This window comes from Mycobacterium sp. GA-1841 (assembly GCF_001954135.1).
Taxonomy (GTDB): domain Bacteria; phylum Actinomycetota; class Actinomycetes; order Mycobacteriales; family Mycobacteriaceae; genus Mycobacterium.
Genome location: NZ_MBEQ01000110.1, coordinates 172,153 through 229,823 on the forward strand (window position 1 = coordinate 172,153; position 57,671 = coordinate 229,823).

50 protein-coding genes and 1 tRNA gene (2 of these 51 only partly in view) are annotated in these 57,671 nt (G+C 67.3%); 34 read left to right on the plus strand and 17 right to left on the minus strand.

Going from position 1 to position 57,671, the window contains the following annotated elements; translation table 11 throughout:
- On the minus strand, positions 1-824 hold the 5' portion of the coding sequence (locus A5740_RS25470) for a PrsW family intramembrane metalloprotease (RefSeq protein ID WP_076198863.1). 352 nt of this gene lie to the left of the window's left edge; only the first 824 of its 1,176 coding nucleotides appear in the window; the start codon lies at positions 822-824; its stop codon lies beyond the left edge, outside the window.
- Between the two features lie 255 nt (positions 825-1,079).
- Between A5740_RS25470 and rpsA the strand changes: the two genes are divergently transcribed.
- The 3 genes from rpsA (at position 1,080) to A5740_RS25485 (ending at position 4,619) form a co-directional block, all read left to right on the plus strand.
- A complete protein-coding gene (gene rpsA, locus A5740_RS25475; RefSeq protein WP_003884756.1) occupies positions 1,080-2,519 on the plus strand; it encodes a 30S ribosomal protein S1 in 1,440 nt (479 codons plus the stop codon).
- 132 nt (positions 2,520-2,651) lie between these two features.
- A complete protein-coding gene (gene coaE, locus A5740_RS25480) occupies positions 2,652-3,815 on the plus strand; it encodes a dephospho-CoA kinase (RefSeq protein ID WP_076198864.1) in 1,164 nt (387 codons plus the stop codon).
- A gap of 69 nt (positions 3,816-3,884) precedes the next feature.
- Positions 3,885-4,619 carry a FadR/GntR family transcriptional regulator gene (locus A5740_RS25485; RefSeq protein WP_076198736.1) on the plus strand — a complete coding sequence of 245 codons (735 nt, stop codon included), beginning with the start codon at positions 3,885-3,887 and terminating at the stop codon, positions 4,617-4,619.
- 3 nt (positions 4,620-4,622) lie between these two features.
- Here A5740_RS25485 and A5740_RS25490 read toward each other — a convergent pair whose 3' ends face one another.
- Together A5740_RS25490 and A5740_RS25495 are read right to left on the minus strand one after the other, a co-directional pair.
- On the minus strand, positions 4,623-5,186 hold the full coding sequence (locus A5740_RS25490; protein WP_076198738.1) for a hypothetical protein: 564 nt from the start codon (positions 5,184-5,186) through the stop codon (positions 4,623-4,625).
- Positions 5,187-5,197: 11 nt separating this feature from the next.
- Entirely contained in the window at positions 5,198-5,704 is a 507-nt protein-coding gene (locus A5740_RS25495; protein WP_175616364.1) for a DUF402 domain-containing protein, read from the minus strand.
- 68 nt (positions 5,705-5,772) lie between these two features.
- Between A5740_RS25495 and uvrB the strand changes: the two genes are divergently transcribed.
- From uvrB to A5740_RS25510, 3 genes are all read left to right on the plus strand, one after another.
- Entirely contained in the window at positions 5,773-7,932 is a 2,160-nt protein-coding gene (gene uvrB / locus A5740_RS25500; protein WP_076198742.1) for an excinuclease ABC subunit UvrB, read from the plus strand.
- Positions 7,933-7,978: 46 nt separating this feature from the next.
- Entirely contained in the window at positions 7,979-9,418 is a 1,440-nt protein-coding gene (locus tag A5740_RS25505; protein WP_076198744.1) for an MFS transporter, read from the plus strand.
- A 61-nt stretch (positions 9,419-9,479) separates the two neighbouring features.
- Positions 9,480-9,550: transfer RNA gene (locus tag A5740_RS25510), tRNA-Cys, on the plus strand.
- A gap of 178 nt (positions 9,551-9,728) precedes the next feature.
- Here the strand turns inward: A5740_RS25510 and A5740_RS25515 are convergent.
- Positions 9,729-10,403, minus strand: coding sequence for a hypothetical protein (locus tag A5740_RS25515; RefSeq protein WP_076198746.1), 675 nt, complete (start codon positions 10,401-10,403; stop codon positions 9,729-9,731).
- Between the two features lie 6 nt (positions 10,404-10,409).
- On the minus strand, positions 10,410-12,092 hold the full coding sequence (locus A5740_RS25520) for a M91 family zinc metallopeptidase (RefSeq protein ID WP_076198748.1): 1,683 nt from the start codon (positions 12,090-12,092) through the stop codon (positions 10,410-10,412).
- A 143-nt stretch (positions 12,093-12,235) separates the two neighbouring features.
- Here A5740_RS25520 and A5740_RS25525 point away from each other — a divergent pair, with 143 nt between their 5' ends.
- Entirely contained in the window at positions 12,236-13,084 is an 849-nt protein-coding gene (locus tag A5740_RS25525) for an acyl-CoA thioesterase II (RefSeq protein ID WP_139335344.1), read from the plus strand.
- A gap of 10 nt (positions 13,085-13,094) precedes the next feature.
- Here the strand turns inward: A5740_RS25525 and A5740_RS25530 are convergent, their stop codons facing one another.
- Positions 13,095-14,630 carry a glycosyltransferase family 39 protein gene (locus A5740_RS25530; RefSeq protein WP_076198752.1) on the minus strand — a complete coding sequence of 512 codons (1,536 nt, stop codon included), beginning with the start codon at positions 14,628-14,630 and terminating at the stop codon, positions 13,095-13,097.
- Positions 14,631-14,980: 350 nt separating this feature from the next.
- Between A5740_RS25530 and A5740_RS25535 the strand changes: the two genes are divergently transcribed.
- Positions 14,981-15,424, plus strand: a complete 444-nt coding sequence (locus A5740_RS25535; RefSeq protein ID WP_044524035.1) for a universal stress protein — start codon at positions 14,981-14,983, stop codon at positions 15,422-15,424.
- A 15-nt stretch (positions 15,425-15,439) separates the two neighbouring features.
- Here A5740_RS25535 and A5740_RS25540 read toward each other — a convergent pair whose 3' ends face one another.
- Positions 15,440-16,123 carry an MBL fold metallo-hydrolase gene (locus A5740_RS25540; protein WP_076198754.1) on the minus strand — a complete coding sequence of 228 codons (684 nt, stop codon included), beginning with the start codon at positions 16,121-16,123 and terminating at the stop codon, positions 15,440-15,442.
- A gap of 73 nt (positions 16,124-16,196) precedes the next feature.
- Here A5740_RS25540 and uvrA point away from each other — a divergent pair, with 73 nt between their 5' ends.
- Positions 16,197-19,091, plus strand: a complete 2,895-nt coding sequence (gene uvrA, locus A5740_RS25545; RefSeq protein WP_076198756.1) for an excinuclease ABC subunit UvrA — start codon at positions 16,197-16,199, stop codon at positions 19,089-19,091.
- Here uvrA and A5740_RS25550 read toward each other — a convergent pair.
- Both A5740_RS25550 and A5740_RS25555 read right to left on the minus strand, forming a co-directional pair.
- On the minus strand, positions 19,088-20,254 hold the full coding sequence (locus A5740_RS25550; protein ID WP_076198757.1) for a winged helix DNA-binding domain-containing protein: 1,167 nt from the start codon (positions 20,252-20,254) through the stop codon (positions 19,088-19,090). The genes uvrA and A5740_RS25550 overlap by 4 nt on opposite strands.
- Before the next feature lie 3 nt (positions 20,255-20,257).
- A complete protein-coding gene (locus A5740_RS25555; RefSeq protein WP_076198759.1) occupies positions 20,258-20,542 on the minus strand; it encodes a hypothetical protein in 285 nt (94 codons plus the stop codon).
- 88 nt (positions 20,543-20,630) lie between these two features.
- On the opposite strand from A5740_RS25555, the gene A5740_RS25560 reads away from it, so the two are divergent.
- The 3 genes from A5740_RS25560 (at position 20,631) to A5740_RS25570 (ending at position 24,140) form a co-directional block, all read left to right on the plus strand.
- Positions 20,631-21,134: a lipoprotein LpqH gene (locus tag A5740_RS25560; RefSeq protein ID WP_076198761.1), complete on the plus strand. Its 504-nt coding sequence runs from the start codon at positions 20,631-20,633 to the stop codon at positions 21,132-21,134.
- A gap of 67 nt (positions 21,135-21,201) precedes the next feature.
- Positions 21,202-22,938 carry a hypothetical protein gene (locus A5740_RS25565; protein ID WP_076198763.1) on the plus strand — a complete coding sequence of 579 codons (1,737 nt, stop codon included), beginning with the start codon at positions 21,202-21,204 and terminating at the stop codon, positions 22,936-22,938.
- Entirely contained in the window at positions 22,920-24,140 is a 1,221-nt protein-coding gene (locus tag A5740_RS25570; protein WP_076198765.1) for a CHAT domain-containing protein, read from the plus strand. Before A5740_RS25565 ends, A5740_RS25570 begins: the two co-directional genes overlap by 19 nt.
- Positions 24,141-24,167: 27 nt before the next feature.
- Here A5740_RS25570 and A5740_RS25575 read toward each other — a convergent pair whose 3' ends face one another.
- Positions 24,168-24,620, minus strand: a complete 453-nt coding sequence (locus A5740_RS25575; protein WP_076198767.1) for a hypothetical protein — start codon at positions 24,618-24,620, stop codon at positions 24,168-24,170.
- A gap of 63 nt (positions 24,621-24,683) precedes the next feature.
- Here A5740_RS25575 and A5740_RS25580 point away from each other — a divergent pair, with 63 nt between their 5' ends.
- Together A5740_RS25580 and A5740_RS25585 are read left to right on the plus strand one after the other, a co-directional pair.
- Positions 24,684-26,024: a hypothetical protein gene (locus tag A5740_RS25580; protein WP_371454810.1), complete on the plus strand. Its 1,341-nt coding sequence runs from the start codon at positions 24,684-24,686 to the stop codon at positions 26,022-26,024.
- Positions 26,021-27,103, plus strand: coding sequence for a hypothetical protein (locus A5740_RS25585; protein WP_076198769.1), 1,083 nt, complete (start codon positions 26,021-26,023; stop codon positions 27,101-27,103). The genes A5740_RS25580 and A5740_RS25585 overlap by 4 nt, the downstream gene beginning before the upstream one ends.
- A gap of 18 nt (positions 27,104-27,121) precedes the next feature.
- On the opposite strand, the gene A5740_RS25590 is transcribed toward A5740_RS25585, so the two are convergent.
- From A5740_RS25590 to A5740_RS25600, 3 genes are all read right to left on the minus strand, one after another.
- Complete coding sequence (locus A5740_RS25590) at positions 27,122-28,483, minus strand: alpha/beta hydrolase-fold protein (RefSeq protein WP_083654417.1); 1,362 nt, start codon at positions 28,481-28,483, stop codon at positions 27,122-27,124.
- Positions 28,484-28,530: 47 nt separating this feature from the next.
- Positions 28,531-31,854 (minus strand): bifunctional lysylphosphatidylglycerol synthetase/lysine--tRNA ligase LysX, encoded by a 3,324-nt coding sequence (lysX, locus tag A5740_RS25595; RefSeq protein WP_076198771.1) that lies wholly within the window; start codon positions 31,852-31,854, stop codon positions 28,531-28,533.
- A gap of 68 nt (positions 31,855-31,922) precedes the next feature.
- Positions 31,923-32,285: a DUF1844 domain-containing protein gene (locus A5740_RS25600; protein ID WP_067767860.1), complete on the minus strand. Its 363-nt coding sequence runs from the start codon at positions 32,283-32,285 to the stop codon at positions 31,923-31,925.
- Between the two features lie 263 nt (positions 32,286-32,548).
- Between A5740_RS25600 and infC the strand changes: the two genes are divergently transcribed.
- From infC to A5740_RS25625, 5 genes are all read left to right on the plus strand, one after another.
- Entirely contained in the window at positions 32,549-33,148 is a 600-nt protein-coding gene (gene infC, locus A5740_RS25605) for a translation initiation factor IF-3 (protein WP_175616367.1), read from the plus strand.
- A gap of 23 nt (positions 33,149-33,171) precedes the next feature.
- Complete coding sequence (gene rpmI, locus A5740_RS25610; RefSeq protein WP_066898154.1) at positions 33,172-33,366, plus strand: 50S ribosomal protein L35; 195 nt, start codon at positions 33,172-33,174, stop codon at positions 33,364-33,366.
- A 40-nt stretch (positions 33,367-33,406) separates the two neighbouring features.
- A complete protein-coding gene (rplT, locus tag A5740_RS25615) occupies positions 33,407-33,796 on the plus strand; it encodes a 50S ribosomal protein L20 (protein WP_003885175.1) in 390 nt (129 codons plus the stop codon).
- Between the two features lie 11 nt (positions 33,797-33,807).
- Positions 33,808-34,593 carry an RNA methyltransferase gene (locus tag A5740_RS25620; protein ID WP_076198775.1) on the plus strand — a complete coding sequence of 262 codons (786 nt, stop codon included), beginning with the start codon at positions 33,808-33,810 and terminating at the stop codon, positions 34,591-34,593.
- A 109-nt stretch (positions 34,594-34,702) separates the two neighbouring features.
- On the plus strand, positions 34,703-35,164 hold the full coding sequence (locus A5740_RS25625; protein WP_083654418.1) for a hemerythrin domain-containing protein: 462 nt from the start codon (positions 34,703-34,705) through the stop codon (positions 35,162-35,164).
- Here the strand turns inward: A5740_RS25625 and A5740_RS25630 are convergent.
- Together A5740_RS25630 and A5740_RS25635 are read right to left on the minus strand one after the other, a co-directional pair.
- The gene (locus A5740_RS25630) at positions 35,161-36,390 is read right to left on the minus strand and encodes an acyl-CoA dehydrogenase family protein (protein WP_076198779.1); all 1,230 of its coding nucleotides are present in this window, start codon (positions 36,388-36,390) and stop codon (positions 35,161-35,163) included. The two genes, A5740_RS25625 and A5740_RS25630, sit on opposite strands and share 4 nt — an antisense overlap.
- A 27-nt stretch (positions 36,391-36,417) precedes the next feature.
- A complete protein-coding gene (locus A5740_RS25635) occupies positions 36,418-37,437 on the minus strand; it encodes an oxygenase MpaB family protein (RefSeq protein ID WP_076198781.1) in 1,020 nt (339 codons plus the stop codon).
- A 228-nt stretch (positions 37,438-37,665) separates the two neighbouring features.
- Here A5740_RS25635 and A5740_RS25640 point away from each other — a divergent pair, with 228 nt between their 5' ends.
- From A5740_RS25640 to argH, 12 genes are all read left to right on the plus strand, one after another.
- Positions 37,666-38,553: an adenylate/guanylate cyclase domain-containing protein gene (locus tag A5740_RS25640; protein WP_076198783.1), complete on the plus strand. Its 888-nt coding sequence runs from the start codon at positions 37,666-37,668 to the stop codon at positions 38,551-38,553.
- 37 nt (positions 38,554-38,590) lie between these two features.
- The gene (locus A5740_RS25645; protein ID WP_175616358.1) at positions 38,591-39,409 is read left to right on the plus strand and encodes a rhomboid-like protein; all 819 of its coding nucleotides are present in this window, start codon (positions 38,591-38,593) and stop codon (positions 39,407-39,409) included.
- Positions 39,410-39,461: 52 nt separating this feature from the next.
- Positions 39,462-40,505, plus strand: a complete 1,044-nt coding sequence (gene pheS / locus A5740_RS25650) for a phenylalanine--tRNA ligase subunit alpha (protein ID WP_076198787.1) — start codon at positions 39,462-39,464, stop codon at positions 40,503-40,505.
- Complete coding sequence (gene pheT / locus A5740_RS25655; RefSeq protein ID WP_076198789.1) at positions 40,505-42,997, plus strand: phenylalanine--tRNA ligase subunit beta; 2,493 nt, start codon at positions 40,505-40,507, stop codon at positions 42,995-42,997. Before pheS ends, pheT begins: the two co-directional genes overlap by 1 nt.
- A gap of 47 nt (positions 42,998-43,044) precedes the next feature.
- Positions 43,045-44,079 carry an N-acetyl-gamma-glutamyl-phosphate reductase gene (gene argC / locus A5740_RS25660; RefSeq protein ID WP_076198791.1) on the plus strand — a complete coding sequence of 345 codons (1,035 nt, stop codon included), beginning with the start codon at positions 43,045-43,047 and terminating at the stop codon, positions 44,077-44,079.
- A 20-nt stretch (positions 44,080-44,099) separates the two neighbouring features.
- Entirely contained in the window at positions 44,100-45,335 is a 1,236-nt protein-coding gene (gene argJ / locus A5740_RS25665) for a bifunctional glutamate N-acetyltransferase/amino-acid acetyltransferase ArgJ (protein WP_076198867.1), read from the plus strand.
- Complete coding sequence (argB, locus tag A5740_RS25670) at positions 45,332-46,210, plus strand: acetylglutamate kinase (RefSeq protein WP_076198793.1); 879 nt, start codon at positions 45,332-45,334, stop codon at positions 46,208-46,210. The genes argJ and argB overlap by 4 nt, the downstream gene beginning before the upstream one ends.
- Positions 46,207-47,421, plus strand: coding sequence for an acetylornithine transaminase (locus A5740_RS25675; protein WP_076198795.1), 1,215 nt, complete (start codon positions 46,207-46,209; stop codon positions 47,419-47,421). The genes argB and A5740_RS25675 overlap by 4 nt, the downstream gene beginning before the upstream one ends.
- Positions 47,418-48,344, plus strand: a complete 927-nt coding sequence (gene argF / locus A5740_RS25680) for an ornithine carbamoyltransferase (protein WP_076198797.1) — start codon at positions 47,418-47,420, stop codon at positions 48,342-48,344. Before A5740_RS25675 ends, argF begins: the two co-directional genes overlap by 4 nt.
- A gap of 1 nt (position 48,345) precedes the next feature.
- The gene (locus A5740_RS25685; RefSeq protein ID WP_076198799.1) at positions 48,346-48,822 is read left to right on the plus strand and encodes an arginine repressor; all 477 of its coding nucleotides are present in this window, start codon (positions 48,346-48,348) and stop codon (positions 48,820-48,822) included.
- A gap of 26 nt (positions 48,823-48,848) precedes the next feature.
- Complete coding sequence (locus A5740_RS25690) at positions 48,849-50,048, plus strand: argininosuccinate synthase (RefSeq protein ID WP_076198801.1); 1,200 nt, start codon at positions 48,849-48,851, stop codon at positions 50,046-50,048.
- A 73-nt stretch (positions 50,049-50,121) separates the two neighbouring features.
- Positions 50,122-51,534: an argininosuccinate lyase gene (gene argH, locus A5740_RS25695; protein ID WP_076198803.1), complete on the plus strand. Its 1,413-nt coding sequence runs from the start codon at positions 50,122-50,124 to the stop codon at positions 51,532-51,534.
- A gap of 3 nt (positions 51,535-51,537) precedes the next feature.
- Here the strand turns inward: argH and A5740_RS25700 are convergent, their stop codons facing one another.
- The gene (locus A5740_RS25700) at positions 51,538-53,319 is read right to left on the minus strand and encodes an ABC-F family ATP-binding cassette domain-containing protein (RefSeq protein ID WP_076198805.1); all 1,782 of its coding nucleotides are present in this window, start codon (positions 53,317-53,319) and stop codon (positions 51,538-51,540) included.
- Positions 53,320-53,473: 154 nt separating this feature from the next.
- On the opposite strand from A5740_RS25700, the gene A5740_RS25705 reads away from it, so the two are divergent.
- From A5740_RS25705 to A5740_RS25715, 3 genes are all read left to right on the plus strand, one after another.
- The gene (locus A5740_RS25705) at positions 53,474-56,530 is read left to right on the plus strand and encodes an acyl-CoA synthetase (protein WP_076198807.1); all 3,057 of its coding nucleotides are present in this window, start codon (positions 53,474-53,476) and stop codon (positions 56,528-56,530) included.
- A gap of 67 nt (positions 56,531-56,597) precedes the next feature.
- Positions 56,598-57,140, plus strand: coding sequence for a hypothetical protein (locus A5740_RS25710; RefSeq protein WP_076198809.1), 543 nt, complete (start codon positions 56,598-56,600; stop codon positions 57,138-57,140).
- Between the two features lie 9 nt (positions 57,141-57,149).
- The gene (locus A5740_RS25715) at positions 57,150-57,368 is read left to right on the plus strand and encodes a Trm112 family protein (RefSeq protein WP_076198868.1); all 219 of its coding nucleotides are present in this window, start codon (positions 57,150-57,152) and stop codon (positions 57,366-57,368) included.
- Here A5740_RS25715 and A5740_RS25720 read toward each other — a convergent pair.
- A protein-coding gene (locus A5740_RS25720) for a TetR/AcrR family transcriptional regulator (protein ID WP_076198811.1) crosses the window boundary here: on the minus strand, positions 57,351-57,671 show its 3' portion. 306 nt of this gene lie beyond the right edge of the window; 321 of the gene's 627 nt are visible here — the last part of the coding sequence; its start codon lies beyond the right edge, outside the window — the gene reads right to left on this strand; its stop codon occupies positions 57,351-57,353. The two genes, A5740_RS25715 and A5740_RS25720, sit on opposite strands and share 18 nt — an antisense overlap.

Consider the following 57,671-nt stretch of genomic DNA (forward strand, 5'->3'; position numbering starts at 1 on the left):
GCGACCACGATCATTGCGATGAAGATCGGCACCATCCACACCGCGTACACGATGAAGTAGGTGCCGGCGCCCACCAGCGATGAGCCGTTCCACAGCCCGTGCATCAGCACCGCGGCCAGGTAGCCGGCGAGGATGCACAGCGTCTTGGCCAGACCGCTGCGTCGTTGCAGCGCGAAGTACACCCCGATCGCGGTCATCGTGGTGAACAGGGAGTGCGCGAACGGCGCCATGATCAGCCGCATCGCCGCGGTCAGCAGGGATCCGGCCAGGGAATCGGCGCTGGCGATGTACATGATGTCTTCCAGCCAGGCGAAGCCCAGCCCGACCAGGCCGGCGTACACCAGGCAGTCGGTCAGCGAGTTCAGTTCGTTGCGTCGCCGGCCGGTCATCATGATCAGCAGGAACAGGCCCTTGGCGGCCTCTTCGATGAAGGGCGCCCGGATGGCCACCGAGGCGAAACTGTGCGCCGAGTCGGCAGAGTCCACGCCCGGTGCCAGCAGCGCATCGGTGAACACGCTCAGGACGAGGGACAACACGATGGCCACTGCGGCACCCCAGCCGAATGCCAGCAGCAGCAGCCGGGGTGGCTCGGGCTCCCAGCGGTCCAGCCACAGGTAGGCGAACACGGCGCCGGTCATCACGATGCTGGACAGCGTGAACCCGATGATCGCGCCGACCGGGTTGAGTGCGGTGAACAGCAGGACGAGGGCGCCGATGACGACGCCGCAGGCGATGATCGCGGTCAGTGGCGCGCCGACCTTGCGGACCGGCCTGGGCAGTGGCGGCGCGACCGGGATCCACGGCCGATGGGCGGGGCCGTGCATCATCGGTCCGGGGTTCGGGTAGTACGCCACCGCAGAAGCGTAGCCGCGGCCGGGTGGTCTACCGGACATGAATTCGGTGTGAGTCCGGACCCGCGGACAGAGTCGGTTTGTCCTGCGTGTGCCTGGTCGAGTACCCTCGTTACGTATCTGTGCATACAGCTAGTGATCGTCTAGTCATCGTCACGGATCTGCACGAACGCAATACACGCAACACAAATGTCCCTACGAGTAAACCTGTCCGGAGCAACCCACCACATGCCCTCTCCCTCCGTCACCTCGCCGCAAGTAGCCGTCAACGACATCGGCTCGGCTGAGGACTTTCTCGCCGCCATCGACAAAACCATCAAATACTTCAACGATGGCGACATCGTCGAGGGAACCATCGTCAAGGTTGACCGTGACGAGGTCCTGCTCGACATCGGTTACAAGACCGAAGGTGTCATCCCTTCCCGCGAACTCTCCATCAAGCACGACGTCGACCCCAACGAGGTCGTTTCCGTGGGCGATGAGGTCGAGGCCCTCGTTCTCACCAAGGAGGACAAGGAAGGCCGCCTGATCCTGTCCAAGAAGCGGGCTCAGTACGAGCGCGCCTGGGGCACCATCGAGGAGCTCAAGGAGAAGGACGAGGCCGTCAAGGGCACCGTCATCGAGGTCGTCAAGGGCGGCCTGATCCTCGACATCGGTCTGCGTGGCTTCCTGCCCGCATCGCTGGTCGAGATGCGTCGTGTCCGCGATCTGCAGCCGTACATCGGCAAGGAGATCGAGGCCAAGATCATCGAGCTGGACAAGAACCGCAACAACGTGGTGCTGTCCCGTCGCGCCTGGCTGGAGCAGACCCAGTCCGAGGTGCGCAGCGAATTCCTCAACCAGCTGCAGAAGGGTGCCATCCGCAAGGGTGTCGTCTCCTCGATCGTCAACTTCGGCGCCTTCGTCGATCTCGGCGGTGTCGACGGCCTGGTGCACGTCTCCGAGCTGTCCTGGAAGCACATCGATCACCCGTCCGAGGTGGTTCAGGTGGGCGACGAGGTCACCGTCGAGGTGCTCGACGTCGACATGGATCGCGAGCGGGTTTCGCTGTCGCTCAAGGCGACTCAGGAAGACCCGTGGCGTCACTTCGCCCGCACGCATGCGATCGGTCAGATCGTGCCGGGCAAGGTCACCAAGCTGGTGCCGTTCGGTGCGTTCGTCCGCGTCGAAGAGGGCATCGAGGGTCTGGTGCACATCTCGGAGCTGTCCGAGCGCCACGTCGAGGTCCCGGACCAGGTGGTCCAGGTCGGCGACGACGCGATGGTCAAGGTCATCGACATCGACCTGGAGCGTCGCCGGATCTCGTTGAGCCTCAAGCAGGCCAACGAGGACTACACCGAGGAGTTCGACCCGTCGAAGTACGGCATGGCCGACAGCTACGACGAGCAGGGCAACTACATCTTCCCCGAGGGCTTCGACGCCGAGACCAACGAATGGCTCGAAGGCTTCGACAAGCAGCGGGAGGAGTGGGAGGCCCGCTACGCCGAGGCCGAGCGCCGGCACAAGATGCACACCACGCAGATGGAGAAGTTCGCCGCGGCCGAGGCCGAGGAAGCTGCCCGTCCGGTGTCCAACGGTTCCTCGCGGTCGGAGGAGTCCACCGGTGGCACGCTGGCCAGCGACGCACAGCTGGCTGCGCTGCGTGAGAAGCTCGCAGGCAACGCCTAAGTAACGCAACAACGAACGCCCCGGCCCCTTGGGTCGGGGCGTTCGTCGTTGTTGCCGAGAGTGAAGAAAATGGCGACGTTCGGGCGAAAACTCGCGATCTTCTTCACATTCGGCGGACGGTATGGTGTCCCGGTGCTGCGAATTGGACTGACAGGTGGGATCGGTGCGGGCAAGTCAACAGTGTCGGCCACATTCAGCGATCTCGGCGGCATCATCGTCGACGGCGACGTCATCGCCCGCGAGGTGGTCGAGCCCGGAACCGAGGGGCTGGCCAAACTGGTCGAGGCATTCGGGGAGGGGATCCTCCTGCCCGAGGGGGCGTTGAACCGCCCCGCGCTGGCCGCGGTCGCGTTCAGTGACGACGAGAAGCGTGCCACCCTCAACGGCATCGTGCATCCACTGGTGGCGCACCGGCGTTCGGAGCTCATCGCGGCGGCCCATGAAGATGCGGTGATCATCGAGGACATCCCGCTGCTGGTGGAATCCCAGATGGCGCCGATGTTCCCCTTGGTCATCATCGTCAACGCCGACCCCGAGATTCGCGTCAAGCGGCTCATCGAATACCGCGGATTCACCGAGGTGGACGCCCGCGCCCGCATCGCCGCGCAGGCCACCGAGGAGCAGCGTCGCGCCGTCGCCGACGTGTGGCTGGACAATTCGGGCAGCCCCGGCGCCGTCGTTGAAGCCGCGCGCGCCCTGTGGCACGAGCGGATCCTGCCCTTCGCGCACAACCTACAGATCCGGCAACCGGCCCATCGCGATCCTGCCGTGGTGCCCTACGACCCGGCCTGGCCGGAGCAGGCCCGTCGCATCGTGGCGCGGCTCAATACTGCCTGCGGGCACCGGGCGGTGCGCATCGACCACATCGGGTCGACCGCGGTGCCCGGGATGGACGGCAAGGATGTCATCGATGTGCAGGTGACGGTCGAATCCCTGGCGGTCGCCGATGAACTCGCCGACGCGCTGTTGACGGCCGGCTATCCCGTGGTGCCGGACATCACCGCCGACACCCCGCACGGTGACGATCCGACGGTGTGGCACAAGCGTTTCCACGCCTCGGCGGACCCCGGCCGGCCGACCAACGTGCACCTGCGGGTGGACGGCCGGCCCAACCAGCGGTTTGCCCTGATGTTCGTCGACTGGCTGCGGGCCAACCCGGGCGTGCAGGCCGACTATCTGGCGGCCAAGCGCGCCGCCTCGACGACATCCGACTATGCCGTGGCGAAGGAACCGTGGTTCCTGGATGCCTACAGCCGGGCCCGGGCGTGGGCCGACGCCACCGGCTGGACACCTTAGCTCGCTGGGCCGCACCAGGTTTCCGTTCCGTCGGTGCGGTAGCGTCGGATGCGTCCAAAGGGGGGACGTATGACAACAGCGAAATCGGCATTGGTTCCGGTCCGTCAGATCGCCGCGCATGAGCTGGTCGTGGACCAGATGCGGCGGGCGTTGGAACTCGGCCAGTTCCGCCCCGGCGACCGGCTGCCCACCGAACGCGAACTCTCTGACATGCTCGACGTGTCCCGCACGACCGTGCGTGCCGCCGTCGCAGTCCTGGAAGGGGAGGGGCTGATCACGGTGCGCCGTGGTCGTGGCGGAGGGTTCACCGTTCAGGCGCCCCAGTACGATCCGGCCGCGATGCGGCGTGAGCTGCGCCGAAACCGCAGAGAGATCCGTGACGCGTTCGACTATCGCGTCATCGTGGAAACCGGTTCGGCCCGCTTGGCCGCCGAGCGCCGCCGGCCCACCGACCTGATCGAACTCCGCAAGCTGCTCACCGGCATGGAGGCCGCACTGAAGACCGGCATGAACGATCAGTCGGCCCGGCACACCACCGACTTCCAGACCCTGGATTCAGCCTTTCATCTCCGCATCGCCCAAGCCGCCCAGAACGACCGATTGCTCGACGCGGTGGCGGACGCCCGCAGGCGGATGTGGTTACCGGTGGGCGCGATGTTCGGCCGTCTGGAGCCCAATGCCAACGACTTCCACGAGGCGATCCTGGAGGCGATCGAGAACCGCGAACCGGAAACCGCCGCCACGCAGATGGCGGCTCACATCAACGACACCAGGCGCACGGTCGAATCCTGGCTCCAGCGCTGATCCTCAGGCGGCCGCACCGGGTGGCACAGATTCCACGGCCGGGGCGACGGCGGCCTCGGGGAGGCCGGCGGCAGGGTTCTCCGGAACGACATTGATCGGCGCCGGGGTGTTCAGCGCGGCGCCACACGGCAGGCTTCCGTAGTTCGGGTCATCCTTGGGCCGGGTGAGGCGCGGGCCGACGAACGTGTCGGCCTGGGCCACGATCTGATCGTCCACCAGGATCTCGCAGTGCAGGTTCGCCGAATACGGCCAGTCGATGCGTACCGCCATGCCGGCGGACTGCGGGTCGGACACCACGCCGGTGGCTTCGAAGACGCGACCGGGCAGCATCGATGGGTCGGCGGTGTTGATGTTGTCGTCGTCGATCTTGTACGCGATGGTCGCGTTCCGGGAGACACCGTCGATCCGGGCACGGTAGGTGACGTTGTGCAGTTGCGGCGCGGGTTGGGGCTCGACCTGCGGCGGAGCTTCCGGATCGGCGTGCGCCACGACGGGAAGCGACAGCGCACCGGCGATGAGTCCGGCCAGTGCAGCGGTTGCACCCCAGGCGTACTTAGCTGAGCTCATGAATCTTGACCTTACGCTGCCCGCCACGTGAGGGCCATGCCGTTGCCCGTTAGCCAACGGTTCAGCTGGTATCCGCAGCTGGCCAGGCCCTCGATCGCATCGGCCGCGGTTTGCACCGCCTCCTCGGCGACCTCAGGGCTCAGCAACCCGTGCCGAACCGCGGTGAGCAGTTCGTCGACGTCGCACAGCTCGACGCCGCGACCGCTGCGGACCACCAGATCCAGGTAGTGATCCTCGGACTGCCAGACGGTGGACCCGGCGGTGTATCGGCCGACGTCGAGGTAGAAGTCCTGGTCTCGCTCGTGGCCGGGGTTGAAGTGGAACACGCTCGCCCGCAGCCCGAGGGATGGCAGCAACCAAGATTCCAGGTAGTGGAACTGGGCCCGGCCGGGTGTCGGCCGGGCCATGTACAGCCCCCACGGCTCGATCGTGTAGACGTCGACGGCCCGCACGATGCCTTTGGGGTCGGTGTTCGTGCGGGCCAGCAGGTCGAAGGTCTCATGTTTGGGCGGGTGAATGCGGCCCAGCCTACGCGGACAGTGAACACGAGCGGAAGTTGTCGGTGGGCAGTTCTACGCTGGTGAGCATGGCCTTCGCGACCGAACATCCCGTGCTCGCGCATTCGGAGTACCGGGCTGTCGATGAGATCGTCCGGACCGGTGCGCGGTTCGAGGTGGTCAGTGAGTACGACCCGGCCGGTGACCAGCCGGCCGCCATCGACGAGCTCGAACGCCGGATCAAGGCGGGCGAACGTGATGTGGTGCTGCTCGGCGCCACCGGTACCGGAAAGTCGGCCACCACGGCCTGGCTGATCGAGCGGCTGCAGCGGCCGACGCTGGTGATGGCACCGAACAAGACGTTGGCCGCGCAGCTCGCCAACGAACTGCGGGAGATGTTGCCGCACAACGCCGTCGAGTATTTCGTCTCGTACTACGACTATTACCAGCCCGAGGCGTACATCGCCCAGACCGACACTTACATCGAAAAGGACAGCTCGATCAACGACGACGTCGAGCGGTTGCGCCATTCGGCGACCTCGAGTCTGTTGTCCCGGCGCGACGTGGTCGTGGTCGCATCGGTGTCCTGCATCTACGGCCTGGGTACGCCGCAGTCCTACCTGGACCGGTCGGTGGAGTTGGCGGTCGGTCAGGAGGTGCCCCGCGACGGATTGCTGCGGTTGCTGGTCGATGTGCAGTACACGCGCAACGACATGGCGTTCACCCGCGGCACCTTCCGGGTGCGTGGTGACACCGTCGAGATCATCCCGTCGTATGAGGAACTCGCGGTGCGCATCGAGTTCTTCGGCGACGAGATCGAGGCGCTGTATTACCTGCATCCCCTGACCGGTGACATCGTTCGTCAGGTCGACTCGCTGCGGATCTTCCCGGCCACGCACTATGTGGCTGGGCCGGAGCGGATGGCGCATGCGATCTCGACCATCGAGGTCGAGCTGGAACAACGGTTGGCCGAGTTGGAAAGGCAGGGCAAGCTGCTGGAGGCCCAGCGGCTGCGGATGCGGACCAACTACGACGTCGAGATGATGAAGCAGGTCGGCTTCTGTTCGGGCATCGAGAATTACTCCCGCCATATCGACGGCCGTCCGGCCGGCTCGGCGCCGGCGACGCTGCTGGATTACTTCCCTGAGGACTTTCTGCTCGTCATCGACGAGTCCCACGTCACCGTGCCGCAGATCGGCGGCATGTACGAGGGGGACATGTCGCGCAAGCGCAACCTGGTGGACTTCGGCTTCCGGTTGCCCTCGGCAGTGGACAACCGGCCGTTGACCTGGGAGGAGTTCGCGGATCGCATCGGGCAGACGGTCTACCTGTCGGCCACTCCGGGCGACTTCGAGATCAGTCAGGCCGGCGGCGAATTCGTCGAACAGGTCATCCGCCCGACCGGGCTGGTGGATCCCAAGGTGGTGGTCAAGCCGACCAAGGGGCAGATCGACGATCTGATCGGCGAGATCCGGGCCCGTACCGAGCGGGACGAGCGGGTGTTGGTCACCACGCTGACCAAGAAGATGGCCGAGGACCTCACCGACTATCTTCTCGAGCTCGGTATCAAGGTGCGTTACCTGCATTCGGAGGTCGACACCCTGCGCCGGGTGGAGCTGCTGCGGCAGCTGCGCCTGGGTGAATACGACGTGCTGGTGGGCATCAACCTCCTACGTGAAGGCCTCGACCTGCCCGAGGTGTCGCTGGTGGCGATTCTGGACGCCGACAAGGAAGGTTTCCTGCGCTCCACCCGCAGCCTGATCCAGACGATCGGCCGCGCGGCCCGCAACGTGTCCGGCGAAGTGCACATGTACGCCGACAAGATCACCGACTCGATGCGTCAGGCCATCGACGAGACCGAACGTCGGCGGGCCAAGCAGATCGCGTTCAACGAGGCCAACGGCATCGACCCCCAGCCGCTGCGCAAAAAGATCGCCGACATCCTCGACCAGGTGTACCGCGAGGCCGAAGACACAGAGTCGGTCGAGGTGGGTGGCTCCGGGCGCAACGCCTCGCGTGGCCGCCGTGCTCAGGGCGAGCCCGGACGGTCGGTCAGTGCCGGCATCGTCGAGGGCCGGGACACCACGAACATGCCGCGGGCCGAATTGGCGGATCTGATCAAGGATCTGACCGAGCAAATGATGACGGCGGCGCGTGATCTGCAGTTCGAGTTGGCGGCCCGCATCCGGGACGAGATCCAGGATCTGAAGAAGGAGCTTCGGGGGATGGATGCGGCCGGTCTGAAGTGATCGGGTAGTTGACCTCAACGGTGGTTCAGCTTCTAGCGTCATCGGTGTGACCGACACCGTGACGACCGAAACCGGAACCTGGCGCCAATTGTTGGGCGCCCGGTATCTGGGCGCCTCCACGGTGCTGGCCGGTGGCGTGCTGTTGTACGCCACGAATGAGTTCCTGACGATCAGCCTGTTGCCCAGTGCGGTGGGCGAGATCGGCGGCCAACGGTTCTACGCCTGGGTGACGACGGTCTACCTGGTGGCGTCGGTGGTGGCCGCCACCACCGTCCACTCCACGCTGATGCGGCTGGGGCCGCGACGGGCATACCTGATGGGACTCGGGGTGTTCGGTGCCGGCAGCCTGAGCTGCGCTCTGGCTCCCAGCATGGAGGTGCTACTGATCGGCCGCACCGTCCAGGGTTTCGCCGGTGGGCTCGTGGCCGGGCTGGGCTATGCGGTGATCAACACGGCGCTTCCGAACATGTTGTGGACCAAGGCTTCTGCGCTGGTTTCGGCGATGTGGGGTGTCGGTACCGTGATCGGCCCCGCGGCGGGCGGGCTGTTCGCCCAGTTCGGGCACTGGCGGTGGGCCTTCGGCGTGCTGGCCATTCTGACCGTCGCTATGGCTGTTCTCGTGCCCATCGCGTTGCCGGCGCGAGACGCGGAACCGGCATCGCGAGTCGCAGTGCCGGTGCGGTCGTTGGCGATGCTGGGTGCCGCGGCCATGGCGGTCAGCGTGGCCGGCATTCCGCATGACCTTCGGGCCACCGTGGCACTCCTCGCACTCGGCGTGCTGCTGATCGTCGGATTCATGTTCGTCGACCGTCGGGCCCGCTCATCTGTGTTGCCGCCCAGCACGTTCCGTCCCGGACCGCTCAAGTGGATCTATCTGAGCCTTGGTGTCCTGATGGCCGCCACCATGGTCGACATGTATGTGCCGCTGTTCGGTCAGCGATTGGCACATCTGACCCCGGTCATGGCGGGATTCTTCGGTGCGGTCCTCTCGGTGGGCTGGACGGCGGGGGAGATCGTCAGCGCGTCACTGCAGAAGCGACGGGTGATCGGGCGCACGGTGGCAGTCGCGCCGCTCGTCATGGCGATCGGTTTGGCCGCGGGGGCGGTGTTGATCCGGGACGGTATGGCGATGTGGCTGATCGTGGGCTGGGCCGCAGCGCTGGTAATCACGGGCGCCGGTATCGGTATCGCGTGGCCGCATCTGTCGGCGTGGGCGATGGGTAGCGTCGACGACCCGGCTGAGGGTCCGGCCGCGGCGGCGGCGATCAACACCGTGCAGTTGATCTGCGGGGCGTTCGGTGCGGGCTTGGCCGGGATCGTGGTCAACCTCAGCCCTACCGGCGACGCGGGTGCGGCCCGGTGGCTGTTTGCCGCATTCGCGGTGCTCGCTGCGGTCGGTGTCGTCGCCAGCACCGCGAGCGTGCGAGTCTGCCGCCCGACACCCCGCGCAGCGTCAACACTTTGCGCACCCTCGCCACCTCCTTAACGATCATCGCGATCGAAACCGTGGGCCCGCGTCGAACTTCCTGGCACAGTAACCAATCGATGCGGGTGTGTCTGAGTGGCTAGGAACCGGCCTGCAAAGCCGTTTACACGGGTTCGAATCCCGTCACTCGCTCGATAGAACGACGCCGATAGGGCGGTGCTCAGACTCCGGTCTGAGTACTACGGTCTGAGTACCACCCTATTGCGTTGCTTGCGTTCCGTGCCTCCGTCGACGCCGCTGAAGCCGTTGTGGTACAGGGACTCACGTCGGAGCGTCGCTAACCTCGGCCGAGCTACGGTGTGCGAGTGCGCTAGCCGATCTCGGTCGGCTCGCTGCACAGGAACTGTTGGTCGCCGCGGCGGAACCGGTAGTACTCCCGGTCGCTGGGGAACGGCGCCCCGCTGACCTGTGTCGCCGTCGCACCCACGCCGACGCAGAAGCGGAGGCGTTTCGCCGGGTCGGGCAGGGCGGGCAGTTGCTCCACCACGGCAGCGCCGTACGGGTTGCGGATCTCGAATGGCCGCTGGACGGTGAATGTCTCGTTCACGCGCTGCCCGGGATCGAGTCGCACGGACAATGCCGGCAGCGGAGGGGCCGCGTACAACGGCAATTGGCAACTCGCCGGCGGCCAGTAATCCCGCTTGGCGACCTCGATCACGCCGTCCGCTCCGGGCGTCAGCAGATAGTTCTGGGGACTGTAGTTGGTGCTGAACGCCGGGTAGGTGAGAAGCTGCGCCACGTACACCGGTGCGGCGCCGTCGTTGACCACGTCGTAGCGGACCTGGATTCCGCTGTCCGATGGTGTGATGTCAACGGCCAGCGTCGCCCCCAGTGCGGTCAACCCTCCCGTCGCCGGATCTGCGCATCCGTACGAATGTGGTTGTGGCGGCGGTTCGCTCAACGCGGTGGCATCCTCACTTGTGCATGCCGCCATCAACAGCAGTCCCGCGATGGCGACACCTTTGGAAACTCCGTTGGCCGTCATGGCACCTCATCGTCCGTAGTGTTCTCGACGGGGCAGGCCGAGCTCTTCGCGAAGACCATTCTCGGTCAAGTTCTTCGAATGCCAGGGTGCCACGATCTCAGGGGTCTTCGGGTTGTTGTCGTGGTCGATCGGCAGTCCCACCGCGACGCGCTCCAGCACGTCTTGGCCATAGTCGATCGAGTCGTTGCCGGTGTACTGCGTTCCTGTCGAGTGCCCGTGGGTGAAGTCGTAGGTGTGGGCGAGTTCGTGGTACAGCGTCACCGAGGGTGGGGCGCTTGGGTATCCGAAGTCGTCCAGGAAGAATTGCGGGTTGTACTGGACCTTCGGGTTGCCGTTGTTCGGGGCAGCGGTCCCGTTCTGTTCGGCGAACTCGGTGATCGTCACCGTCGACGTCTGCTGCCCGAGCCCGTCGAGCATGGACTGCCCGGTCGGTGATGAGCGGTAGAACTCCAGGTCGGCCAGCACCCGTTCCCGGAACTCGGGGGTGCCCTGGACCACGATGTTGTCGGGCAGATCCTTCAGCACCACGTTGACGACGGTGTTGGTGCCGATCACCGGGGCCACACCGTGGACAGTGTCCTCGCCTGCCTGCGCATAGATCGTGTCGTTGCCGCCGTCGTTGTACACGCGGTCCACGCCCGCGCCCGTGTAGGCCTTGTCGTCGCCCAAACCGCCAGAGAGCAAATCGTTTCCGACGCCACCGGAAACGATGTCGTTGCCGTTGCCGCCATAGACATCGTCATTGCCGGCGCCGCCCTCGAGGTAGTCGTTGCCGAAGTCGCCTTGAATGTAGTCCTCACCATCGCCGCCGTAGATGACATCGTCGCCGTCACCGCCCTCGATGTGGTCGTCGCCCGTGGAGCCGTTGATGTAGTCGCGGCCGGATCCGCCTTTGACCCTGTCGTTGCCCGCGCCGGCTTCGATCTTCGCGCGTACCGGAATACCCTGCTGCACTGCGACCACGTCGTCACCGCCGTGGGTTTCGATATTGACCTGTTGGGCCTGCCCGGGCGGGTAGCGCTTGGTGACGCCGTTGGTGGTGATCAGGATCTCGCCGGTCTTCGGGTCCTGGGTAACGCTGACCTGGTCGTCCTCGTCGCCGGTTTTCACGGTGACCTCGGTGCCGTGCTGGGTTATCTCGGGATCACCGGCGTTCAAGCCGGTTGCATCGCCGCTCGTTCCGTCGCGCTCGGCGGCAACGTCATCCTCGATTTCCCGATAGCGTGCTGTGATGTCGTTGACGCGACGCGCGATCCGTTCTACTTCGGCGACCGTCCGTCCGACGATTTCTTCCATCGCTTCCACCCCGCGCCGAGCTATCTGGGTGAGACGCAGTTCGCGGTCCGGGGTGTCAGGCACGGCAGCCGCCATCGCTTGTACCCATTCTTTGAGTTCCGCCAGTTCGCGGCGCCCGGCTTCGATCAGGGCAGCTGACCGTGTCACCTCGTTGCCCAATTGTCCGTCCAAGTCGGCGATCTCGGCGATCCGCCGTGCCTGTCGTTGGGTCTTGGCAGTGTAATTTTCGGCGGCAGAGCCAGACCAGCTATCGTCTGCGACGGCGGATTCGACCGTGTGGCGGGAAGCTGACCACACATTTCCGCTCAGGCTGCTGCCGGTCTCCGGTTGGCCATTGCCGTATGTCTGACGGGCCTGCGCCCACGCAGAGTAGAACTGGGCAAGCGCGCTCACATCAATCCTCCGGACAATTCCGATTGGTGATCACCATTATCGAGGACACTCGCCTCTGCGCCGAGCGCCAATCTGGGCCGGCGGGCGGGGAGCCAACAGTATTTTGACCTGTGGCGAATCGGACGAATAATGCTCCGGTGCCCATGCTGCAGTTAGCCGAGATCCTGTCCACGCTCGACCTGGTCGAGTCCGCGGACGGCACCTTCGTCGCCGAACAGAAGGACAATGCCACTCACCACATCGTGGGCGGACACATCGCGGCCCAAGCGTTGATGGCGGCCAGTCGGACCGTCGCACACCGATCGCCGCACAGCATGCACGTCTACCTCCTGCGCGCCGGCGACGCCCGCTACCCGGTGCAGATGGAGGTGAGCAATCTGCGCGACGGCGGCTCCCTGTCCACCCGCCGGGTCATCGGCCGCCAAGGCGACGAGGTTTTGCTGGAAGCGCTCGTCTCTTTCAGCGTTCCCATGGACGCGGCTGACTATCAGCAACCGCTGCCGTCCGTTCCCGATCCCGACAGCCTGCCGCCGGTCGAGGAACAACTGCAGGCATTTGCCGACGAGGCTCGCGGATTCTGGGTGCGTCCACAGTGGATCGAACGGCGCTACATCGACCCACCGCCGCGGTTGGCGATCGAGCTGCCCGAACCGCCGGAGCGCACCCGGATGTGGTGGCGCCCGGCCGATGCGGTCACCGCCGATCCGATCATCAACAGCGCGCTTCTGACCTACTTCACCGGCACAACATTGCTGGAGACCACGGTGACGATGCGGCGCGCCACCCAGGTGAGCGTGTTCTCGGCGCTGATCGACCACGCCATCTGGTTTCACCGCCCGGCCGATTTCACCGATTGGGTACTGTGCGACCAGGTGTCACCCAGCGGCATCAACGGGCGCGGCCTGGCCAATGCCACTTTGTACAACCGGGCGGGCCAACTGGTGTGTTCGGCGACCCAGGAAATGTACTTCGGCCGCGACCGCCGCGACTGAGCTACCAGGCTCACCGCGTGGACTTGACCACCTGGGCGAAGTTGAACTGCCAGCGTTCGACGATGTGGAAGCCCATGCGCTCGGGCACCCGATAAGCCGGAGCCCGGCCCAACCGGGGACCGGGGTCCAGGGCAGGTCCGGTCTGGTGGCTGGGTACCGAAGGATCGCGTTCGGATATCGTCCACAACACCGTGCATCGACGCACCTGGTCGGCGACGCCCCAGATGCCGAGGTGGGCGTCCCACAACCGGTTTCGCTCTCGGGCCGGGGTGCCGCGACCGGGATCGACGAGGTGGGCGTAGGCCTGCGGGCGGGCGGCCTTGAGGGGTCGGATCGGTCCCGGCTTCCACGTGGTGGTGTTGTCGAAGATCAGGCAGTCGCCGGCGGCGGAGTGCGCCGAGATGACGTCGGCGACCTGGCTGAAGTCCATACCCTCTTTGGAATATGGGCCGCGCTGGCCCACCACGTAATTCGGCATCGCGGCGACGGCGAACAGCGCAAACACCGCGGTGATCCACTCCCGGCTGCGGGCCATTCTCACGACACAAACCGCAAGCAGCAGCGCCATCCCCGGGGTGGTGAAACAGAGGTATCGGGGATAGTAGAGCGGTTGCCCGACAGCGGAATACGCCAACAGCACCACGGTGGGGACCGTCACCCACGCCGCGGCCAAGGCCACCAACTGACGGTTGTGGTCATCGGCGGGCCGCAGCTTCCTCATCACCGACGCTGCGATCAGTGCAACGGCCGCCAACACCGCGAAGGCCACACTGTGATCGAAGTACTGCTCCACGAGGACTTCGCCGAACCAGTGCACACCGGGCGGCGAGATCCATCCGACCTGAAAGCTCTGCGACCGGCACCACACGGCGAATGGCACCACGAGCGCGACGACCGTCGCGGTCGCCACGGCCCACCGCGTGCGGCCGCGACGGTCTGACATCATGGCCACGGCGACCGCGTGTGGCGCCACCATCAGTACCACGAAGACGTTCAACACACTCGAAAGCGCCAGCAGCGCAGCGTAAGACACCCATAACGCGGTACGGTCGCGCCGGATGGCCACGATGAGAAGAACGGTCAGCCATCCCGCCGCCAATGTCGACCAGGAGTAGGAACGAGCCTCGATCCCAGCCCAGGTGATGCGCGGCAGCATCGCGAAAAGTAGTCCGGCACACACTGATACGGTCCGGCTACTCAGCTGGCGGCCGAGGGTCACCACTGCGCCTGCCGCGCCGCCGACCGCCAGGCAGCTGGAGAACCGTGACCAGAACTCGGTGGCCGGGAACAGGGCGAACCAGCCGTGCATGCCGAGGTAATAGAGCCCGTGGACGGCGTCGATGTGGCCGATCAGATCCCATAGTTGCGGCACCGATCGGGTGGCCGCCGAGATGGTGGCGGCCTCGTCGAACCACAACGACGGCCGGGCGGCTCCCGCGGCGCACAACACCACGGCGAAGACGGCCACCGCCAGAGCGTCGACGCGAACGTTCCCCGGCACGCGTCGGGCCCTGCCCCCGGCGCGTTCGTTCAGCGATAGATCCACGTCAGCGACGGCACACCCCCTCTACCCGATGGCAAACAGTAACCCGAGTCACTTCGAGTCGCTTTCTCCGGCACCGTGATTGCGCCGACCGGAGGCAAACAGATGAGCTGGATCACGCCCGTCGGTGAATCGTCCTGGCGACAACCCTGATTCGTCCGGCGTCGATTTCGTCACGGTCAGCATCGATTTTGTCGGATCGAGGGTTAACATCAGTGCCGGTATGCGCCGCCTCGAGCTCATCGAGGGCTCAGTTGTCGGCTGTCCGTGCGGGTGTCGTGATTCGCGCCCCTGGTCAGCGGCAACGGGTTACTGTCTCGGGTGGCGTTGCAACTGACAGTGGGAGGGTATTGATGAGCGCGTATCGAACCGTGGTGGTCGGCACGGACGGATCTGATTCGTCGTTGCGTGCAGTCGACCGCGCCGGTCAGATTGCCGCCGGCTCGAATGCCAAGCTGATCGTGGCGACCGCCTACTTCCCCCAGAGCGAGGATCAGCGTGCCGCTGATGTGCTCAAGGACGAGGGCTACAAGATGGCGGGCAACGCACCGATCTACGCCATCCTGCGTGAGGCGACCGACCGGGCCAAGGCGGCCGGCGCGACGGACATCGAAGAGCGTCCCGTGGTCGGCGCCCCGGTCGATGCGCTCGTCGAGCTGGCCGAAGACGTCCAGGCGGATCTGTTGGTGGTCGGCAACGTCGGACTGAGCACCATCGCCGGTCGTCTGCTGGGCTCGGTGCCCGCGAACGTGGCACGCCGGTCCAAGACCGACGTGCTCATCGTCCACACCAGCTGAGCCCGCACCAGCCGGCTACCAGCCCCGCTCGCGCCACTCTCCAAGATGGGGACGTTCGGCGCCGAGCGTGGTGTCATCGCCGTGGCCGGGGTAGATCACCGTGCGGTCGTCGTAGACGTCGAACACCTTGGCACTGACGTCACCCAGTAGCCGCTCGAAATCACCCGGTTGCCAGGTCTTGCCGACGCCGCCCGGGAACAGGCAGTCACCGGTGAACAAGTGCGTCACGCCGTCGGGTGCGGTCAGCGCCAAAGCGACGGATCCTTCCGTGTGGCCCTGTAGGTGGATCACGTCGAACGTCAGATCACCGACCTGGACGGTGTCTCCGTCGGCCAGGATCCGATCCGGGGTCACCGGCAACGGCTCGGCGTCGAGTGCGTGTGCGGCGGTGGGGGCGCCGGTGACGTTTGCCACAGCCTCCAGCGCCTGCCAGTGGTCGAAATGTTGGTGGCTGGTCACGATCAGCGACACGTTGGGTGCCTGCTGCTCGATCACGTCCAACAGCGCCTCGGCGTCGTTGGCGGCGTCGATCAGCAGGGTTTCTCCGGTGGAGGTGCAGGTCACCAGGTAGGCGTTGTTGTCCATCGGGCCGACCGACACCTTGATGATCGAGGCGTTCGGCAGGGTGCGCCGGGCGGCGGTCCGGGACTCGACGTGGCCGGTATAGCTGTCGTCCACCGTGATGTGAGGGCTGGTCATAGCGTCACCGTATCCGGCTTGTCGGTGGGCGCACATAGCATGGGCGGGAAGTCTGTTTTTGGAAAGGAACCGCGTGGCTGACCGCCTGATCGTCAAGGGTGCCCGCGAGCACAATCTGCGAGGAGTCGACCTCGATCTGCCGCGTGATGCGCTGATCGTGTTCACCGGCCTGTCGGGGTCCGGCAAGTCCTCGCTCGCCTTCGACACCATCTTCGCCGAGGGGCAGCGCCGTTATGTGGAGTCGCTGTCGGCGTACGCCCGGCAGTTCCTCGGGCAGATGGACAAGCCCGATGTCGACTTCATCGAGGGTCTGTCGCCCGCGGTGTCGATCGATCAGAAGTCGACCAACCGCAACCCCCGGTCGACGGTCGGCACCATCACCGAGGTGTACGACTACCTGCGTCTGCTCTACGCCCGCGCCGGCACCCCGCACTGTCCGGTCTGTGGGGAGCGGATCGCCCGCCAGACGCCGCAGCAGATCGTGGACCAGGTGCTGGCGATGGACGAGGGCTTGCGGTTCCAGGTGCTGGCGCCGGTGGTCCGCACCCGCAAGGGTGAGTTCGTCGACCTGTTCGAGAAGCTCAACACGCAGGGCTACAGCCGTGTGCGGGTCGATGGTGTGGTGCATCCGCTGACCGATCCGCCCAAGCTGAAGAAGCAGGAGAAGCACGACATCGAGGTGGTCGTCGACCGCCTCACCGTGAAGGCCAGTTCCAAGCAGCGGCTCACCGATTCGGTGGAGACCGCGCTGAACCTGGCCGACGGCATCGTCGTACTCGAGTTCGTCGACCGCGAGGACGACCACCCGCACCGGGAACAGCGCTTCTCCGAGAAGCTGGCCTGCCCCAACGGTCACCCGCTGGCCGTCGACGATCTGGAACCGCGGTCGTTCTCCTTCAACTCGCCCTATGGCGCCTGCCCGGAGTGCACGGGCCTGGGCATCCGCAAAGAGGTCGACCCGGAACTGGTGATCCCGGACCCGGAGCTCACCCTGGCCGAAGGGGCTATCGCGCCCTGGGCGGTGGGGCAGAGCGCCGAGTACTTCACCCGGATGCTGTCCGGGCTCGGTGAGGAGATGGGGTTCGACGTCGACACCCCGTGGAAGAAGCTCCCGGCCAAGGCGCGACGGGCGATCCTGGAGGGCTGCGACCACCAGGTGCACGTCCGCTACAAGAACCGGTATGGCCGCCCCCGGTCCTACTACGCCGATTTCGAGGGCGTGATGGCCTTCCTGCAGCGGCGCATGGAGCAGACCGACTCGGAGCAGATGAAGGAACGCTACGAGGGTTTCATGCGCGACATCCCGTGCCCGGAGTGCGAAGGCACCCGGCTCAAGCCCGAGATCCTCGCGGTGACGATGGCGGCGGGGGAGTTCGGCGCGAAATCGATTGCCGAAGTGGCCGAGCTGTCGATCGCGGACTGCGCCGATTTCTTGAACGCGCTGACCTTGGGCACCCGCGAGCAGGCGATCGCCGGGCAGGTGCTCAAGGAGATCCAGTCGCGGCTCGGGTTCCTGCTCGACGTCGGTCTGGACTACCTGTCGCTGTCGCGCGCGGCCGCGACGCTGTCCGGCGGGGAGGCGCAACGCATCCGGCTGGCCACGCAGATCGGCTCCGGTCTGGTGGGGGTGCTCTACGTGCTCGACGAACCGTCCATCGGTCTGCATCAGCGCGACAACCGCCGGCTGATCGACACCCTGGTGCGGCTGCGCGACCTCGGCAACACCCTGATTGTCGTCGAGCATGACCTCGACACGATCGCCCATGCCGACTGGGTGGTCGACATCGGCCCGGCCGCCGGTGAGCACGGCGGCCGGATCGTGCACAGCGGCACCTACCAGGATCTGCTGACCAACCCCGAATCCATCACGGGCGCTTACCTTTCCGGCAAGGAGAGCATCGAGGTGCCGGCGGTCCGGCGACCCACCGACAAACGTCGCCAAGTCACTGTCGTCGGCGCGCGGGAGAACAACCTCAAGGAGATCGACGTCGCGTTTCCGCTCGGCGTGCTCACCTCGGTCACCGGCGTCTCCGGCTCGGGCAAGTCGACTCTGGTCAACGACATCCTGGCCGCGGTGATGGCCAACAAGCTCAACGGCGCCCGCCAGGTGCCCGGCCGGCACACCCGGGTCAACGGTCTCGATCAGCTGGACAAGTTGGTCCGCGTCGACCAGTCGCCGATCGGTCGCACCCCGCGGTCCAACCCGGCCACCTACACCGGGGTGTTCGACAAGATCCGGTCACTGTTCGCCGCCACCACCGAGGCCAAGGTCCGCGGTTACCAGCCGGGCCGGTTCTCGTTCAATGTCAAGGGCGGCCGGTGCGAGGCCTGCTCGGGTGACGGCACCATCAAGATCGAGATGAACTTCCTTCCCGACGTGTATGTGCCGTGTGAGGTGTGTCAGGGCGCGCGGTACAACCGGGAAACCCTCGAGGTGCACTACAAGGGCAAGACCATCGCCGAAGTGCTGGACATGTCGATCGAGGAGGCCACCGAGTTCTTCGAGCCGATCAGCTCGATCCACCGCTACCTCAAGACTCTGGTCGACGTCGGCCTGGGTTACGTGCGGTTGGGGCAACCGGCGCCGACGCTGTCCGGCGGTGAGGCACAGCGCGTCAAGCTGGCCGCCGAACTACAGAAGCGGTCGACCGGGCGCACCGTGTACATCCTGGACGAGCCCACCACCGGTCTGCATTTCGAGGACATCCGCAAGCTGCTCAAGGTGATCAACGGCCTTGTGGACAAGGGCAATACGGTGATCGTCATCGAGCACAACCTCGACGTGATCAAGACCTCCGACTGGATTGTGGACATGGGTCCCGAGGGGGGCGCCGGCGGCGGCACGGTCGTGGCCCAGGGCACCCCGGAGGATGTGGCGGCCGATCCGGCCAGCTACACCGGCAGGTTCCTGGCCGAGTTGATCGACGTGCCGGCACCGAAACCCAATCGGCGCAAGGTCAGCGCTTAGACCGATCGTTTGGACAAGGGCGACGGGAACCGGGGGCTGGCACGTACGCCGGCCAGCCACTCGGTGAGTGCGTCGGCGCGCTCCTGCAACGCGCGGGTGCCGTCGCGTCCGATCTCTTCCAGCAGATGCAGCTGGATGCGTCCGTCGGCGTCGTGGCCCCAACCGCCGACGATCCGCCCGTCCCACCATGCGGTGGGGCCGGCGTTGCCGTTGCGGTCGAAAACCTGGCCGCGGTGATCGCCGAGGTACCAGTCCCGGTCGAACCACCCCATGGTGGTGACGTCGAGCCCGGGAAGAAGCGCGGCCCACGGCTCCACGTCGGGCTCGACCTCGAGATCGTCGGGCAGGACGAACCCAGGTGTTCCCGATACGTCGACCTCGACCGCGCCGACATCATGTACAGCCTGCCGGGCCCAGGTCAGGGTGTTACCGAACCACCACTTGATGTCGGTGAGTGTCGCCGGGCCGAATGTCTGCAGCCAGGAGCGGACCAGTTCGGCGCGGGCATGACCGGTTTCAGCAGCGGGCAATGGCGCGCCCAGCCAGTCGGTGATGAGCGTCCATCGGGGCCGGGAGGTGTTCCAGCCGCCGTCATTGGGGCCACGCACGATCTCACCGCGCACCCCGAGAACTGTCAGAACCCTTGGACCCAAGGGAGTTTCGCCGCCCCACCGTTTGCCGGGCGCGGGATCGTGGCGGCCGGCCAACTCCGGCAGCGCGGCGCGCAGGTCTTTGGCGCTGGTGGGACCGTGCTGTTCGAGGTGGTCGAGCACCGCCGTGCGCGCGGCATCCAGCCACTTTTGGCCGTCCGGTGCGACACCGGCCTTCTCCACATCGCCGGCCAGTTTGCGCTGTTCGTTGCCGGCCACCCGCTCACTGGCAGCGGCCTGCACCAGCGCCAGATCTCTGGCGCGCACGATCCACAATGTGCGTCGCATCGCAAGATGTTTGACCAGCGAGCGCTTTTCGTAGAGTGCCGCATCCAGATCAGGGACGCCGAATCCGGGCATTCGTGCCCACAGGGACAGGTACGGAGTCGACGGGTCGGTTGCGTGTAGACCGACGAAGGCGGCGGTCGCGGCATCGATCGACTCGGCCGGCCGGCTCAGGAAATGGCGCCGCGCCAACCGGGCGCGACGCTCCGCCAAGGTGAATGAGCGCACGGATCAGGCGTCATCCTGCTCGTGCATGGACTCACGGATCTGTTGCAGACGCTCTGCGGCCGCCTGCTGACGCTTCTCGTACTGCTCCTCCGCCGAGCGACCCTCGGGTGTTTCGGCGGCCAGCTCCGAGGCGCCGAGCGCGGTGCCGTACCGGGTCTCGATCTTCTCCCGCACCGCGTCGAACGTCGGCACGCCCGCGGGGGTGTAGCCCGTCTCGGGTTCCTCCGGACGGTCCGGCTGCACTGGCTCCTTGCTCACACCACCCACGGTACCTGGGACAACCGACATTTCTTGGGATCGGTAGCGCTCGGTGCGGCCTTGACTGGGCGCACGACGGAGCCATCGGGGCGACGCAAACGAAGCGAAGGGAACGCACATGAATCGAGTCATCGCAGGCGCCATGGGACTGCTGGCCACCGGTGCGGTGTTGGTCGGATGCTCGGACGACAAGCCGGCGGACACCTCCGAGAAGCCTGCTGCCGCAGCAGCGCAACCCGCCGGTGAGGCAAAGGTCAGCAGCGGCGGCACCACCGTGGTCAAGGTCGACGGTAAGGATCTGGCCGGCCTCGACCTCAACTCGGTCACCTGCGTCAAGCAGGGCGGCAAGATCAACGTGGGCAGCGCCGCGATCGGTGGCCAGCAGGGCCTGGGAGTCGTGATGACCGACGAGGCGACCCCGAAGGTCGAATCATTGGGCCTGGTGTACGACGGCAGTGCGCTGGCGGTCAGTGAGGCCATGGGCGCCAAGGTCGGTTCGGCGGAGGTCAAGGTTGACGGTGACACGTACACCATCACCGGTGAGGCCTCCGGTGCCGACATGAACAATCCGATGGCCGGGATGGTCAACAAGCCGTTCACCATCACGGTGAGCTGCAGCTGAGCCACCCGGAGACTGCCGGATGCGGCGGGCGTCTCATCTACGCCCGCCGCTTTCCTATGATGCAGGTGTGACGATCGTGGAGGAGTTGGACCGCGCACGCCACCTCGCATTGGCCGCCGACGAGCAGGCCGCACACGACCTGTTGGCGGCACTCATGCCCCGCATCGAAGAGGCCGACCGCGACGATTTCGCCCTCGAGGTGTTCGCCCAACTGGGCGAGATGTATTTGGTCCGCAGCGGCTATGACGGTGTGCTGGAGAGCATCCGACGAATCGACGACTGTCTGGCCATCTACACCGCGATCCGGTCCGGAACCATGCCGGAAGCCGCAGGCCACGTCAGCCTGTCCGAGGCTGAGATCGACCACATGATCTGCCGCTACGGCCGGCGCGTCGAGTTCCTGCGGGCGGGGCTGGCCGCCGCGCGAGGCGAGCACGACCAGGCCGCAACGTTTCTGCAGACACTGGCCGAAATGCCCGGCGGCCCTGAGGATCTCGACGACGAACACCGACGCTTGGTGTGCCGCGCCCGCATTCTGGTTGCCGGTGGCCTGTGTGACGACGATCTGTACGCCGCATCAGCCCCGCTGTGGGATGCGGTCACCGAATCGTTGAACGCCTGCACAGCGGCCGGCGTCGACGCCGAGGACGACCATCTGTTCGTCACCGGCGCCCTCGGTTACGGCCGGTTCTGCGTGGAGTCCGGACGGCTGGACGAAGCCCAGCCCTGGCTGCGCCGGGCCGCTGCGCGCGCCGAGGCTCACGGCTGGGCACTGTTGCGAGCCCGGGCCCAACTGGAACAGGCCGCGGCCTGCTGGACGGCCGCCGAATACAGCGACACCCAAGACCTGGTCACCGAGGCCTACCCGGTGATCGCCGAGCACGCTCGCGCCCACGACGTCTCGCGAAGCTGGCTGTACTTCGGCCTGATCCGCCTGGGGATCGGTGCGCTGCGAGAGGCGGACCAGTGCTGGGAGTACGCCGAACGGCACTGGCGTGAGTTGGGCAAACCTTTGAACATCCATCGGATCTTGTTGCAACGCAGCTGGATTGCCGTGTTCCGTGGCGCTTTCGACCAGGCTGCGGCGATGGTGGCCGAGGCGCGCGACCTGCTGGACTCCGTGCCGCGACACAGTTGGCTGCAGTACGCCCGCCTCGATGCTCACCTGGGCAACATCTGGCGGGCTCGCGCCCTGTCCGAGATGGGTTTTGACGGACTTGGCCGGCCGGACCAGAGCTGGGAGGAAGTCGAGGCGATCCACGCTTCCGGCAAGGGAGTGTTCAACTGCCGCCCCGGCAGCAAGAAGTACCGCAGCGGCATGGCGATGTTGGAGCGCGCCGCCGATCTCAAGGTGCCCGCCGCGCTCGCGGTCGACTCGGTGCGTTACACGATTGCCGACGCCGGTGCCCGCATGCGTTGGGCCGGTTGCGTCTCCGCGCCAATGCTCGCCGGCGCGTTCGCCGTGGCCTGGGAGTGGGACAACACCGAATTGGTCTGCGAGTTGATCGAATACCACAGCGCCAGGGGAACGTTCAGTTCTGAACCAACGGCGCACCAGGCGGCGGACTGGGCCGACACGGCCACCGCCCCGGTCCCACCGGAGGCGGAACTGGCCCCAGAATTGGCGGTCGCGGCTGCGGCGCCCTCGTTCGGCGAGGGCGCGCTGACCAGGCTGGGGCCGCTGCCGCCGCTGCGCATGGACCCGCAGGCCGCTCCGATCTTGACTCGATACCGCGAACTGGCCCGGGAGCGCTATGGCCGGATCGTCACCTCGCCGGAGCCGGAATGGACGACCTGGCCATGACCGCAACCCTGGTGCTGCGCTTCGCCGATGTCGGCATCGTGACCTACGCGAGCCTGCGCGTGGTGGGGGAGCCTGCCCGGTCTGTCACCTGGGTGCTCGAAGAACCGGAACTGCACACGCTCTACGACGCGCTGGACCTGGCCCTGCCCGATCCGCGTGACGCGGAAGCTCCCGCCGACGCCATCGAAAGAGCGGTCGCCACAGGGCCTTTCGCCGAGCCGAAGCGTGAGCTGAAGTGGGCCGGCGATCTTGGGGCACGGCTGATCGCCAAAGACGGCTGGAACCTGCTGGCCGATTATGTGGCGTCCCCACGGGCCGCATTGTTCATCACCCCCAGTCCGAACCTGGCCCGGGTGCCCTGGGGTCAGCTGGTCATGCCCGACCGACATCGATTTCGGTTGATGGAGTTGGTCGATGTGCTGATGGCGGTGCCGCCCAACATCGTGCACGCACCCCGCAGCACCACCAACTGGACGGCGCGCCGAGACGAACCCGCCGCGCTGGTGCTCGACCCGCGAATCCCCGGGCAGCGCCCCGATTCGGCGTTGGGTTCAGTCCTGGGCCGGCCCTCGCCTCAGACCGTGCTGGCCCGCCATTTCGCGCCGCTGGTGGAAACCGGCCGGCTGTGGCCCGCGGTGACCGCGTCCGAAGAATTGTTCCGCCGCACCGACATCGACCGGCACTGGCTGGCGAAGGTGTGTGCGGACACCCCCTCCCGGTTGCTCTATGTGGGGCACGCCAGCGCCGCCGAAGGTGGTGCCGGACAAGCAGATCGAGCGGCCCTGCACCTCGCCGAAGACCGCGCCCTGAGCGCGGCCGACCTCATTGCGGCCGGCCTCGCAGTCCCGCCCCGAGTGGCGCTGCTGGCCTGTGCCTCCGGCGGGGACTACCGCTTCGACGAAGCCACTGGCCTGGTGGCGGCGATGGTGCTGGGCGGGGCCGAGCTCGTCACGGCGACGCTGTGGCCGCTGCCCACCACTGCCGGATACCGCCGGTTCGCCTCCGGCTCAACGGATCCGGCGCACGATCCGATGGGGGAGACCGTGGTCGGTGTGGACCTGGCCCATCGCGAGGTTGAGGCGGGGCGCGCAGTCAACCGTTGGCAACGCGCCCAGATGCGACGTTGGCGGGACGGGGACCTCAGCGCCAGTCCGCTCTATTGGGCTGCGCTGGCCACCTTCACCGTCGACGGCGCCCGCTGAATCAGGCCGCTGAATCAGACCGCTGAATCAGACCGGGGCGACGCACACCGCGACGCTGCGCTCATCGCCGGGGCGGTAGTACGCGTCGACCACGCTGCCGGGAGAGAGCTTCGCCAGCGCCGAGATCGGGATCAGCATCCGCTGCCGCACCGGAAACTGGCCTCCACCGCACCGGCTGACCATCAGATCGAGCTCGACCTCCCCGTGGTCCTCGCGGATCGTCCCGGTGGGGCGCATCCCGGTGACGATCCCGCGGGACCGGGTCCCGGTGCGGAACAGGGCGAGCTGCGTGGCGGTCATCAGGCCCTTGCGCACCAGCATGTGGTCGAATTCGGCCGCCAGCTCGGCGAGCGTGGCCAGACGCTCGTCGGCCTCGTCTTCCGGCCGCTGACAGCAGGCCCGCGGGACGGCGGTCAATGCGGCGCCGAGGGCACCGCAGCAGAGCAACCACAGAACGGCGAGCAGCACGGCGTCGGTCATCTCACCAGGCTCCGGCCGACCGCAGGCTACCGAACCCAACTTCGCCCCCCTATCGTGTGCTTGGTGAGCATCGGGTCCGAGACGGCGGGGGCGCAGGCCGCGGCGCATCCTCGCCCGAACTCGCCGGCGCCTCGCCGCGCGGTGATCGACCGGGCCTGGCGTGCACTCGGCCCCGGAGTCGAGGTGTTCAGCACCGACGACGGCGGACCGCTGCGCCGGACCGTCAAACGCATCATCGATCCACTGGTGCTCAGACTGCGCAGCAACACGCACTTCTCAGCACCGGTGCTGACGCCGGAGACGGCCGCCGAGCTGCACGAGCAGATGATGCGTTGCGCGCCGCAATTGCGGGCCGCCGCAGGCTGGTTCACTGAGCTCAAAGCGCAGCGCCGGCGGTTGCGCATCACCAGCGGCAACGCCCAGGAGCTGTATTTCCCGGTGTGTTTCGAACTCGCGGTGACCCGCGGCGCCCCGGCATCCGACCGAGCCGAGGTGGCCGCCGGGGTGCTGGCCGACCTGCACGACGGCCGGGACCGGACCGCCATCGAGTCGCTCAACCGGTATGCGGCCGACCCGCAGGTCCTCGACCGGTTGCGCCGCCAGTTGGAGCGCAGCTGGGATGACATCGTGGCCTCCGATGCGATCATCGATCCGTTCTTCGCCGGGCTGGCCACCGTGCTCGGTCCTGCCGACTCCCGCCGCGCCGAAGCGGCACGTCAGCGGGTGTGGTCAGCTCTGGTGGCCGACGCCACGCCCTACAACCTGGGGGCTCGCGCGCGATGGCCGAACACCGCGTTGCCGTGGTCGATCGTCGACACCGGATTGAGTTCGACCCTGCCCCAACGGCCCCCGTCGATCAGCGGTCCCGTCGACAGTGACCGCCCCCTGGACCGCAGCGTGGTGGACCGGGTGCGGGCCACGTTGCGGCGTGCGCTGGATCGCGATGAACTGCCCGATATCCCGATGCTGTGTGCCGAGGAGGTGGACCGGGCCTGCGCACCATGGGGACTGCTCGCCGAGGACAAACAGGCCGGCCTTCTGGCGGGAATCGAAGTTGCCCGGGATCTCCATCCGCTCGACGCGGCGAGGACGGGCCGCTACCAACTGTCGGCTCGCATCCAGGCCCGGCTGGCCAAGGAGGCCTATGTGCTGCACGCGCGACGCTATGCCTCCGACGGCGGACCCATCCACCCCCGCCAGCGCCAGGTCGTCGCGGATCTGACCGGTTTCGCCCGGCCCTATCTGAGCCGGTTGTGGGCGCGTCTGCACGGCCGTGACGTGTGGCAGGAGTCCTGCGCAGACGTCGACGACCTGCGGTCACTGCTGGAAGGGGTGGCCAGGTCGGTCAGCCTGGACCATCGGCAGCAGATCAAGTCGATGCTGGAAATGCAGGTGGCACCGTGAGATTGGTTGCCGACGGCGGCCTGTGGAGCACCGGTCCGCTGAGCCTCGCCCCGCCGTTGGTCGCGGTCCTGGAAGTCAGCGGCGCCGTGCTGGCGTGGGTGGCCGACGGTGACGCCGCCGCCCCGCCGTCGATCACGTTCACCGATCCCGCCCGCGCTGATTGGCTGTGGCGCGTGCTCGGTGACTCTGGCCACGTCGAGATCCTCGAGGCCGTGCGACTTCGAGAACCCGGGGAACCGGTCGATCTGGCCGGCGTGGAGATCCTGCCCGGATCGACGGATCTGCTGCGCCGGCTGGCCTTCGGGCACTGGCTACGACGCTGGTGGCCGGCCAGTGACCGTGACGGCATCGCGCCGCTGGACCCCGGTCTGCTCGACGCCGAGGTGGCCCTGCTGACGGTCGCGGCCGAGGATTACTTCACCGACGACACCCTCGACTCGGAACCCGCCCAGTTGCTCGCCCCACAGCTGGCCGCACTGAACATTCTTGCCGCAGAAGGCGACCCCCGAGTGGTGGCATTGATCGACGACTGCCGCGAGGTGGCTGCCGAGATCGGGCTGGATTGGCCCGAGATCGTCGCGGCGGCTCCTCGGCGGGAGGACTTCGCGTTGGCCGCCGGCCGGGGTGGACCATCGCGTGCGGCGGACCGGATCGCCGGTGGCGTGGCGTCGGTCGAGTGGGCGGCGGTGCCGCCCGGCATGTTCGACGCCGCCGAGGGCGCCATCGAGTGGTCGGTGACCGCGGGTGCCGACGCAGTGGTGCAGGTCGCGCTCGCCGGCTCGGATTCTCCGTCGGGCGTCGCAGTGGAATTGCGCGCCGGTGGCGCTGTCGGTTCCGGTGTCCTCGATCTCGACGGCCGCGCCGTCCTGTCGTTGCGCGATCCAGGCGGTCAGCGTCTCAGTGAAACCCAGGTGTGGAACCTGGACTGGTCACAGGCCACGGTAGGGATCGGGGCGGCGAACGGGGCGGAATCGGCCGAGACGCGGGATCGGGTGCGCACGCTGGCTCGGGCCAGGCTTGCGGCGGTACCCGAGGATGCCTTCCTTGCCGAGGTGGTCGCGGCCGAATCCGACTACTGAGTCGCTACTTCGCCGTCCCTACTTTGCCGCGGTCTGGATGAAGGCCGGTGCGGCCGAGGCCTGCGGCAGCCCGACCGCCGGTACCTCCGGGGTGTCGATGGCGCCGGCCAGCCACGGTAGGGCCATGGAGAACGCGTGGCTGGCGAACGGCCAGTCGTGGGTGCCCCGTTGGGTCACCACCGCGCAGGAGATGCCGTGCCTGGACCCGAGCCCGCACAACGTATTGGCCGCCTTGGCCTGGTCGTTGACCTGGCCCCCGGGTTTACCGCCTGAAGATGCGTCGTTGACGTCGAACCAGCCGGCCGTCTGCGCGTACTGACCGTGCCGGTTGATCACCGTGCTGGGGTCGAAAGCGTCCCAGGCCGCGGCGTTCCCGCCGAACAACCGGTCGATCGTCTGCGCCTTGGTTCCCGAGTTCGGGCCGACGTCACCGGCGATGTCGACGAACGCGCTGAACAACTCGGGATGCATGACGGCCAGGTCCACCGCGCAGGTCCCGCCCATCGACCAGCCGACGATGCCCCAGTTGGCGGCCGCCGGATTGACTCCGTAGTGGCTGTTCATGTACGGCACAACATCTTTGGTGAGGTGATCGGCCGAGTTGCCGCGTTTCCCGTTCACGCATTCGGTGTCATTGTTGAAGGTGCCGCCCGGGTCGACGAACGCCAGAACCGGGGCATAGCCGCGGTGAGCGGCGGCGAAGTCGTCCATCACCTTGATCACATTGCCGGCTCGCATCCAGTCGGCCGGGGTGTTGAACTCACCACCGATCATCATCACCGTCGGCAACCGCGGCGGGGGATTGGCGGCGAACCACGCCGGCGGCAGGTAGACATACTCGCCTCGATGCCGGAAACCCGAAGCCGTGCTGGGGATCTCGACCGGGACCACGGTGCCCTTGGCCGGCACCCGGCCTTGACGCTGCATGGCGGTCACGGTGACCTGATCGGTCTGATCGGGTAGCGGACCGGCGGTCAACTGGTTCCACGCGGTCTGTACCCATGGGAAATATCCCACCCAGAGGTTGACCGCCAACGCCACGCACAGCACGGTCAACGGCACCGCCATCACCGCGGTGCCCCGGCGCCACCACCGGCTGCCGCGCCAGCCGGCGACCAGGATCACCACGGCCGCTCCGGTCAACCCGATCCACACCCACAGGGACCGCGGCGCGGGATTGCCGGCCAGGCCTTCGGACTGGATGTACCAGTTGGTGCCCGCCACCAGAACGCCACCGACCGCGGCGGCCAACGGCAACCAGATGAGCGCCCAGCGGCGGGTGCGCCAGCCGATCGCGGCGATCAACACCACGGCGGTGATGGCCTGGACACTGGTCGGGACCCAGCCGTGCATCAAGGACAGGTGGTGGGTGAACGTCACAGCAATATCGTCGTCGCCGATTCTTGTGAACGGCTGTGAAGAACCTGCTAACGCGGTTTCGCCAGCGGGAACGGCAGGGTTTCGCGGATGCTGCGACCGGTGATCATCATGACCACGCGGTCCACGCCCATGCCGAGACCTCCCGTCGGCGGCATCGCGTACTCCATGGCCTGCAGGAAATCCTCGTCGAGTTCCATCGCCTCGGGGTCGCCGCCGGCGGCCAGCAACGACTGTTCCTGCAAGCGGCGGCGCTGTTCGACAGGATCGGTCAGTTCACTGTAGGCAGTGCCGAGTTCGACACCCCAGGCCACCAGGTCCCAGCGTTCGGCAACGCCGGCGACGTTGCGGTGTGGCCGGGTCAGCGGCGACACCGACGTCGGGAAGTCTTTGTAGAAGGTGGGTTCGGTGGTGCGGTCCTCGACCAGGTGCTCGTACATCTCCAGCACCACGGCCCCGGCGTCCCAGTGGGTCAGGTAGGGGATGTGGGCCGAATCGCACAGCCGACGCAGCGTGGCCAGATCGGTTTCGACGGTGATGTGCTCGCCGAGTGCCTCCGAGACCGCATCGTGCACGGTTTTGACCGCCCAGCTACCGGAGATGTCGACCGGCTCGAGGACGCCGTCGGCTCGTGGTCGTTGGAAGACCTGCGCGCCGTTGGCGGCGGCCGCGGCGTTCTGGATCAGCTCACGGCAGCCGTCGATCCACACGTTGTAGTCGGCGTGCGCCTGGTAGGCCTCCAGCAGCGTGAACTCGGGGTTGTGGCTGAAGTCGACGCCTTCGTTGCGGAACGCCCGGCCCAGCTCGAAGACCCGCTCGACACCTCCCACGCACAGGCGCTTGAGGTAGAGCTCCGGGGCGATCCGCAGGTAGAGATCCAGGTCGTAGGCGTTGATGTGGGTCAGGAACGGGCGGGCGTTGGCGCCGCCGTGGATCTGCTGGAGGATCGGCGTCTCCACCTCCAGGAAACCCTTGGCGTACAACGTTTCCCGAATGGCGTGCAGGGCGCCGCTGCGGGCCCGGATCAGCTCGCGGGCTTCGGTGTTGACCGCGAGGTCGACGTAGCGGGCCCGGACCCGGGCCTCTTGGTCGGTCAGACCCTTCCACTTGTCGGGCAGCGGACGCAGGCACTTGCCGATCAGCCGCCAGCGTTCGACCAGTAGAGAGCGAGTGCCCGTGCGGCTGCGGCCGATCGCCCCGCTGACCTCGATCAGATCGCCCAGGTCGATCGTCGAGGTGAAGTCGGTGGTCGTGGCATCGCTGAGTGTGCTGTTGTCGAGGAGCAGCTGGACGTCGCCCGACCAGTCACGCAGTTCGGCGAAGAGCACGCCGCCGTAATCGCGGACCCGCAGAATGCGCCCGGCCACCGTGACGCTGGTGCCGTCTGCCGTGTCGAGGGCGGTGGCGACCGTGTGGCTGGGGGCGCGGCCCACCGGGTAGGCGTCCACCCCTTCGGCCTGCAGTTGGCGCAGTTTGGCCATCCGCACGCGAACCTGCTCGGGCAGTCGCTGCTGACCATTGCCACCGGCGGCCTCCGCCGCGATTCCGGTCAGGTCAGGGGCACTGCCGTCATGGTGCAGCCGGCCGGATTGCAGCAGGTCAGCCGGGGCGGCGACATGGTCGCCGGTGTGCTGACGGTTGCGTCGCGAGAACGGCAACACCAGAAAGCCTTCGGCGATCACCGAGGCCACCCCGACCCGCGGGATCAGCCGCGCGTCCTCGTAGCAGGCGTACCGGGGCACCCAATCGGGCTGATACTTCATGTTCGAGCGGTACAGCGTCTCCAACTGCCACCAGCGGGAGAAGAACACCAACAGTGCCCGCCAGAGCCGGGCCACCGGACCCGCGCCCAGCTGCGCACCCTGTTGGAACGCCGACCGGAACATCGCGAAGTTCAACGAAATACGGCTGATCCCAAAGCCTTCGGACTGCATGCACAGTTCGCTGACCATCAGTTCGATGGTGCCGTTGGGTGATTGGGGGGAGCGGCGCATGACGTCGAGCGAGACTCCGTTGGTGCCCCAGGGGACGAGCGAGAGCAAGGCCACCACCTTCTCGCCGCCCCCGTCGGCCTGCACGGCCTCGACCAACAGGCAGTCCCCGTCGGCGGGGTCACCGAGCCGGCCCAGTGCCATCGAGAACCCGCGTTCGGTCTCGGTGTCGCGCCAGGCGTCGGCGCGCTCGATGACCTTCGCCATGGCCGCCTCGTCGAGCTCGCGGTGGCGGCGGATCCGCACCGAGGTGCCGGCCCGCCGCGCCCGGGTGACCGCCTGGCGCACCGCGCGCATGTCGGGCCCGGACAGCCGGAAGTGGTCCGGGTACAGGATCGCTTCATCACCGAGTTGCAGCGCGTTGAGCCCGGCCGCCCGGAACGCTTCGGCGGCAGTCGAACTGGCGCCCATCACCCCCGGCGCCCAGCCGTAGGTCTGGCACAACTGCAGCCACGCGGCGATCGCCTGCGGCCACGCCTTCGGGTCGCCGACCGGGTCGCCACTGGCCAGGCAGACCCCGACCTCGACGCGGTAGGTGATCGCGGCGCGTCCGTTCGGGGCGAACACCACCGACTTGTCGCGGCGGGTGGCGAAGTAGCCCAGCGAGTCGTTCTTGCCGTAGAGCTCGAGCAATCCCCGGATCGCTGACTCGTCCTCGCCGGTCAGGGCGTTGGAGGCGCGCTGGGACTGGAACAGCACCACCGCGGCCGCCATCAACGCCAGTGCTCCGAACAAACCGAAGATGGCGTTGAGGAACGGGTGCGAGTAACCCTCGAACACGTCGGTGGGCACCGTGGCGAAGCCGCTGACGCGGTTGACCGCATACAGCAGCCGCCACTCCGGCGGCAGGGTGCCGGGGAACAATTCCAGCAGTGCCCACGCGGCCAGGATGCCGATCGCCATCCCGGCGATGAGCACCACGGCGGATTTGACCAGCGCGCCGCGGCGCACCTTGGCCCAGAATTCGTTGCGGGCCAACACCAGGAAGGCGATCGCGGCGACGTGGAACACCAACCCGATGACCTCGCCGACGTCTTCGGCAACCGGGTCGCCGCCGGTGGCGAGATCGCCGACGTTCCAGCCGATCGCGCCGACGAAGTAGAGCATCAGGATCCACCAGGCGATCCGCTTGCGCGCGGCCAGCGCCGCCGCCAGCAGTGCCAGCACGAAGGCCCACGAGAAACTGGTGTCGGGAAAGTTGAAGATGTAATCGTTGACGAATTCTCGCGGCACCTGGATCAACCAGCGCACCGTCTGGGACACGCTGGCGATCAGCGACAGGGTCGCGATGATCCCGACGGTCCACCCGGCTGCCGTGGGCACCCAGGAAAACCTCGACACCGGTTGAGTCGGAGTCCGGTGCCCGCGATTGAGAACGGTCATACGCCCGGAGAATAGGCGGTCAACCCGTCAATTGGGCCGAGCGCGCGCACAGACACCTACCTAGCCGGCTACCAGACCGGCCCGGTGTACTTCTCGCCCGGTCCTTTGCCCGGCTCTTCGGGTGCGACGCTGGCTTCACGGAAGGCCAGTTGCAGGCTCTTGAGGCCGTCGCGCACCGGGCCTGCGTGTGGCCCCAGAAATTCGGCCGAAGCGGTTACCAACCCGGCCAGTGCGGTGATGAGGCGGCGGGCCTCGTCGAGGTCGCGGTGCGGGCTATCCTCGGGGTCCTCGGCGGACAGACCGATCTTCTCCGCGGCGGCGCTCATCAACATGACCGCGGCCCGGGTGATCACTTCGACGGCGGGAATCTCGGCCAGGTCACGCACGACCTGCGACGTCGCGTCGTCGGGCGTTTCAGTTGGATCGGTCATGCCTGCTAGACTGTCATGCGCGACCGTCCCGACATTTGTCAGGGACAGCAAGTGGAGTCCCACTCCCACCGTTGGCCACAAGGTACAGCGGTCCGGTCGCCGGTGTCCTCGGACGCCGGTTCTGTGCTCCAGAATTGGGGTGCAGGCGGCGCAAGCCGTGATCGGTCGGCATATGGGCCCTGCTTTCAGCAGGGCTTTTCTGTTCTACGGGGCAGAAGTGCGGATGGGCGGGTCTCCTCAGCAGACCCAACATAGGAGGCCCCATCAGCACTGAGACCCGCGTCAACGAGCGCATTCGTGTACCAGAAGTCCGCCTGATCGGACCAGGTGGCGAGCAGGTAGGCATTGTGCGCATCGAAGACGCTCTCCGCGTCGCCGCGGATGCCGATCTCGACCTTGTCGAAGTTGCACCAGGCGCCAAGCCGCCGGTGTGCAAGATCATGGACTACGGCAAGTTCAAGTACGAGACGGCTCTCAAGGAGCGCGAGTCTCGCAAAAACCAGCAGCAGACCGTCGTCAAGGAACAGAAGCTGCGTCCCAAGATCGACGATCACGACTACGAGACGAAGAAGGGCCATGTGGTCCGCTTCCTCGAAGCCGGATCCAAGGTCAAGGTGACCATCATGTTCCGTGGTCGTGAGCAGTCCCGGCCCGAACTCGGGTACCGGTTGTTGCAGCGGTTGGGCGCAGACGTGGCCGAGTACGGCTTCGTCGAGACGTCAGCCAAGCAGGACGGCCGCAACATGACGATGGTGCTGGCCCCGCACCGCGGCGCGAAGACTCGCGCCAAGGCGGCGGAGCAGGCCGAGCGCCCGGGCGGGCAGCAGGCCGACACCCAAGAACCAGACGCAACGCAGAACTAGTTTCACAAGAGAACTGAGGATTCATGCCCAAGGCGAAGACCCACAGCGGTGCCTCCAAGCGGTTCCGCAAGACCGGGACCGGAAAGATCGTGCGGCAGAAGGCCAACCGCCGCCACTTGCTGGAGCACAAGCCCACCAAGCGCACCCGCCGGCTCGACGGCCGCACCGTGGTGGCGGCCAACGACACCAAGCGTGTCAACAAGTTGCTCAACGGCTAGACCTGCCGCTCCCCGTACCGATCGAGAATAGGAACATCCCATGGCACGCGTGAAGCGCGCACTCAACGCCCAGAAGAAGCGGCGTACCGTACTCAAGGCCTCGAAGGGTTACCGCGGTCAGCGGTCGCGCCTGTACCGCAAGGCCAAGGAACAGCAGCTGCATTCGCTGACCTACGCCTACCGGGACCGCCGGGCCCGTAAGGGCGAGTTCCGCAAGCTGTGGATCTCGCGTATCAACGCCGCGGCCCGCGCCAACGACATCACTTACAACCGCCTGATCCAGGGGTTGAAGGCCGCAGGCGTCGAGGTGGACCGCAAGAACCTGGCCGAGATCGCCGTGAGCGACGCCGCCGCGTTCACCGCGCTGGTCGAGGTCGCCAAGGCCGCGCTGCCCGAGGACGTGAACGCGCCCTCCGGTGAAGCCGCCTGAAGCTCCGCTGAATGAGTGGCTCAGCCACTGCGCTCACCGAGCGGGCTGACCGCGTCGCCGCAGCCGTAAAGCTGCACCGCGCCGTCGCACGTCGCCGCGCCGCACGCTTTCTCGCCGAAGGTCCCAACCTCGTCGAGGCAGCGTTGCGGCGCGGTGTCGTTTCCGAGGTGTTCGCGACCGAGGCCGCGCTCGACCGGTTCGGTGAGTTGCTCGCCGGTGCACCGGTCTACGTGGTGACCGACCGCGCCGCAAAAGCCTTGTCGGACACCGTCACTCCGGTCGGTTTGGTGGCGGTGTGCCGGCTGCCGGAGGTATCCCTCGATGACGTTTTGGCCGCCGCACCGCGGTTGATCGCGGTACCGGTGCAGATCTCGGAGCCCGGCAACGCCGGCACCTTGATCCGCGCCGCCGACGCCATGGGTGCCGATGCGGTAGTCCTGGCCGGCAACAGCGTCGACCCGTACAACAGCAAGTGCCTGCGCGCCTCGGCCGGCAGCATCTTCTCGCTACCGGTGATCAGCGAGCTCGATGAGTCGGCCGTCGTGGCGCAACTGCAGGCGGCAGGGTTGCAGGTGCTGGCCACCACGGTCGACGGTGAGGCCAACCTCGATCATGTCGACCTCACGCCGCCCACCGCCTGGCTGTTCGGCCCCGAAGCGCACGGTCTGTCAACCGAATTGGCCGCAGTCGCCGATCACCGGGTGCACATCCGGATGCCCGGGCATTCCGAAAGCCTCAACATCGCCTCGGCCGCCTCGATCTGCCTGTACCAGAGCGCCCGCGCGCACCGTCTCTAACGCGAGCAGACGCAGATGTCCCGAAACCCTCGGGGTGTCGGGGACATCTACGTCTGCTCGTGCCGGGATCTAAGGTCGAGCCATGTGCCAATACTGCGGATGCCGGGACATGCCGCTGCTGCGCGATTACATCGCCGAACATGAACGGTCCGTCGACCACGGCCGGGAAGCGGTACGCGCGCTGGACCGCGGCGAACTCGACGTGGCCGCACAGCGTCTGACGGCGATGTTCGAGGAGTTGCGCTCCCACTGGCAGGGCGAGGAGAACGGGCTGTTCGCGGTGATGCACACCGACGAGCTCTACGCCGAGCACATCGACCCACTGGTGGCCGAACATCGCGAGCTGGCCGCTTTCCTCGAAGTCGTCGACCTGACCGATCCCGACCATCAGAAGCGGGTGCGCGCCGAGATCGAGGAGCTCTACGCACACATCGCCAAGGAAGAGGACGGACTGTTCCCGGCGGCGCTCACCACGCTCGACGGTGACGACTGGGATGCCGCGATGGCCGGGTGGCGCGAGGCACATCCGGGCCGGCAGATGATTGCCGGCCCGCTGCACGGTCCGATTTAGCTGAGCAGACCCCGCGCCACGTGGGTGATCTGTACCTCGTTGCTGCCGGCGTAGATCATCAGCGACTTGGCATCGCGGGCCAGCTGCTCGACGCGGTACTCGGTCATGTAACCGTTGCCGCCGAACAACTGCACGGCTTCCATCGCGACGTCGGTGGCGGCTTGCGAGCAGTACCACTTGATCGCCGACGCCTCGGCCAACGAGACCGGCGTGCCGGCCTGCGCCGACTCGATGACGCGGAACAGCATGTTGCGCACGTTCATCCGGGCCACTTCCATGTTGGCCAGCTTGAGCTGGATCAGCTGGAACTGGCCGATCTCCTTGCCCCACAGGGTGCGGGTCTTGGCGTAATCGACCGACAGCCGCAGGCATTCCTCGATGACGCCCAGCGCCATCGCGGCCACCCCGATGCGTTCGGCCGAGAAGCTGGATCGGGCGCTGTCCCGGCCGTCGCCGGCCTCGTTGTTCTCGGTTTCACCGAGCAGTCGATCACGGCCCAGCCGCACATTGTTGAAGAACAGCTCACCGGTCCGCGAGGAGTGGATACCCATCTTGTGGAACGGCTTCGACTGCACGAAGCCCTCCATGCCGCGGTCGAGCACGAAGGTCAGTACCTTGCGGTCGCGCTTGTCGGCCCCGTTGCCCTCGTCGAGCTTGGCGTAGACGACCACCACGTCGGCGTCCGGCCCGTTGGTGATGAAGGTCTTCTGCCCGTTGAGGATGTAGTCGTCGCCATCGCGCACCACATAGGACTTCATGCCCCCGAAAGCGTCCGACCCCGAATCCGGTTCGGTGATCGCCCAGGCGCCGATCTTCTCGTAGGTGACCAGTCCGGGAAGCCAGCGTTCCTGCTGCGCCAGGGTGCCGCGGCTCTGAATGGTCGGCACCGTCAGGCCCAGGCTGACGCCCATGCCGGTGACCAGGCCCATCGACACCCGGCACAGTTCGCTGATCAGGACGAACCCCATACCGGGCGACCCGCCGCCGCCGAACATCCCGCCGCCCGAACCCGACGTCTTCTCGCCCGAGCGCAGCTTGGTCAGCCGCTTGTCGAGGGCTTCGGCGGCCATCGTGTCGATGCCGAAGGTGGAGAACAACTTCCGGATGATGGGGTAGGGCTCCATCTCGCCGCTTTCCAGCGCGTCGAGGTGGGGTCGAATCTCCTTGTCCACGAACTCGCGTACTGCGTCGCGGACGGCGATGTCTACGTCAGACCAATCAAGCATTCCGACAGCTTAGACACGTGTCAAGAATCAGGCGGCGGAGCGTCGGGCCGGGCGTAGCGCAGGCAGGGAGAACGTGGTGTGCACCAGGGCCCCGGCCCGGTCCAGCAGCGTCTTGCGGCGCGGCAGATAGTGCATCGGCAGCCCCCGGCGGTCCCGCGGTGGGGCCATGAAGGCCGGTGCTTCCACGAGTGGGCTGTCGGCCGGAATCTTCCCGGCCGCGCGGCGGTAGGCCGACAGCGCCCGCGGGTGTAGTCGGATCTCGTCGGGCACTGCGACGAAGGCCAGTTCGACGGCCTTGCCGAAGATCCGCAGCAGTACCTCGTCGCCGGGGGTCCAGCGCATGCCGGCCTTCTCCCGCACCGCCGGGTCGAACAATCCAGCCGCGATCCAACGTTGTGCTCCGACAAGGGGTTTGAACAATTGATCCCATACCGGCGTCGGCATCAGCACAAACCACGGCTTGGGAATCCGGATGGTGAAGATGTCGAGCGTGGCCCGGTTGATCTCCAACTCGTCACGGCACTTGGCGTCCCAGTAGTCCTGGAATTCCTCCCAGGTCTTGGGGACCGGGCGCATGCTCATCCCGTACATCCGGTACCACTGCACGTGCTCGTCGAACAGCTGTCGTTTCTCGGCTTCGGTCAGCCCGCCGCAGAAATACTCGGCGGTCTTGATGATCAGCATGAAGAACGTGGCGTGCGCCCAGTAGAACGTCTCCGGGTTGAGGGCGTGGTAGCGCCGGCCCTGGCTGTCGACCCCTTTGATCGTGGTGTGGAAACCCTTGATCTGCGCGCCGGTGCCGGCCGCTCGGTCGCCGTCGTAGACCACACCCATGATCGGGTAGACCGACCGTGCCACCCGCTGTAGCGGTTCACGCAGCAGGATCGAATGTTCCTCGACGCCGGCGCCGAGCTCTGGATACATGTTCTGGATCGCTCCGATCCACACGCCCAGCATCCCGGTACGAAGGTCGCCGAAGTACTTCCACGTCAATGAATCCGGGCCGAGCGGATCGTGGCGGCTGCCGACGGTGGCTTGTGTGGTCATCGCGTCCCCGTTGACTCGTCATGACTTGGATCACAGCTGAGCCCAACGATAGTGTTGACAACGTGCGTTGTCTACATTGGCGCGCCGCGCCTCGGCGCACTGTTATCCGCCGGCTATCACCACGCCACAGCCTCGTGACCAGGCTGGTTTCGCGGAACCACGGGGATCCGAGCAAAGCCGGATGGCGCATGATTGCCGCCCGGTCTGTGGGGCACATACGCTGGCGGCGTGGATGGCGAGCCGTTCGATGACCCGTCCGGCGGAAGTGGGGACGTCGAGCAGGCGCCGCAGCAGCGGCCCGTTCAGCCGACCGGATTGCCGGGCCCGTTGGGATGGGTGCAACGCACCAACCACAGCCCCGCAATCGTCGACCTGGTCCGGCGGGTGCGGCGCGCGCTGCCCGGCGATCCGGATTTCGGTGACCGGCTCTCGGCTTCGGGTGAGGGTGGCCCCCGCGCCGCCGCACGCATGGCCGATCGGCTACTCGACCGTGATGCCGCCACCCGCGAGGTGAGCCTGGGCGCGCTGCAGGTGTGGCAGGCGCTGACCGAACGGGTCTCCGGAACGCCGGCAAACCCTGAGGTGACGCTCGTGTTCACCGATCTGGTCGGATTCTCATCGTGGTCGTTGCGCTCGGGTGACGACGCCACCCTGCGGTTGTTGCGGCGGGTGGCCCAGGTGATCGAGCCTCCGGTGCTGGAAGCCGGCGGTCACATCGTCAAACGCATGGGTGACGGCATGATGGCGGTGTTCGCCGATCCGGGGACCGCGCTGCGCGCCATGCTCGTCGCGCTCGATGGCGTGAAGGGCATCGACATGGACGGCTATGCGCCGCGCGTGCGGATCGGTATCCATACCGGCCGCCCCCAACGCATCGGATCGGACTGGCTCGGCGTCGACGTGAACATCGCCGCCCGGGTGATGGCGCGGGCTGCCACCGGGGGACTGATGGTGTCGCACACCACTCTGGATGCGATTGCCGCAGAAGACCTGGCCCGCCTCGGTGTCAGTGTCAAACGCCAACGGCGGCAGATGTTCTCGGCCAAACCCGAGGGTGTACCCGAGGACCTGGTGATGTACCGCGTGAAAACTCCCAGGCAGTTGCCAGCGCGCTGAGCGTCCCGGGCGCGCCTGCGGGCGGATAGTTGATCGGGTGCTCAGGTGCGTGTCGGCGACGCTGGCCCAGCTGGCCCGGATTCCGGTCACGCTGGCGTACGCAGCGATCCTCACGGCGGTGACGGCTGCGCTCTGGGGACTCGACCCCGACACTCACGATCAGATCCTCGGCGATGTCAGCACCAATCTGCACAACCTGCGGCACGGACATCTCGGCACCCTGCTCAGCAGTGCCTTCGTCACCGACGCCGGGCCGGTGTACGCCTGGCTGCCCGGGCTGATCTGCCTGCTGGCGTTGGCCGAATTGCTTTGGCGCAGTGCACGTCTGATGGTGACATTCGTGGTCGGGCATGTGGGCGCCACCGTGCTCGTGGCGGTCGGCCTCACGGTGGCGGTGAAGGCCGGATGGACCCCGGCGTCGGTCAGCCGTGATGTCGACGTCGGGATGAGCTATGGGGCGGCCGCCGTGTTGGGTGCGTTGACCGCGGCGATCGCGCCGCGCTGGCGTCCGGCGTGGATCGGCTTCTGGCTGACCGCGGCCCTGGCCGTGGTTGCCCAGGGGCCGGATTTCACCGACATCGGCCACGTGGTGGCACTGGTGCTCGGCATGGTGGTCTCGACCCGTCTTGGACCATCGCAGGGCTTCAGCGCCGGTCGGTACCTCCTGTTGGCGGCCGCGTCAGTGTTCGGCATCGCGTTGCTGGCCGGGGACCCCACGATGTTCTGGATCGTCGGGGCGGCGGGAATGCTCGGTGCGGTCACGACCGACGCGTTGACGCCGACGACGGCCCTCGTCGACGATCGGCTGGACCCGCAGCGCGCACGCTCCACCCCGTCTGGGCGCCCACGCGCGTAGCTGAGGCGAAACGCATTCGAAGTGCGATCAGCCGATCACCTATGATCGCCGGGTGGCTCAGCAGCCCAGTGATCTCTCAGAAGAAGCCCTGACCAAAGCCGTCAGTGCAGCCCGTCATGCCTTCGATCTGTCCGGTGACCTCGACGCATTGGCGCGCGCCAAGACCGAGCACCTCGGTGACCGGGCGCCGATCGCGTTGGCGCGCCAGGCATTGGCCACCCTGCCGAAGGCCGATCGGGCCGATGCCGGCAAACGGGTCAACGTCGCCCGCGGTGAGGCTCAGCGTGCCTACGACGAGCGGTTGGCCGCGCTGCGTGCCGAGCGTGATGCCGCCGTGCTCGTCGCCGAACGCATCGACGTGACGCTGCCCTCCACGCGGCAGCCGGTGGGTGCCCGGCATCCGATCACGATCCTGGCCGAGAACGTCGCCGACACCTTCGTGGCGATGGGCTGGGAGCTGGCCGAAGGGCCCGAGGTCGAGACCGAACAGTTCAACTTCGACGCGCTGAACTTCCCGCCGGATCATCCGGCCCGCAGTGAGCAGGACACCTTCCAGATCGCGCCGGACACATCGCGTCAGGTGCTGCGCACCCACACCTCACCGGTGCAGATCCGGGCGCTGCTGGAGCGTGAGCTGCCGGTGTACATCGTCTCGATCGGGCGGACCTTCCGCACCGACGAACTCGATTCCACCCACACCCCGGTGTTCCACCAGGTGGAGGGGCTCGCCGTGGACAAGGGCCTGACAATGGCGCATCTGCGCGGCACGCTGGACGCGTTCGCGCGCGCACAGTTCGGGCCGGAGGGGCGCACCCGGTTCCGCCCACACTTCTTCCCGTTCACCGAACCTTCCGCCGAGGTGGACATCTGGTTCCCCGGCAAGAAGGGCGGCCCGGGCTGGGTCGAGTGGGGTGGCTGCGGCATGGTCAACCCGAATGTGTTGCGCGCCTGCGGGATCGACCCGGACGTTTACTCCGGATTTGCCTTCGGTATGGGATTGGAGCGAACCCTGCAGTTCCGCAACGGAATTCCCGACATGCGCGACATGGTCGAGGGTGATATCCGGTTCTCTCTGCCGTTCGGGGTCGGTGCCTGATGCGGATTCCGTTCAGTTGGCTGCGTGAAGCCGTGCGGGCCGGCGCGCCGGATTGGGACGCCTCAGTCGAAGAGCTCGAGCAGACGTTCATCCGGATCGGTCACGAGGTCGAGGAGATCATCCCGATCGGCCCGGTCACCGGTCCGCTGACCGTCGGTCGGGTCGCCGAGATCGAGGAACTCACAGAGTTCAAGAAGCCCATCAGGGCCTGCAAGGTCGATGTCGGCGAACCTGAGCTTCGCGACATTGTCTGCGGGGCAAGGAATTTCGCGATCGACGATCTGGTGGTGGTGGCGCTGCCCGGCACCGTCCTGCCCGGTGACTTCACGATCGCCACCCGCAAGACCTACGGGCGGGTCTCCGACGGCATGATCTGCTCGGCCTCCGAGATGAACCTGGGTGTCGAGGGCGCCGGGATCCTGGTGCTGCCCGCGGGCACCGCCGAGCCCGGAACTCCGGCCGCCGACGTGCTCGGCCTCGACGACGTGGTGTTCCACCTGGCCATCACCCCGGACCGCGGCTACTGCCTTTCGGTGCGCGGCCTGGCCCGTGAGATCGCGTGTGCGCACGACCTGAACTTCGTTGATCTGGCCGACGTGGCACCGCTGCCGGCCGAGGGCGAGGCCTGGGCGCTGACCGTGGAGCCGGGAACCGGAGTGCAGCGCTTCGGTTTACGTCCGGTCACCGGCATCGACCCGGCCGCGGTGTCACCGTGGTGGCTGCAACGACGCCTGATGCTCAGCGGTATCCGCGCGATCTCTCCGGCAGTCGACGTGACCAACTACGTCATGCTCGAGCTGGGTCACCCGATGCACGCCCATGACAGCAGCCTGATCACCGGTGGTTTCGCGGTGCGGTTCGCCCGCGACGGGGAGAAGGTGGTCACCCTCGACGATGTCGAGCGCACCCTGAACTCAGCTGACGTGCTGATCGTCGACGACGTCGCGACCGCCGCGATCGGCGGGGTGATGGGCGCGGGCACCACCGAGGTGCGCGATTCCACCACCGACGTGCTGTTGGAAGCCGCGGTGTGGGATCCGGCCGCGGTGTCGCGCACCCAGCGTCGCCTGCATCTGGCCAGTGAAGCCGGCCGTCGTTACGAAAGGTCCGTGGACCCGGCGATTTCGGTTGCCGCCCTTGATCGTTGCGCGGGCCTGCTGGCCGAGATCGCCGGTGGCACCGTCGAACCGCGGCTCACCGACTGGCGCGCGGACGAGCGCACGGACTGGTCGCAGCCGGCCATCGAGATCCCGGCCGACCTGCCCGACCGCACTGCGGGAGTCGAGTACCCGTCCGGCACCACGGTCCGCCGCCTCACCCAGATCGGCGCTGTGGTCGAAGGCTCCGATCCGCTCACCGTCATCCCGCCGAGCTGGCGGCCGGACCTGCGTCAGCGCGCCGATCTGGTCGAGGAAGTGTTGCGGCTGGAAGGGTTGGAGTCGATCCCGTCGGTGCTGCCGACGGCGCCGGCCGGCCGCGGTCTGACCGCCGTACAGAAACGTCGCCGTGCCATCGGGAAGTCGTTGGCACTGGCCGGGTTCGTCGAGATCCTGCCCTCGCCCTTCCTGCCCGCCGGGGTGTTCGACGCCTGGGGGCTGGCCGCGGACGACAGTCGACGCAATACCACCAAGGTGCTCAACCCGCTGGAGGCCGACCGGCCCGCGCTGGCCACCACGTTGTTGCCCGGCCTGCTCGAAGCGTTGGGCCGCAACGTTTCCCGCGGTGCCGCCGATGTGGCGCTGTTCGCGATTCAGCAGGTGGTGCATCCCACCGCCGAGACCCGTGCGGTCGAGCGCATCCCCAACGATCGCAGGCCCACCGACGAGGAGATCGCGGGTCTGGATGCCTCGCTGCCGCGTCAGCCGCAGCATGTCGCGGCTGTCCTGACCGGACTGCGTGAGCCTGCCGGGCCATGGGGGCAGGGACGCCCGGTGGAGGCCGCCGACGCTTTCGAGGCGGTGCGCGTGATCGGCCGGGCGGCCGGGGTGGAATTCACCTTCCGCGCCGCCCAGGACCTGCCGTGGCACCCGGGCCGCTGCGCCGAGGTGCTCGTGGGCGGCCCTGAAAACGGGATAGTCGTCGGCCACGCCGGACAACTACACCCGGCGGTGATCGAACGCGCGGGGCTGCCGAAGGGCACCTGCGCGGTGGAGCTGGATCTCGATGCGGTGCCGATCGTCGAAGTGCTGCCCGCACCGGCGGTGTCGCCGTTCCCGGCGGTGTTCCAGGACATCAGCGTCATCGTCGGTGACGACGTCGCGGCCGCCGCGGTTGTCGACGCGGTCCGCGCCGGGGCCGGTGCGTTGTTGGAGGACGTCCGGCTCTTCGATGTCTACACCGGCCCGCAGATCGGGGAGGGGCGCAAGTCGCTCACCCTGGCCCTGCGGTTCCGGGCGGCCGACCGGACACTGACCGAGGATGAGGCCAGCGCGGCCCGAGACGCCGCCGTCGTGGTGGCCGGTGAGCGCGTCGGCGCGGTCCTTCGCGGCTAGGATTAATGAATTTGCATCTGCATGCATAAGAATGCAGAATTGGGTGCATGACTTCGATAGCGGTGGCCGGCGCCAGCGGCTATGCCGGCGGAGAGATCCTGCGCCTGCTGCTCGGACATCCGGCCTACGCCGACGGCCGGTTGACGATCGGGGCGTTGACCGCGGCCTCCAGCGCCGGGTCGACGATCGCCGAGCATCACCCGCACCTTCTGCCGTTGGCCGCACGGGTGCTGGAACCGACCAGTGCCGAGGTCCTGGCCGGTCATGACGTGGTGTTCCTCGGGTTGCCTCATGGGCATTCCGCGGCGCTGGCCGAACAGCTCGGTCCCGACACCCTGATCATCGATTGCGGCGCCGACTTCCGGCTGACCGACGCTGCCGACTGGGAGAAGTTCTACGGCTCGGCGCACGCCGGCAGCTGGCCCTACGGTCTGCCGGAACTTCCCGGCGGACGGGACCGACTGAAGGGTGCCAAGCGCATCGCGGTCCCTGGCTGCTATCCGACCGCCGCGCTCCTGGCGCTGTTGCCGGCGGTGGCCGCCGACCTGGTCGATCCGGCCGTCACCGTGGTCGCGGTCAGCGGTACCTCCGGCGCCGGTAAATCGGCCAAGGTGGATCTGCTGGGCGCGGAGGTGATCGGCTCGGCCCGGGCCTACAACATCGCCGGCAAGCACCGGCACACCCCGGAGATCGCGCAGGGGCTGCGCGCGGTGACCGACAAGGATGTCACCGTCTCGTTCACCCCGGTGCTGATTCCGACGGCCCGCGGCATCCTGGCCACCTGTACTGCCCACACCGAGGCGTCGGCCGCCGAGATCCGGGCCGCCTACGAAAAGGTGTACGACACCGAACCGTTCATTCATCTGCTGCCTGAGGGGCAACTGCCCAAAACGGGATCGGTGATCGGTAGCAATGCCGCCCAGATCCAGGTCGCCGTGGATGTTGAGGCGAGCAGTCTTGTTGCGATCGCCGCCATCGACAACCTGACCAAGGGCACCGGCGGCGCCGCGGTGCAGTCGATGAACCTGGCCCTGGGCTGGCCTGAGACCGAAGGACTGTCGATCGTGGGAGTCGCACCGTGACACCGGAGCCGGAGGCGGCAATGTCGCCTGAGCAGAGTACGCAACAGTCGGCCAAGCTGGTCCGCACCCAGGGCGTCACCGCCCCGGCGGGCTTCCGGGCGGCCGGAATCGCCGCCGGCATCAAGACTTCCGGCGCACCGGACCTGGCCTTGGTGTTCAACGAGGGCCCGGACTACGCCGCGGCGGGCGTGTTCACCCGTAACAAGATCAAAGCCGCGCCCGTGAAGTGGTCGCAGCAGGTGCTCACCACCGGCCGGCTGCGCGCGGTGATCCTGAACTCCGGCGGCGCCAACGCCTGCACCGGCCCGCTGGGCTTCCAGGACACCCATGCCACCGCCGAGGCTGTGGCCACTGCGCTGAGCGATTGGGGCACCGAGACGGGTGCGATCGAAGTTGCCGTGTGCTCCACCGGGCTGATCGGGGACCGGCTGCCGATGGACAAGGTACTGGCCGGCGTCACGGAGATCGTGCACGAGTTGGCCGGCGGCCTGACCGGAGGCGAAGACGCGGCTCGGGCCATCATGACCACCGACACCGTGCCGAAACAGGTTGCACTGCATCACTCCCCGGAATCGGAGGAGAACTGGACGGTCGGTGGGATGGCCAAAGGTGCCGGCATGCTGGCGCCGTCACTGGCCACCATGTTGGTGGTACTGACCACCGACGCGGTCGCCAGTCCACAGGCGTTGGACTCCGCGCTGAGGCGGGCCACGGCGCTGACGTTCGACCGGCTCGACGTCGACGGCAGCTGCTCGACCAACGACACCGTGCTGCTGCTGGCCTCGGGTGCCAGCGAGATAGCCCCCAGTCAGGCCGATCTCGACGCGGCCGTGTTGCAGGTCTGCGACGACCTGTGCGCGCAGCTGCAGGCTGACGCCGAAGGTGTCACCAAGCGCATCACGATTACCGTCACCGGCGCCGAGAGCGAGGACGAGGCGCTGGTCGCCGCGCGCGTCATCGCCCGCGACAGCCTGGTCAAGACCGCGCTGTTCGGCTCCGATCCCAACTGGGGCCGGGTCTTGGCCGCGGTCGGTATCGCGCCGGTGAAGCTTGATCCGGAGCGGATCAGCGTGTCGTTCAACGGTTCTCCGGTCTGCGTCGACGGTGCCGGAGCCCCCGGCGCCCGCGAGGTCGATCTCTCAGGTGAAGACATCGCCGTGGTGGTGGACCTGGCGGTGGGAAGCGGCAGTGCTTCCATCAGGACCACCGACCTGTCGCACGCCTACGTCGAAGAGAACTCGGCCTACAGCTCATGAGCCAATCCATCGAGCGCGGCGTCAAGGCCCAGGTGCTCGCTTCGGCGCTGCCATGGCTCAAGCAGCTGCACGGCCAGATCGTCGTCGTCAAGTACGGCGGCAACGCCATGACCGACGACACGCTCAAGGCCGCGTTCGCCTCCGACATGGTGTTCCTGCGCAACTGCGGCATCAAACCGGTGGTGGTGCACGGTGGCGGCCCGCAGATCAGTGCCATGCTCAAACGGCTCGGTATCGCAGGAGATTTCAAGGGCGGCTTCCGGGTCACCACTCCCGAGGTGCTCGATGTGGCGCGGATGGTGCTGTTCGGGCAGGTGGGCCGGGAACTGGTCAACCTGATCAACGCCCACGGCCCGTACGCGGTCGGCCTCACCGGTGAGGACGCGCACCTGTTCACCGCGGTGCGGCGCAGCGTCACCGTCGATGGTGTGGCCACCGACATCGGGCTGGTCGGTGACGTCGAGTACGTCAACGCCGAATCTCTGCTCGATCTCATTGCCGCCGGCCGGATCCCGGTGGTCTCCACCATCGGCCCCGACGTCGACGGCGTGGTGCACAACATCAACGCCGACACCGCGGCCGCCGCCCTGGCCGAGGCGCTGGGTGCGGAGAAGCTGGTCATGCTCACCGACGTGGAGGGCCTCTACACCGATTGGCCCGACCGCTCCTCGCTGGTCAGCGAGATCGACACCGCGGCCCTGACCCAACTGTTGCCCACGCTCGAATCCGGCATGGTGCCCAAGATCGAGGCCTGCCTGCGGGCGGTGGACGGCGGGGTGCCGAGCGCACACGTCATCGACGGTCGCGTCGAACACTGCGTGCTCGTCGAGCTTTTCACCGATGAAGGAACTGGAACCAAGGTGGTGGCGAAGTGACATCCGGCGGGCAGGAGCGAAGCGACCCGGGGCAGAAGACATTGCAGGACCGCTGGGAAGCGGTGATGATGAACAACTACGGCACCCCGCCGCTGGCGCTGGCCGGCGGTGACGGCGCCGTGGTGACCGACACCGACGGCAAGTCCTATCTGGACCTGCTCGGCGGTATCGCGGTCAACCTGCTCGGCCACCGCCATCCCGCGGTCATCGAGGCTGTGACCATCCAACTCAACACGCTGGGCCACACCTCCAACCTGTATGCCACCGAACCGGGAATCGCGCTGGCCGAAGCCCTGGTCGGGCACCTCGGCACGCCGGCGCGGGCGTTCTTCTGCAACTCGGGCACCGAGGCCAACGAGGTGGCCTTCAAGATCACGCGGCTCACCGGCAAGACGAATATCGTTGCCGCCCAAGGTGCCTTCCACGGTCGCACCATGGGGTCGCTGGCGCTGACCGGCCAGCCGGCCAAGCAGGCGCCGTTCGAGCCGCTGCCGGGCAACGTCACCCACGTGCCCTACGGGGACATCGAAGAACTTGCGAGCGCTGTCGATAATGACACCGCGGCGGTGTTCCTGGAACCGATCATGGGGGAGGGCGGTGTCGTCGTCCCGCCCGCCGGCTACCTGGCTGCGGCCCGCGACATCACCACCAAGAACGGCGCGCTCCTGGTTCTCGACGAGGTGCAGACCGGCGTCGGGCGCACCGGTGCCTTCTATGCCCACCAGCACGACGGCATCACGCCCGACATCGTCACGCTGGCCAAGGGCTTGGGCGGTGGCCTGCCGATCGGCGCCTGCCTGGCCATCGGCGCGGCCGGCGACCTGCTTACCCCAGGCCTGCACGGCAGCACCTTCGGCGGCAACCCGGTGTGCACGGCCGCCGCGCTGGCGGTGCTCAAAGCGCTCGCCGACGGGGATCTGATCGCGCGCGCCGGGGTGCTCGGCAAGACCCTGAGCCACGGCATCGAGGAGTTGGGCCATCCGCTCGTCGACCACGTGCGCGGCAAGGGTCTGCTGCAGGGCGTGGTGTTGACCGCACCGAGCGCCAAGGCCGTCGAGGCCGCGGCCCGCGACGCCGGTTTCCTGGTCAATGCCGCTGCCGCGGACGTCATTCGGCTGGCGCCGCCACTGATCATCACCGAACCGCAGATCGAGACGTTCCTGTCCGCTCTGCCCGCCGTTCTCGACACCGCTGTGGAGGCTGCTTCATGACCATCCGGCATTTCCTGCGCGACGACGACCTGTCACCCGATGAGCAGGCCGAGGTGCTCGCCCTGGCCGCCGAACTCAAGAAGGCACCGTTCTCACGGCGGCCGCTCGAGGGCCCGCGTGGTGTCGCGGTGATCTTCGAGAAGAACTCGACCCGCACCCGGTTCTCGTTCGAGATGGGCATCGCCCAGCTCGGCGGGCATGCGGTCGTCGTCGACGGCCGCAGCACCCAGCTGGGCCGCGAGGAAACCCTCGAGGACACCGGGGCGGTGCTGTCGCGCTACGTCGACGCCATCGTGTGGCGCACCTTCGCCCAGGAGCGGCTGACCGCCATGGCAAGTGGTGCCTCTGTCCCGATCGTCAATGCACTGTCCGACGAGTTCCACCCCTGCCAGGTGCTGGCCGATCTGCAGACGCTGGCCGAGCGCCGGGGCGACCTCAAAGGGCTGAAGCTGACGTACCTGGGTGATGGTGCCAACAACATGGCGCACTCGCTGATGCTGGGCGGGGTTACCGCGGGCATCCACGTCACCATCGCCGCGCCGGCCGGTTTCGAACCCGACCCACACTTCGTCGACGCTGCCAAGCGCCGCGCTGCCGAGACCGGCGCGACGGTGACGCTGACCGACGATGCCCGGGCCGGCGCCGACGGAGCCGACGTGCTCGTCACCGACACCTGGACCTCGATGGGGCAGGAGAACGACGGCCTGGATCGGGTGCGGCCGTTCCGTCCGTTCCAGGTCAACGCCGACCTTCTGAAGCTGGCCGATCCGGAAGCTGTTGTGCTGCATTGTCTTCCGGCGCACCGCGGTCACGAGATCACCGACGACGTGATCGACGGGCCGCAGAGCGCCGTGTTCGACGAAGCCGAGAACCGGTTGCACGCCCAGAAAGCCATGCTGGTCTGGCTGCTGGAGCGAGCCTGACGTGAGCACCCCGACCCGCGCCGGCCGTCAGGCCCGGATCATCGCCCTGCTGTCCTCGCGGCAGGTGAGCAGCCAGACCGAACTGGCCGCTCTGCTGGGGCAGGAGGGCATCGAGGTCACCCAGGCCACGTTGTCGCGTGACCTGGAGGAACTCGGGGCGGTCAAGCTGCGCGGGGCCGACGGCGGCGTCGGGGTGTATGTGGTGCCCGAGGACGGCAGCCCGGTGCGGGGTGTGGCCGGGGGCACCGAGCGGTTGACCCGGTTGTTGGGGGACTTGCTGGTATCGACGGATGCCAGCGCTAACCTTGCCGTGCTGCGCACCCCGCCCGGCGCAGCGCACTACCTGGCCAGCGCGATCGATCGCGCTGCCTTGCCGTACGTGGTCGGCACCATCGCCGGAGACGACACCATCGCCGTGGTGGCGCGGGAACCGATGACGGGTGCCGAGCTCGCCAGCACCTTCGAGAACCTCAAATAGAGCTGAAGTAAAAGGAGACTGCTCACATGTCCGATCGCGTGATCCTCGCGTATTCCGGGGGTCTGGACACCTCGGTGGCCATCAGCTGGATTGGCAAGGAGACCGGCCGTGAGGTCGTCGCCGTGGCCATCGACCTCGGCCAGGGCGGCGAGGATATGGAGGTCGTGCGTCAGCGCGCACTGGATTGTGGCGCTGTCGAGGCAGTCGTGGTCGACGCGCGTGACGAGTTCGCCAACGAGTACTGCCTGCCGACCATCAAGTCCAACGCGCTCTACATGGACCGCTACCCGCTGGTGTCGGCGATCAGCCGGCCGCTGATCGTGAAGCATCTGGTGGCCGCGGCGCGTGAGCACGGCGGCGGCACCGTCGCCCACGGCTGCACCGGTAAGGGCAACGACCAGGTGCGCTTCGAGGTCGGATTCGCCTCGCTGGCACCCGATCTGCAGGTGCTGGCCCCGGTCCGCGACTACGCCTGGACCCGGGAGAAGGCGATCGCGTTCGCCGAGGAGAACGCCATCCCGATCAACGTCACCAAGCGTTCGCCGTTCTCGATCGACCAGAACGTGTGGGGCCGTGCGGTGGAAACCGGGTTCCTGGAGCACCTGTGGAACGCTCCGACCAAGGACGTCTACGACTACACCGAGGACCCGACGGTCAACTGGAACACCCCCGACGAGGTCATCGTCGGCTTCGAAAAGGGTGTGCCCGTCTCCATCGACGGCCGCCCGGTCACGGTGTTGCAGGCGATCGAAGAGCTCAACCGCCGCGCCGGCGCGCAGGGCGTGGGCCGCCTCGACGTGGTCGAGGACCGGCTGGTCGGCATCAAGAGCCGCGAGATCTACGAGGCACCGGGTGCAATGGTGCTCATCACTGCGCACACCGAACTGGAGCACGTCACGCTGGAGCGTGAGCTGGGCCGGTTCAAGCGCACCACCGACCAGAAGTGGGGCGAGCTGGTCTATGACGGCCTGTGGTACTCGCCGCTGAAGTCGTCTCTCGAGGCGTTCGTCGAGCACACTCAGCAGCACGTCACCGGCGAGATCCGACTGGTGCTGCACGGCGGTCACATCGCGGTGAACGGACGCCGGAGCGCCGAGTCGCTGTACGACTTCAACCTGGCCACCTACGACGAGGGCGACAGCTTCGACCAGTCCTCGGCCAAGGGTTTCGTTCACGTGCACGGGTTGAGCTCGAAGATCTCCGCCAAGCGCGACCTGGGCCTGTAATGCCGAGCAGACACAAAACTGCCTATTTTCCGGGTGTTTTCAGGCAGTTTTATGTCTGCTCGCGAGGAGAAAAATGAGCACTAACGAAGGTTCGCTGTGGGGTGGCCGGTTCGCCGACGGCCCCTCGGACGCCCTTGCCGCGCTGAGCAAGTCGACCCACTTCGACTGGGTGCTGGCGCCCTACGACGTCACCGCGTCCAAGGCGCACGCCCGGGTGTTGCACCGGGCCGGGCTGCTCACCGACGAGCAGCGCGACGGCCTGCTCGCCGGCCTCGACAGCCTCGGTGAAGATGTCGCGGATGGCAGCTTCGAACCGCTGCCCACCGACGAGGACGTGCACGGTGCCCTCGAACGCGGCCTGATCGACCGGGTCGGTCCCGACCTGGGCGGCCGGCTGCGGGCCGGACGGTCCCGCAACGACCAGGTGGCCACGCTGTTCCGGATGTGGTTGCGCGACGCCGTCCGGCGCGTTGCCGACGGCGTGCTCGAGGTGGTCAACGCGCTGGCCACCCAAGCCGCCGCGCACCCGACAGCGATCATGCCCGGCAAGACCCACCTACAGGCCGCCCAACCGATCCTGCTGGCGCACCATCTGCTCGCCCACGCCCATCCGCTGCTGCGCAACGTCGACCGGCTCGCCGACTTCGACGACCGCACCGCGGTCTCGCCCTACGGTTCGGGCGCGCTGGCCGGCTCCTCACTGGGGCTCGATCCCGATGCGATCGCCGCGGACCTCGGATTCGCCTCGGCCGCAGACAATTCCGTCGATGCCACCGCGGCGCGTGATTTCGCTGCCGAGGCCGCCTTCGTGTTCGCCCAGATCGGGGTGGACCTGTCCCGGCTCGCCGAGGACATCATCCTCTGGAGCACAACCGAATTCGGCTATGTCACACTGCACGACGCCTGGTCGACCGGCAGCTCGATCATGCCGCAGAAGAAGAACCCCGACATCGCCGAGCTGGCCCGCGGCAAGTCCGGGCGGCTGATCGGCAACCTCACCGGCCTGCTGGCCACGCTCAAGGCCCAGCCGTTGGCCTACAACCGGGACCTGCAGGAGGACAAGGAGCCGGTCTTCGACTCGGTGGCGCAGCTGGAACTGCTGCTGCCGGCGATGGCCGGGCTGGTCGGCACACTGACCTTCGACGAAGATCGGATGGCCGCGCTGGCTCCTGCCGGCTACACGCTGGCCACCGATATCGCCGAATGGCTGGTCCGTCAAGGTGTTCCGTTCCGCGTCGCCCACGAGGCCGCCGGTGCCGCGGTGCAGACCGCCGAGGGCCGCGGTGTCGGGCTCGACGAACTGACCGACGACGAGTTCGCCGGGATCAACCCCGCACTCACCGCACAGGTGCGCGAGGTGCTGACCGTCGAGGGTTCGGTGAACGCCCGAAACGCGCGCGGCGGCACCGCGCCCGTTCAGGTGGCCAAGCAACTGGGGACCGTCCGGAACGCCATGGCGGAGTTGCGGATCCGGCTGAGCCGCTAGCGGCTATTCCAAGTGTTCGGACAGCTCCAGCCACCGCGCCTCGAACTCGGCAACCTGTGATTCCATCTCGCGCAGTTCGCCGGTGAGCGTGCCGAGTCCGACGTGATCGGACTGGTCATGAGCGGCGAGCTCGTCATGTTTGGCGGCGATCCGGTCAGCCAGCTTGGCCAGCGACCGGTCGATCGAGGAGATCTCCTTCTCGATGGCGCGCTGCTCGGCGCCGGAAAGTCCTTGGGGCACCGCCGGCTCGGTGCGCGCAGCCGGGGCCGAAGCGGCCGATGCCGCGCTCAACCGCAGGTACTCGTCGACGCCACCGGGCAGGTGTCGTAGCCGGCCGTCGAGAATGGCGTATTGCTGATCGGTGACACGCTCGAGCAGATACCGGTCATGCGACACCACGATCAACGTGCCCGGCCAGGAATCCAGCAGATCCTCGGTGGCCGTCAGCATGTCGGTGTCCACGTCGTTGGTGGGTTCGTCGAGGATCAACACGTTCGGTTCGGACAGCACCACCAGCATGAGCTGCAGCCTGCGGCGCTGCCCGCCGGAGAGTTGACCGACCCGGGTGGACAGCTGGTCGCGGGCAAAGCCCAACCGCTCCAACAATTGCGCCGGGGTGAAGTCCTTGCCGTCGATCTGGTAGCTGGTCTGCAGCCGACCGATCACTTCACGGACCATGTCGCCGGCCACCGCATCGAGTTCGGTGGACTGCTGATCGAGGACCGAAAGCCGCACCGTCTTACCGCGTTTGACCCGGCCGCTGGTCGGGGTCACCGTACCGGCGATCAGGCCGAGCAGGGTGGACTTGCCGGCCCCGTTCGCCCCGAGGATTCCGGTGCGTTCACCCGGACCGATGCGCCATTCGATGTCGCGCAACACTTCTCGGTCGGACCCGGGATAGGACACCGACACGTCGAGCAGGTCGATGACGTCCTTTCCCAGCCGGGCGGTGGCCAGCCGGGACAGCTCCACGGTGTTGCGCAACGGCGGCACATCCGAGATCAGGGCGTTGGCAGCGTCGATCCGGAACTTGGGTTTGGAGGTGCGCGCCGGCGCGCCGCGGCGCAGCCAGGCCAACTCCTTGCGCATCAGGTTCTGCCGCTTGGCCTCGATCGACGCCGCCTGGCGGTCCCGTTCCACCCGCTGCAGCACATATGCCGCGTAGCCACCCTCGAACGGCTCGACGATTCGATCGTGCACCTCCCAGGTGGTGGTGGCGACCTCATCGAGAAACCAACGGTCGTGGGTGATCAGCAACAATCCGCCGGTGCCGCGTGCCCAGCGCCCCTTGATGTGGCCGGCCAACCAGGTGATGCCCTGGATGTCGAGATGGTTGGTCGGCTCGTCGAGTGCGATGACGTCCCAGTCGCCGATCAACAACGCGGCCAGCTGCACCCGCCGGCGTTGCCCACCCGACAACGTCGAGATCGTCGTGTCGAACGGGATGTCGGCGACCAGGCCGCCGATCACGTCCCGGGTCTTGGCATCGCCGGCCCATTCGTGTTCCGGACGATCACCGACCAACGACCAGCCCACGGTGTGCTCCGGATCGAGCGTGTCGGTCTGGTCGAGGGATCCCACCCGTAGCCCGCTGCGCCGGGTCACGCGGCCGGCGTGGGGAGTGATGCGACCGGTGAGCATGCCCAGCAGCGTGGACTTTCCGTCACCGTTGCGGCCGACGATGCCGATCCGGTCGCCTTCGCTGACACCGACGGTGACCGAATCGAACACCACCCCGGTGGGGTACTCCAGATGTAGGGTTTCGCCCCCGAGCAGGTGAGCCATCGCCGCCGACCCTATCGTTCGGCGGCGTCGGCACCGGCACCGCCCGGGGCCACGTCCGGGCTCGCGCCGATCAAGTCGGTGATCGGTTGCTGTTGTGCCATGATGGCCAGGTCAATCGGGGGTCGGGTTGAGTAGTCAGGTGGGGAGCAGGCTGGTGGATTTCTCGGCAGTGACCAGACCGGTCGAGCGGTTGCTGGCAACCGCGCAGAACGGCCTGGAGGTGCTGCGTTACGGCGGCTTGGAAACCGGTGCGGTCCCGTCGCCTTATCAGCTCATCCAGAGCGTGCCGATGTACCGGCTCCGGCGGTATTTCCCGCCCGATGTGCGCCCCGGGGCCCAGCATCCGCGGCCGCCGGTGTTGATGGTGCACCCGATGATGATGTCGGCCGACATGTGGGACGTCACCCGCGAGGACGGCGCGGTCGGGATCCTGCACGCCGCGGGAATCGACCCGTGGGTGATCGACTTCGGTTCACCGGACAAGGTCGAGGGTGGGATGCAGCGCAACCTCGCCGATCACGTGGTGGCGTTGTCCGAAGCCATCGACGTGGTCAAGGAGGTCACCGGCCGCGACGTACACCTGGCCGGATACTCCCAAGGTGGGATGTTCGCCTACCAGGCCGCGGCGTACCGGCGCTCCAAGGACCTGGCCAGCATCATCGCCTTCGGCTCGCCGGTGGACACCTTGGCCGCATTACCGATGAACGTTCCCGCCGGCGTGGCCGCCGGTGCGGCGGATTTCATGGCCGACCACGTGTTCAGCCGCATCGACATCCCGGGCTGGTTGGCCCGCACCGGATTTCAGATGCTCGACCCCATCAAGACCGCCCAGTCGCGCCTGGAGTTCCTGCGCCAGTTGCATGACCGCGAGGCCCTGCTGCCGCGTGAACAGCAGCGTCGGTTTTTGTCTTCGGAGGGCTGGATCGCATGGTCGGGTCCGGCGATCTCCGAATTGCTCAAGCAGTTCATCGCACACAACCGGATGATCACCGGTGGGTTCTCCGTGCACGGCGACCTCGTCACGCTGTCCGACATCGACTGCCCGATCCTGGCCGTGGTCGGCGAGGTGGACGACATCGGCCAGCCGGCCGCGGTGCGCGGGATCAAGCGGGCGGCACCGGATGCCGATGTCTACGAATATCTGATCCGGGCAGGGCATTTCGGCCTGGTCGTGGGATCGAAAGCCTCCACCCAAACCTGGCCGACCGTGGCGCAGTGGGTGAAATGGCTTGGCGGAGAACAGATGCCAGAAGGCGTCGTTCCGATGGAAGCGCAGCCGGCGAATCACCCCGAGGGCGGAGTGTCGTTCTCCAGCCGGGTCACGCACGGGGCCACCGCCGCGACCGAGATGGCGTTCGGGGTGGCCCGTTCGGCTGCCGACGCATTGGTCGCAGCCAACAAGAACGCGCGCACCCTGGTGATCGAGACCGCGCGCACGTTGCCCCGGCTGGCCCGACTGGGACAGGTCAACGACCACACCCGGATTTCCCTCGGCCGAATCATGAGCGAACAGTCACGCAGCGCCCCCAACGGCGAGGCGCTGCTGTTCGACGGGCGCGTGCACACCTATGAGGCGGTGGACCGCCGGATCAACAACGTGGTGCGCGGCCTGATCGACGTCGGGGTGCGGCAGGGCGCCCGGGTCGGCGTGTTGATGGACACCCGACCCAGCGCCCTGGTGGCAATCGCGGCCCTGTCCAGGTTGGGTGCGGTGGCGGTGTTGCTGCCCGAGGCCGATGTGGCCGAGGCGGCCCGACTCGGCCGGGTGACAGAGATCATCGCCGATCCGAGCCATCTCGAGGTGGCGCGGCAACTCGACATGCGGGTGCTGGTGTTAGGCAGCGGCGGGCCGCTCGGTGGACCCAGCGGCGGGCCGCTCGGTGGACCCAGCGGCGGGCCGCTCGGTGGGCCCAGCGGCGAGAGCCGTGACCTGCATCTGCCCCAAGATGCCGACGTTGTCGACATGGAGAAGATCGACCCCGACGCCGTCGAACTGCCCGGTTGGTACCGGCCCAACCCGGGGCTGGCCCGGGATCTGGCCTTTGTCGCATTCAGCGAGGTCGGCGGTGAGCTCGTGGCCCGGCAGATCACAAATTACCGGTGGGCGCTGTCGGCGTTCGGCACGGCGTCGGCGGCCAATCTGGGCCGCGGCGACACGGTGTACTGCCTCACGCCGCTTCACCACCAGTCGGGTCTGCTGGTCAGCCTCGGCGGTGCCGTGGTCGGCGGCTCGCGTATCGCGCTGTCGCGGGGTCTGCAGCCGGATCGGTTCCTGCAGGAGATCCGGCAATACGGCGTCACCGTGGTTTCTTACACCTGGGCCATGCTGCGGGAGGTCATCGACGATCCGTCGTTCTCGCTCACCGGCAGCCACCCGGTCCGGTTGTTCATCGGCTCCGGGATGCCGGCCGGGTTGTGGAAGCGCGTGATCGACGTGTTCGAGCCGGCCCACGTCGTGGAGTTCTTCGCCACCACCGACGGGCAGGCCGTGCTGGCCAACGTGTCGGGGGCCAAGATCGGCAGCAAGGGCCGTCCGCTGCCCGGGGGCGGCACAGTCGCCCTCGCCGCGTACGACGCTGACGACGACCTGATCCTCGAAGACGAGCAGGGCTTCGTGCGCAAGGCCGAGGCCAACGAGGTCGGTGTGCTGCTGGCCCACCCACGCGGGCCGGTCGATCCGACCGCGGTGGTCAAGCGCGGCGTGTTCGCGCCGGCCGACACCTGGGTGTCCACCGAGTTCCTGTTCCGCCGCGACGAGGACGGTGACTACTGGCTGGTGGACAACCGCAGCGCGGTGATTCGTACCGAACGCGGCCCGGTGTTCGCGACGAGCGTCAACGATGCGGTCGGTCGATTGGACGCGGTCGACATGTCGGTCACCTACGGCGTGGAGGAGGGCGGCCGACTGCTCGCGGTGACGGCGCTGGCCCTGCGTCCCGGCGGGAGCGTCCCGACAGCCGATCTGTCACACGCCCTGAACGAACTGGCCGCCGGCTGCCCGCCCGATGTCGTGCACGTGGTGGCCGACATGGAACTCGGGGCGTCGTACCGCCCGCTGATCGCGCCGTTGCGCAAGGCGGGGATTCCGAAAGCGGCGCGACGTAACTGTTGGTACTTCGATGCCGATACCGGTACGTACAAGAAATTGACCGCGGCCACCCGGGCCGAACTCGTCTCCGGAGCACCCGCCGACGAGTCGGAGGCCAGGTAGTCGAGAAGGTGCCGGCGCCCGAAAGCGCTGTTACGCTCCGGCAGACGGCGCAGCGACAGGAGGATCGATGACATCGGGATCAGGTGTGCACCAGTGGCGGCGCGCCGTCACCGGGTCGGTGACCGGCGCTGCGCTGGCGGCGGGGCTGCTGGTGGGCGCCGGCGCGCCCATGGCGGTCGCCGATCCCACCGCACCGTCGACTCAGGCGGATGCGCCCGCCGCCGATGCACCTGAAGCACGGCCGATGACCGCCGATGAGGCGTTGGCCATCGTCGCCAAGGATTACGACACCGGCGAGGGCGGCGGCCAGATCTCCCAGCTGATCCACGACATCATGAAGCTGCGGGCGCAGGGTTACAGGCCGTCGAACGCGAACCGCACGGCCATCACCAAGGCGCTGGACAAACGCCCGAATCAGGTGCCGCTGATCGACGCGCTCAAGAGCACCCTGTCCTATCAGCGCAAGCTTCAGGCGCAGTCCAATGCTGCTCAGGTTCCGCAGCAGGGTGTCATCAATCCCGGGGTGGGTCAGTTCCCGGCCGGCATCGCACCGATTCCGGGCGGGGGACAGCCCGGCCCGAGTGGCGGCATCCAGATCCCGCTGGGCTAGCGTCACGTGGTGGTCGACGACAAACTTCTGAGCATCCTGGTGTGTCCGCAGGACCGCGGCCCGCTGCTGCTGGCCGGCACGGAGTGGCTGTACAACCCGCGACTGCGGCGCGCCTATCGGATCGAGGACGGTATCCCGGTGTTGCTCGTCGACGAGGCCGTGGCCATCGAGGACGACGCCGAGCACCGCCGGCTGCTGGAGCTGGCCGGGTCAGGGGAGTCCGGGTAGGTCGCCGGTGAGATACCGCTGCAGGGTGGGGGCGATGGTCTCGACGATCTGTTCCACCGGCAGTGACGCGAACGGGTCCAGCTCCAGGATGTAGCGGGCCATCGCGACGCCGACCAGTTGTGAGGCGACGAACTGGATCCGGATCCGGGCGCTGCCGACCGGATTGTCCACCCGGGGTCCGATCTCACCGACGATGATCTCCTGGAGAAACGACCGCACCAGCGATACGTCGTTGCCGGCCAGGATCGAGCGCAATGTGGCCACGAAACCCTTGCCGATCTCGGAATCCCACAGCGGCAAGAG

Excerpts from the sequence above, each read along its gene's own strand:
- argC (WP_076198791.1), top strand. The coding sequence starts at position 43,045 with ATGACTTCGATAGCGGTGGCCGGCGCCAGCGGCTATGCCGGCGGAGAG.
- rpsA (WP_003884756.1), top strand. The coding sequence starts at position 1,080 with ATGCCCTCTCCCTCCGTCACCTCGCCGCAAGTAGCCGTCAACGACATC.
- A5740_RS25555 (WP_076198759.1), bottom strand. The coding sequence starts at position 20,542 with ATGTCGGTTGTCCCAGGTACCGTGGGTGGTGTGAGCAAGGAGCCAGTG.
- rplT (WP_003885175.1), top strand. The coding sequence starts at position 33,407 with ATGGCACGCGTGAAGCGCGCACTCAACGCCCAGAAGAAGCGGCGTACC.
- uvrB (WP_076198742.1), top strand. The coding sequence starts at position 5,773 with ATGGCCTTCGCGACCGAACATCCCGTGCTCGCGCATTCGGAGTACCGG.
- A5740_RS25490 (WP_076198738.1), bottom strand. The coding sequence starts at position 5,186 with ATGAGCTCAGCTAAGTACGCCTGGGGTGCAACCGCTGCACTGGCCGGA.
- A5740_RS25630 (WP_076198779.1), bottom strand. The coding sequence starts at position 36,390 with ATGCTTGATTGGTCTGACGTAGACATCGCCGTCCGCGACGCAGTACGC.
- argJ (WP_076198867.1), top strand. The coding sequence starts at position 44,100 with ATGTCGCCTGAGCAGAGTACGCAACAGTCGGCCAAGCTGGTCCGCACC.
- pheT (WP_076198789.1), top strand. The coding sequence starts at position 40,505 with ATGCGGATTCCGTTCAGTTGGCTGCGTGAAGCCGTGCGGGCCGGCGCG.
- A5740_RS25485 (WP_076198736.1), top strand. The coding sequence starts at position 3,885 with ATGACAACAGCGAAATCGGCATTGGTTCCGGTCCGTCAGATCGCCGCG.
- argH (WP_076198803.1), top strand. The coding sequence starts at position 50,122 with ATGAGCACTAACGAAGGTTCGCTGTGGGGTGGCCGGTTCGCCGACGGC.
- argF (WP_076198797.1), top strand. The coding sequence starts at position 47,418 with ATGACCATCCGGCATTTCCTGCGCGACGACGACCTGTCACCCGATGAG.
- A5740_RS25575 (WP_076198767.1), bottom strand. The coding sequence starts at position 24,620 with ATGACCGACGCCGTGCTGCTCGCCGTTCTGTGGTTGCTCTGCTGCGGT.
- lysX (WP_076198771.1), bottom strand. The coding sequence starts at position 31,854 with ATGACCGTTCTCAATCGCGGGCACCGGACTCCGACTCAACCGGTGTCG.
- A5740_RS25560 (WP_076198761.1), top strand. The coding sequence starts at position 20,631 with ATGAATCGAGTCATCGCAGGCGCCATGGGACTGCTGGCCACCGGTGCG.
- A5740_RS25625 (WP_083654418.1), top strand. The coding sequence starts at position 34,703 with ATGCCGCTGCTGCGCGATTACATCGCCGAACATGAACGGTCCGTCGAC.
- rpmI (WP_066898154.1), top strand. The coding sequence starts at position 33,172 with ATGCCCAAGGCGAAGACCCACAGCGGTGCCTCCAAGCGGTTCCGCAAG.
- A5740_RS25710 (WP_076198809.1), top strand. The coding sequence starts at position 56,598 with ATGACATCGGGATCAGGTGTGCACCAGTGGCGGCGCGCCGTCACCGGG.
- A5740_RS25525 (WP_139335344.1), top strand. The coding sequence starts at position 12,236 with ATGCTGCAGTTAGCCGAGATCCTGTCCACGCTCGACCTGGTCGAGTCC.
- A5740_RS25600 (WP_067767860.1), bottom strand. The coding sequence starts at position 32,285 with ATGACCGATCCAACTGAAACGCCCGACGACGCGACGTCGCAGGTCGTG.
- A5740_RS25690 (WP_076198801.1), top strand. The coding sequence starts at position 48,849 with ATGTCCGATCGCGTGATCCTCGCGTATTCCGGGGGTCTGGACACCTCG.
- A5740_RS25700 (WP_076198805.1), bottom strand. The coding sequence starts at position 53,319 with ATGGCTCACCTGCTCGGGGGCGAAACCCTACATCTGGAGTACCCCACC.
- A5740_RS25570 (WP_076198765.1), top strand. The coding sequence starts at position 22,920 with ATGGACGACCTGGCCATGACCGCAACCCTGGTGCTGCGCTTCGCCGAT.
- argB (WP_076198793.1), top strand. The coding sequence starts at position 45,332 with ATGAGCCAATCCATCGAGCGCGGCGTCAAGGCCCAGGTGCTCGCTTCG.
- A5740_RS25535 (WP_044524035.1), top strand. The coding sequence starts at position 14,981 with ATGAGCGCGTATCGAACCGTGGTGGTCGGCACGGACGGATCTGATTCG.
- A5740_RS25515 (WP_076198746.1), bottom strand. The coding sequence starts at position 10,403 with ATGACGGCCAACGGAGTTTCCAAAGGTGTCGCCATCGCGGGACTGCTG.
- A5740_RS25620 (WP_076198775.1), top strand. The coding sequence starts at position 33,808 with ATGAGTGGCTCAGCCACTGCGCTCACCGAGCGGGCTGACCGCGTCGCC.
- A5740_RS25635 (WP_076198781.1), bottom strand. The coding sequence starts at position 37,437 with ATGACCACACAAGCCACCGTCGGCAGCCGCCACGATCCGCTCGGCCCG.
- A5740_RS25540 (WP_076198754.1), bottom strand. The coding sequence starts at position 16,123 with ATGACCAGCCCTCACATCACGGTGGACGACAGCTATACCGGCCACGTC.